Source organism: Nocardia sp. NPDC005978 (assembly GCF_040614455.1).
Lineage (GTDB): Bacteria > Actinomycetota > Actinomycetes > Mycobacteriales > Mycobacteriaceae > Nocardia.
Genome location: NZ_JBEXUS010000062.1, coordinates 1 through 47,017, shown reverse-complemented (window position 1 = coordinate 47,017; position 47,017 = coordinate 1). Strand labels below are relative to the sequence as shown.

The 47,017-nt window shown below is 69.9% G+C and carries 41 protein-coding genes, 1 rRNA gene and 4 pseudogenes; 28 read left to right on the top strand and 18 right to left on the bottom strand.

Annotated features, from left to right (window positions below; all coding sequences use genetic code 11):
- Positions 1-1,038 (top strand): annotated as a pseudogene (locus tag ABZ319_RS25415) (hypothetical protein); the annotation flags it as partial.
- 62 nt (positions 1,039-1,100) lie between these two features.
- Here the strand turns inward: ABZ319_RS25415 and ABZ319_RS25410 are convergent.
- Both ABZ319_RS25410 and ABZ319_RS25405 read right to left on the bottom strand, forming a co-directional pair.
- Positions 1,101-1,811: a hypothetical protein gene (locus ABZ319_RS25410; protein ID WP_354988980.1), complete on the bottom strand. Its 711-nt coding sequence runs from the start codon at positions 1,809-1,811 to the stop codon at positions 1,101-1,103.
- A gap of 122 nt (positions 1,812-1,933) precedes the next feature.
- Positions 1,934-2,947, bottom strand: coding sequence for an LLM class flavin-dependent oxidoreductase (locus tag ABZ319_RS25405; RefSeq protein ID WP_354988984.1), 1,014 nt, complete (start codon positions 2,945-2,947; stop codon positions 1,934-1,936).
- A gap of 123 nt (positions 2,948-3,070) precedes the next feature.
- Between ABZ319_RS25405 and map the strand changes: the two genes are divergently transcribed.
- From map to ABZ319_RS25385, 4 genes and pseudogenes are all read left to right on the top strand, one after another.
- Positions 3,071-3,934 carry a type I methionyl aminopeptidase gene (map, locus tag ABZ319_RS25400; RefSeq protein ID WP_354988979.1) on the top strand — a complete coding sequence of 288 codons (864 nt, stop codon included), beginning with the start codon at positions 3,071-3,073 and terminating at the stop codon, positions 3,932-3,934.
- Positions 3,935-4,088: 154 nt separating this feature from the next.
- A pseudogene (locus ABZ319_RS25395) lies at positions 4,089-5,234 on the top strand (cobyric acid synthase); the annotation flags it as partial.
- Positions 5,235-5,519: 285 nt separating this feature from the next.
- Positions 5,520-5,882, top strand: a pseudogene (locus ABZ319_RS25390) (cobyric acid synthase CobQ); the annotation flags it as partial.
- 79 nt (positions 5,883-5,961) lie between these two features.
- A complete protein-coding gene (locus ABZ319_RS25385) occupies positions 5,962-6,525 on the top strand; it encodes an alpha/beta hydrolase (RefSeq protein WP_354988978.1) in 564 nt (187 codons plus the stop codon).
- Here ABZ319_RS25385 and ABZ319_RS25380 read toward each other — a convergent pair.
- Positions 6,505-7,443: an alpha/beta hydrolase gene (locus ABZ319_RS25380; protein WP_354988983.1), complete on the bottom strand. Its 939-nt coding sequence runs from the start codon at positions 7,441-7,443 to the stop codon at positions 6,505-6,507. The genes ABZ319_RS25385 and ABZ319_RS25380 overlap by 21 nt on opposite strands.
- 279 nt (positions 7,444-7,722) lie before the next feature.
- On the opposite strand from ABZ319_RS25380, the gene mqo reads away from it, so the two are divergent.
- From mqo to ABZ319_RS25340, 8 genes are all read left to right on the top strand, one after another.
- Positions 7,723-9,246, top strand: a complete 1,524-nt coding sequence (mqo, locus tag ABZ319_RS25375; RefSeq protein WP_354988977.1) for a malate dehydrogenase (quinone) — start codon at positions 7,723-7,725, stop codon at positions 9,244-9,246.
- Positions 9,247-9,264: 18 nt separating this feature from the next.
- The gene (locus ABZ319_RS25370; protein ID WP_354988976.1) at positions 9,265-9,714 is read left to right on the top strand and encodes a GNAT family N-acetyltransferase; all 450 of its coding nucleotides are present in this window, start codon (positions 9,265-9,267) and stop codon (positions 9,712-9,714) included.
- Between the two features lie 276 nt (positions 9,715-9,990).
- On the top strand, positions 9,991-12,117 hold the full coding sequence (locus tag ABZ319_RS25365) for a magnesium chelatase subunit D family protein (protein ID WP_354988975.1): 2,127 nt from the start codon (positions 9,991-9,993) through the stop codon (positions 12,115-12,117).
- Between the two features lie 314 nt (positions 12,118-12,431).
- Positions 12,432-12,602, top strand: a complete 171-nt coding sequence (locus tag ABZ319_RS25360; RefSeq protein ID WP_354988974.1) for a hypothetical protein — start codon at positions 12,432-12,434, stop codon at positions 12,600-12,602.
- Between the two features lie 81 nt (positions 12,603-12,683).
- Positions 12,684-13,304 (top strand): cob(I)yrinic acid a,c-diamide adenosyltransferase, encoded by a 621-nt coding sequence (cobO, locus tag ABZ319_RS25355; RefSeq protein ID WP_354988973.1) that lies wholly within the window; start codon positions 12,684-12,686, stop codon positions 13,302-13,304.
- Positions 13,298-14,860 carry a cobyrinate a,c-diamide synthase gene (locus ABZ319_RS25350; protein ID WP_354988972.1) on the top strand — a complete coding sequence of 521 codons (1,563 nt, stop codon included), beginning with the start codon at positions 13,298-13,300 and terminating at the stop codon, positions 14,858-14,860. Before cobO ends, ABZ319_RS25350 begins: the two co-directional genes overlap by 7 nt.
- On the top strand, positions 14,847-15,224 hold the full coding sequence (locus ABZ319_RS25345) for a cobalamin biosynthesis protein (RefSeq protein WP_354988971.1): 378 nt from the start codon (positions 14,847-14,849) through the stop codon (positions 15,222-15,224). Before ABZ319_RS25350 ends, ABZ319_RS25345 begins: the two co-directional genes overlap by 14 nt.
- A 54-nt stretch (positions 15,225-15,278) precedes the next feature.
- A complete protein-coding gene (locus ABZ319_RS25340) occupies positions 15,279-15,632 on the top strand; it encodes a VOC family protein (protein ID WP_354988970.1) in 354 nt (117 codons plus the stop codon).
- 97 nt (positions 15,633-15,729) lie between these two features.
- On the opposite strand, the gene ABZ319_RS25335 is transcribed toward ABZ319_RS25340, so the two are convergent.
- Both ABZ319_RS25335 and ABZ319_RS25330 read right to left on the bottom strand, forming a co-directional pair.
- Positions 15,730-16,839 (bottom strand): hypothetical protein, encoded by a 1,110-nt coding sequence (locus tag ABZ319_RS25335; RefSeq protein WP_354988969.1) that lies wholly within the window; start codon positions 16,837-16,839, stop codon positions 15,730-15,732.
- A gap of 5 nt (positions 16,840-16,844) precedes the next feature.
- Positions 16,845-17,981 carry a phosphotransferase family protein gene (locus tag ABZ319_RS25330; protein ID WP_354988968.1) on the bottom strand — a complete coding sequence of 379 codons (1,137 nt, stop codon included), beginning with the start codon at positions 17,979-17,981 and terminating at the stop codon, positions 16,845-16,847.
- Between the two features lie 322 nt (positions 17,982-18,303).
- On the opposite strand from ABZ319_RS25330, the gene ABZ319_RS25325 reads away from it, so the two are divergent.
- Positions 18,304-19,677 (top strand): DoxX family protein, encoded by a 1,374-nt coding sequence (locus ABZ319_RS25325; protein ID WP_354988967.1) that lies wholly within the window; start codon positions 18,304-18,306, stop codon positions 19,675-19,677.
- 4 nt (positions 19,678-19,681) lie between these two features.
- Here the strand turns inward: ABZ319_RS25325 and ABZ319_RS25320 are convergent, their stop codons facing one another.
- Positions 19,682-20,677 carry a hypothetical protein gene (locus ABZ319_RS25320; protein WP_354988966.1) on the bottom strand — a complete coding sequence of 332 codons (996 nt, stop codon included), beginning with the start codon at positions 20,675-20,677 and terminating at the stop codon, positions 19,682-19,684.
- A 146-nt stretch (positions 20,678-20,823) separates the two neighbouring features.
- On the opposite strand from ABZ319_RS25320, the gene cobA reads away from it, so the two are divergent.
- The 4 genes from cobA to ABZ319_RS25300 all read left to right on the top strand — a co-directional run bounded on the left by cobA (position 20,824) and on the right by ABZ319_RS25300 (position 26,018).
- Positions 20,824-22,101: a uroporphyrinogen-III C-methyltransferase gene (gene cobA, locus ABZ319_RS25315; RefSeq protein ID WP_354988965.1), complete on the top strand. Its 1,278-nt coding sequence runs from the start codon at positions 20,824-20,826 to the stop codon at positions 22,099-22,101.
- A gap of 190 nt (positions 22,102-22,291) precedes the next feature.
- Positions 22,292-23,752 (top strand): MFS transporter, encoded by a 1,461-nt coding sequence (locus ABZ319_RS25310; RefSeq protein ID WP_354988982.1) that lies wholly within the window; start codon positions 22,292-22,294, stop codon positions 23,750-23,752.
- Positions 23,753-23,854: 102 nt separating this feature from the next.
- The gene (locus ABZ319_RS25305; protein WP_354988964.1) at positions 23,855-24,487 is read left to right on the top strand and encodes a metal-dependent phosphohydrolase; all 633 of its coding nucleotides are present in this window, start codon (positions 23,855-23,857) and stop codon (positions 24,485-24,487) included.
- Positions 24,488-24,887: 400 nt separating this feature from the next.
- Positions 24,888-26,018: a metallophosphoesterase gene (locus tag ABZ319_RS25300; protein ID WP_354988963.1), complete on the top strand. Its 1,131-nt coding sequence runs from the start codon at positions 24,888-24,890 to the stop codon at positions 26,016-26,018.
- A 228-nt stretch (positions 26,019-26,246) separates the two neighbouring features.
- Here ABZ319_RS25300 and ABZ319_RS25295 read toward each other — a convergent pair whose 3' ends face one another.
- Entirely contained in the window at positions 26,247-27,620 is a 1,374-nt protein-coding gene (locus ABZ319_RS25295; RefSeq protein ID WP_354988962.1) for an aspartate aminotransferase family protein, read from the bottom strand.
- Between the two features lie 11 nt (positions 27,621-27,631).
- A complete protein-coding gene (locus ABZ319_RS25290) occupies positions 27,632-29,122 on the bottom strand; it encodes a CoA-acylating methylmalonate-semialdehyde dehydrogenase (RefSeq protein ID WP_354988961.1) in 1,491 nt (496 codons plus the stop codon).
- 122 nt (positions 29,123-29,244) lie between these two features.
- On the opposite strand from ABZ319_RS25290, the gene ABZ319_RS25285 reads away from it, so the two are divergent.
- The gene (locus tag ABZ319_RS25285; protein ID WP_354988960.1) at positions 29,245-30,873 is read left to right on the top strand and encodes a PucR family transcriptional regulator; all 1,629 of its coding nucleotides are present in this window, start codon (positions 29,245-29,247) and stop codon (positions 30,871-30,873) included.
- Positions 30,874-31,058: 185 nt separating this feature from the next.
- Here ABZ319_RS25285 and ABZ319_RS25280 read toward each other — a convergent pair whose 3' ends face one another.
- Together ABZ319_RS25280 and ABZ319_RS25275 are read right to left on the bottom strand one after the other, a co-directional pair.
- On the bottom strand, positions 31,059-31,673 hold the full coding sequence (locus ABZ319_RS25280) for a DUF4126 domain-containing protein (protein ID WP_354988959.1): 615 nt from the start codon (positions 31,671-31,673) through the stop codon (positions 31,059-31,061).
- 348 nt (positions 31,674-32,021) lie between these two features.
- The gene (locus ABZ319_RS25275) at positions 32,022-32,864 is read right to left on the bottom strand and encodes a hypothetical protein (RefSeq protein WP_354988958.1); all 843 of its coding nucleotides are present in this window, start codon (positions 32,862-32,864) and stop codon (positions 32,022-32,024) included.
- A gap of 130 nt (positions 32,865-32,994) precedes the next feature.
- On the opposite strand from ABZ319_RS25275, the gene ABZ319_RS25270 reads away from it, so the two are divergent.
- The gene (locus tag ABZ319_RS25270) at positions 32,995-33,426 is read left to right on the top strand and encodes a nucleoside deaminase (protein WP_354988981.1); all 432 of its coding nucleotides are present in this window, start codon (positions 32,995-32,997) and stop codon (positions 33,424-33,426) included.
- 7 nt (positions 33,427-33,433) lie between these two features.
- On the opposite strand, the gene ABZ319_RS25265 is transcribed toward ABZ319_RS25270, so the two are convergent.
- Complete coding sequence (locus ABZ319_RS25265) at positions 33,434-33,793, bottom strand: DUF4189 domain-containing protein (RefSeq protein ID WP_354988957.1); 360 nt, start codon at positions 33,791-33,793, stop codon at positions 33,434-33,436.
- 211 nt (positions 33,794-34,004) lie between these two features.
- Positions 34,005-34,484 (bottom strand): nuclear transport factor 2 family protein, encoded by a 480-nt coding sequence (locus ABZ319_RS25260; protein WP_354988956.1) that lies wholly within the window; start codon positions 34,482-34,484, stop codon positions 34,005-34,007.
- A 94-nt stretch (positions 34,485-34,578) separates the two neighbouring features.
- Here ABZ319_RS25260 and ABZ319_RS25255 point away from each other — a divergent pair, with 94 nt between their 5' ends.
- Genes ABZ319_RS25255 through ABZ319_RS25245 form a run of 3 tightly spaced genes read left to right on the top strand, consistent with a single transcriptional unit; the run spans position 34,579 to position 36,977 of the window.
- Positions 34,579-35,337, top strand: a complete 759-nt coding sequence (locus tag ABZ319_RS25255) for a sporulation protein (protein WP_354988955.1) — start codon at positions 34,579-34,581, stop codon at positions 35,335-35,337.
- 60 nt (positions 35,338-35,397) lie between these two features.
- Positions 35,398-36,471 (top strand): dihydrodipicolinate reductase, encoded by a 1,074-nt coding sequence (locus tag ABZ319_RS25250; RefSeq protein WP_354988954.1) that lies wholly within the window; start codon positions 35,398-35,400, stop codon positions 36,469-36,471.
- Positions 36,468-36,977, top strand: coding sequence for a carboxymuconolactone decarboxylase family protein (locus ABZ319_RS25245; RefSeq protein ID WP_354988953.1), 510 nt, complete (start codon positions 36,468-36,470; stop codon positions 36,975-36,977). Before ABZ319_RS25250 ends, ABZ319_RS25245 begins: the two co-directional genes overlap by 4 nt.
- Before the next feature lie 50 nt (positions 36,978-37,027).
- On the opposite strand, the gene ABZ319_RS25240 is transcribed toward ABZ319_RS25245, so the two are convergent.
- Both ABZ319_RS25240 and yaaA read right to left on the bottom strand, forming a co-directional pair.
- The gene (locus ABZ319_RS25240; RefSeq protein ID WP_354988952.1) at positions 37,028-37,819 is read right to left on the bottom strand and encodes an alpha/beta hydrolase; all 792 of its coding nucleotides are present in this window, start codon (positions 37,817-37,819) and stop codon (positions 37,028-37,030) included.
- A gap of 189 nt (positions 37,820-38,008) precedes the next feature.
- On the bottom strand, positions 38,009-38,752 hold the full coding sequence (yaaA, locus tag ABZ319_RS25235) for a peroxide stress protein YaaA (protein ID WP_354988951.1): 744 nt from the start codon (positions 38,750-38,752) through the stop codon (positions 38,009-38,011).
- A gap of 58 nt (positions 38,753-38,810) precedes the next feature.
- Here yaaA and ABZ319_RS25230 point away from each other — a divergent pair, with 58 nt between their 5' ends.
- A complete protein-coding gene (locus tag ABZ319_RS25230; protein WP_354988950.1) occupies positions 38,811-40,568 on the top strand; it encodes a proline--tRNA ligase in 1,758 nt (585 codons plus the stop codon).
- A gap of 103 nt (positions 40,569-40,671) precedes the next feature.
- On the opposite strand, the gene ABZ319_RS25225 is transcribed toward ABZ319_RS25230, so the two are convergent.
- The 3 genes from ABZ319_RS25225 to ABZ319_RS25215 form a co-directional block, all read right to left on the bottom strand.
- Entirely contained in the window at positions 40,672-42,078 is a 1,407-nt protein-coding gene (locus ABZ319_RS25225; protein WP_354988949.1) for a three-helix bundle dimerization domain-containing protein, read from the bottom strand.
- Between the two features lie 175 nt (positions 42,079-42,253).
- Entirely contained in the window at positions 42,254-42,688 is a 435-nt protein-coding gene (locus ABZ319_RS25220) for a ferritin-like domain-containing protein (RefSeq protein WP_354988948.1), read from the bottom strand.
- A 109-nt stretch (positions 42,689-42,797) separates the two neighbouring features.
- On the bottom strand, positions 42,798-43,343 hold the full coding sequence (locus ABZ319_RS25215; RefSeq protein ID WP_354988947.1) for a hypothetical protein: 546 nt from the start codon (positions 43,341-43,343) through the stop codon (positions 42,798-42,800).
- Between the two features lie 314 nt (positions 43,344-43,657).
- Between ABZ319_RS25215 and rimP the strand changes: the two genes are divergently transcribed.
- From rimP to ABZ319_RS25195, 4 genes and pseudogenes are all read left to right on the top strand, one after another.
- Complete coding sequence (gene rimP / locus ABZ319_RS25210; RefSeq protein WP_354988946.1) at positions 43,658-44,347, top strand: ribosome maturation factor RimP; 690 nt, start codon at positions 43,658-43,660, stop codon at positions 44,345-44,347.
- Positions 44,344-45,372 (top strand): transcription termination factor NusA, encoded by a 1,029-nt coding sequence (nusA, locus tag ABZ319_RS25205; protein ID WP_354988945.1) that lies wholly within the window; start codon positions 44,344-44,346, stop codon positions 45,370-45,372. The genes rimP and nusA overlap by 4 nt, the downstream gene beginning before the upstream one ends.
- A gap of 123 nt (positions 45,373-45,495) precedes the next feature.
- Positions 45,496-45,810 carry a YlxR family protein gene (locus tag ABZ319_RS25200; protein WP_354988944.1) on the top strand — a complete coding sequence of 105 codons (315 nt, stop codon included), beginning with the start codon at positions 45,496-45,498 and terminating at the stop codon, positions 45,808-45,810.
- Between the two features lie 111 nt (positions 45,811-45,921).
- Positions 45,922-46,347 (top strand): annotated as a pseudogene (locus ABZ319_RS25195) (translation initiation factor IF-2 N-terminal domain-containing protein); the annotation flags it as partial.
- Positions 46,348-46,584: 237 nt separating this feature from the next.
- Here ABZ319_RS25195 and ABZ319_RS25190 read toward each other — a convergent pair.
- A 23S ribosomal RNA gene (locus ABZ319_RS25190) occupies positions 46,585-47,017 on the bottom strand; the annotation flags it as partial.

Sequence of the window (47,017 nt, the reverse complement as noted above, 5' to 3'; positions counted from 1 at the left end):
CGGCGGCGCGCGCCGCACGTTGCGGGCCCCGTGGCGTCCGCGCCCGCCGGCCGTACTGCGTTGTCGCGCGCCCGGATCGACGAGTTCAGCCGTCGCCTGCACAGTCCCGCCGCCGTCGTCGTCCTCCTGGTCGGCAGCGGAATCCTGTTGACCGTCTACGAGACTCGCGTCGGCGGTGACTTCATGCACGGGCGCATGCTGCTGCCCCAGCTGTTCTGCCTGCTGCTGCCGGTCATGGTGCTGCCGCTGCGACCGGTGGGGACCGCGGCCGCACGCCGCCGCGCGGACTGGACCGCGACGGCCGCGCTCGTCGCGCTCTCGGCCATCATCGGCTGGGCGCTGTTCGCGGCCAACACCACCGCGATCACCTCCGGCACCGAGATCCGCGCCACCGGCATCGTGGACGAGCGCATCTACTACGTCCTGCTCAGCGGCCACGACCACCCCATCCGGGCCGAGGACTACCTGGACTTCCCGCGCATGCGGCCGCTGATCAACGACCTCGCCGAGACGCCGAACGGCGGACTGGCGATCAACCTGCCCGACCAGACCTATTGGTACGTCATCCCGCCGCCGGAACCCGTCCCCGCCGGCGGCACCGGCCACACGGTGTACTTCCTGAACCTCGGCATGTCGAGCATGAACGTGCCCCTGGACGTGCGCGTCATCGATCCGGTCGGATTGGCGTATCCGGTTGCGGCGCACAGTGACCGGCTCACCGACGGCCGGATCGGGCACGACAAGAACCTGGACGCCAGCTGGGCGGTGGCCGATACAGGGGTGGTGGCCCTGCACCCGTGGATGGCCGCGCACATCCGGGTCCTGCATGTCGAGCAGGCGCGACAGGCGCTGTCCTGCCCGCAGACCCAGGACCTGCTGGCCTCGTCCCGCGCGCCGCTGACCTTCACGCGGTTCCGGAACAATCTGCGCCAGGCCTTCGGCTTCGCGAGCACGCGCATCGAGCGGATCGCGAAATACGATCTGCAACGCTGCGATCTGCCCGAACCCCCGTTCCCGGGGCCGTACTACCCCAACTGACGGTCGTGACCGCGGTGCGATCACGCACCGCGGTCACGGAATAGCAAGGGCGTGAACGCCAATCAGGGTCCCGCCGCGATTCGCCCGGGCCCTGGTTCGGGCGCCGGTGGCGGCGGCGGGGTGGTGTAGAAGTAGATCGCGCCGCCGCCCGCGCCCAGCGCCGCCCCGGCCGCGCCGCCGATGATGCCGCCGGTCAGGGCCCCGCCGCCGCAGCCGACGATCGCGCCGACCGGGATGAGCACGACGCCGAGCCCGCCGAGTCCGATGATCGCCGTGCCCAGCACCGTGGACAGGCCGCCGAGGATCGCGCCGATCCCGCCGCCCAGCAGACAGCCGCCGACCGCGCCGGTGGTCGTGCCGACCAGCAGGCCGATGCCCGCGCCCGCGGCCAGTTCGCCGTTGAGCCGGTCCTGGGCCGCGCCCTGATCGACCGGACCGGTCACCGGCCGGTAGAACGCCTGGGCCACATCCAGACTCGGGGTGATGACGGCCGTGCCGCCGTCGATCTTCACCGAGATCGGGAACAGGAAGTCCGCGAGCCGGAAGCTCAGCGGCAGGGTGGAGAGCACTCGGCCGTCGCCGCTCAGAATCACCAGGTGATTGCCGTCCATGGCGAAGGTGCCGTCGTCGATCGCCACCTCGAGGCTCGACGCCGTCCGGTGCACGTGGAACGGCGTGGCGGGCAGCACCGGCTCGGCACCGCCCGTTCCGCTCGCCAGGAGCGGGAACACCAGTGCCGGGACGAACAGAAGCGGTACGTGGCGCAGCTTCATTCGAACTCTCCTGATCGGTGCGCAAACCGTTGATCCGGGTAGTCGAAAACGCGTTCGTTGCCAGGGCCCCGCAAGGCCCTAGCAGACAGTACTCGCTGCGGTGCCGCGCCGGAAGGCCGTGCTCAGCGCACCTGCGGGGCGACCTTCGTGCCCAGCAGGTCGATGGTGTGCAGCACCTTCTCGTGCGCCAGCGTGCCCACGCTCGCGTGCAGCATGAAGCGGTCCAGTTCGAGGGTGTCGCGCACGTCCGCGATCTTGGCCGCCACCTGGTCCGGGGTGCCCACGAACAGCGACCCGCCGGGCGAGCGCAGGGCGTCGAACTGCTGCGGGGTCATCGGGCCCCAGCCGCGCTCGCGGCCGATGCCGCTCATGGCCCGCGCGTACGGCTTGTAGAAGTCCGCGACGGCCTGTTCCTCGGTGTCGGCGACGTAGCCGTGCGCGTGCACGGCCACCGGCTGCCGGTCGTGCCCGCCCTGCTCCAGCGCGCGGTGGTAGAGATCAACCAGCGGCTTGAACCGGGCCGGCTGCCCGCCGATGATGGCGATGGCCAGCGGCAGGCCCAGCAGGCCCGCGCGGATCACCGATTCCGGGCTGCCGCCCACCGCGATCCAGACCGGCAGCGGCCGATCCTCGGTGCGGGGGTAGACGACGGCGTTGTCCAGCGGCGCGCGGAACTTCCCGGACCAGGTGACCGGGCCCTCCTCGCGGATCTTCAGCAGCAGGGCCAGCTTCTCGTCGAAGAGTTCGTCGTAGTCGGCCAGGTCGTAGCCGAAGAGCGGGAACGATTCGGTGAACGAGCCGCGCCCGGCCATGAGCTCGGCCCGGCCGCGGGACAGCCCGTCGAGCGTCGCGAAATCCTGGTACACCCGTACCGGATCGTCGGAGCTCAGCACGGTGACCGCGCTGGTGAGCTGGATCCGCTCGGTGCGCGCGGCGATGGCCGCCAGCACCATGGCGGGGGAGGAGGCCGCGAAATCCTCGCGGTGATGCTCGCCCACGCCGTAGACGTCCAGCCCGGCCTGTTCGGTGGCCACGGCCTCGTCGACGACCTGGCGCAGCCGCTCACCGGCGGTCGGCACCGGTCCGTCGCCGCCGACGGGATGAGTCTCGGCGAATGTCGTCAAACCCAGTTCCATGGCAAGTCGCCCTTCCATCATTGTTTCCAAGTCAACCGAAAGCTTAAACGGACTGCGGTCCGGAAATGTTCCCGGCTGGCCTCCGCCGCGAAGCCCCCGCGCGGTCCGGATACTCTTGATCCCATGTCAGTGCGCACCCGCAAACCCCTCGTTCCCGGCACCCAATCACCCATTCGCGAGGTGCCGAAATCCATCGAGCGGCCCGAGTACGTCTGGAAGAAGACGGCCAAGGAGGGCAACGAGCCCTGGGTGCAGACCCCCGAGACGATCGAGGCCATGCGGGTCGCGAGCAAGCTCGCCGCGCAGGCCCTGGAAGAGGCGGGCAAGGCCGTCGCCCCCGGCGTCACCACCGACGAGCTCGACCGCATCGTGCACGAGTACCTCATCGACAACGGCGCGTACCCGTCGACGCTGGGCTACAAAGGTTTTCCCAAATCCTGCTGCACCTCGCTGAACGAGGTCATCTGCCACGGCATTCCGGACTCCACCGTCATCGAGGACGGTGACATCGTGAACATCGATGTCACCGCGTTCATCGGCGGCGTGCACGGCGACACCAACAAGACCTACCTCGCCGGTGACGTGGACGAGGAGGTGCGACTGCTGGTCGAGCGCACCGAGGAGGCCACCGCGCGCGCCATCAAGGCCGTCAAGCCGGGCCGCGCGCTCAATGTCATCGGCCGCGTGATCGAGGCCTACGCCAACCGCTTCGACTACGGCGTGGTGCGCGACTTCACCGGTCACGGCGTCGGGCCGACCTTCCACAGCGGCCTGGTGATCCTGCACTACGACCAGCCCGCCGTGGAATCGGTCATCGAGCCGGGCATGACCTTCACCATCGAGCCCATGATCAACCTCGGCGGCATCGACTACGAGATCTGGCCCGACGGCTGGACCGTGGTCACCAAGGACCGCAAGTGGACGGCTCAGTTCGAGCACACCCTGGTCGTCACCGACACCGGCTCGGAGATCCTGACCCTGCCGTGAGCGGTTCCTACCTTCGTGCCACCGGTGGTCCCCGGCCGGTGCGTGGCGCCGGTTTCTCCCGGCTGTCGCTCGAACGCGAACCGCTTCCCCGGGTACTCGTCGACCGGGCCGGTGGCTCGGCGCCGATGTTCGGTGTGCGCGCGGAGCGCGACCGGTGAAGGGCGCCCTGCTCATCGCGGGCACCACCTCGGACGCGGGCAAAAGCGTTGTGGTGGCGGGGCTTTGCCGGTTACTCGCGCGCCGGGGCGTGCGGGTCGCGCCGTTCAAGGCGCAGAACATGTCCAACAACTCCGTCGTCACCCTGGACGGCGGGGAGATCGGGCGTGCGCAGGCTCTGCAGGCGCGCGCCGCCGGGCTGGAGCCGAGCGTGCGCTTCAACCCGATCCTGCTCAAGCCGGGTAGTGACCGGCGCTCGCAGTTGGTGGTTCGCGGCCGGGCGATCGACACCGTCGGGGCCAAGGACTATTTCCGCCATCGCACCGAACTGCGCGCGATCGTCGCGGAGGAATTGGCCGGTCTGCGGGCCGAATTCGACGTGGTGATCTGCGAGGGCGCCGGCTCGCCCGCCGAGATCAACCTGCGGGCAACGGATCTGGCGAACATGGGCCTGGCCCGCGCGGCCGATCTGCCGGTATTGGTGGTCGGCGACATCGACCGCGGCGGCGTGCTCGCGCACCTGTTCGGCACCGTCGCGGTGCTGGAACCCGAAGACCAGCAACTCATCTCGGGCTTCGTCATCAACAAGTTCCGCGGCGACGTCGATCTGCTGCGCCCCGGCATCGACCAGCTCACCGCCCTGACCGGCCGCCCCACCCTCGGCGTCATCCCCTTCGCCGAGGATCTCTGGATCGACGCCGAGGACTCCCTGGGCACCGTCGCCGACGCCCCCGTCGGCCGCTCGCTGCCCCCGCGCGGCGCGGACTGGCTGACGGTGGCCGCTGTCCGCCTGCCCCGCATCTCCAACTCGACCGACGTCGAGGCTCTGGCGTGCGAGCCCGGCGTCGCGGTGCGCTGGGTCACCGACCCCTCCCGCCTGGCCGGCGCGGACCTGGTGATCCTGCCCGGCAGCAAGGCCACGGTCTCGGACCTGGACTGGCTGCGCCGCACCGGAATAGCCGACGCGCTCCTCGCCCGCGCCGCCGCGGGCGGCCCCATCCTCGGCGTCTGCGGCGGCTACCAGATGCTCGGCCGCACCATCACCGACACCGTCGAGTCCGGCGCGGGCACGGTCCCCGGCCTCGGTCTGCTCGACCTCGAGATCGAGTTCGCCGACCCGAAGGTCCTGCGCCGGGCCACCGGCCACCTCGCGGACGGGCCCGGTCTCGCGCGCGGCGCGGATCGGGTCTACTCGCCCGAGGCGGACGACGACGCGATTCCGGGCTTCGTTGCGCCGGACGCGATATCGAACACAGCCGTCGCGGCCGCGATCTCCGACACAGCTCGGGGCTCGGCGGCTGTGGCCCCGGGCACGTCGGCGTCCGGCCCCGCGCCCGTCGCCGGGAGCGGCCCGACGGGCGCGAGCGGGATCGTTCCGGCATCGGCAGCTCCTGGCGGCCCCGCGGAGCCGGCAGCGGCCGAAAAGGCAATCCCCTTGCGGGGCTATGAGATTCACCACGGGCGCGTCCGCTCCAACGGCGACGCGCCGTGGCTGGTGCTCGAGGGGGAGCCCGAAGGCAGTGTGCGCGGGGCGATCTGGGGCACGCACCTGCACGGTGCGCTGGAATCGGACGACTTCCGCAGGGCGTGGCTCCGGGAGGTGGCCGCTCGCGCTGGTCGGCGGGGTTTCGTTGTCGCCGAGGACGTTTCGGTGGCCGCGGTGCGCGAGGCGCAGCTGGACCTGCTCGCGGACCTCCTGGAGAAGCACCTCGACCTGGACGCCCTCGAACGGCTCATCGCGGCGGGCGCGCCCGCCGGCCTGCCGACGCTGACGGTGCGCGCGAGCCTCTGACGCGGCGGCGGTGACGACCATCACGAGAATCCGCGCGACAGGCGTCCGGGAGTTTCGCGCGCCGTGTAGCGTCTTCGAAATGGAATCTCGGCGGATCACGGTCGGTGATCGCGAGTGGGGCGTACGGGTCGGAGGCAACGACTCCCGGCATCACGTCGTACTACTACCCGATGCGGGCGATCCGGCCGACGTATACGACGGGGTCTGCGATCGACTGCAGACCTCCGACCTGCGCACCATCGTCATCGAGCCCGCGCCCGGGCTCGACACCAAGACGGTCTTCGCGCTGCTCGACGAGCTGAAGGTGCCCTGGGCCAATCTGGTCGGCTGCGGTACCGGCGCGGACCTCGCCTGGCAGCTCGCCGCGCGCGGCTTCGGGCGTTTCATGAGCCTCATCGCCGCGGGCAGCGGACACCCGGCCGCCCCCGGCGTCGACGGTGAGATCGCCGACGCGACCTGCCCGCCGGTGGAGATCCCCACCACGCTGCTGGCCACCAAGCGCCTGCCGGCCCCCGTGGCCGAGGGCTCGGGCAGGCACGTCTACGGCGAATTCCGGCTCGTGCCGGTCGATGTCGCGGACGTGGCCGCCGAAGCGGGCCACGAGCTCGCCACCGAGATCGTGCTACGCACCAGCTTCTGGTGAGGTCGGCAACCACCTGAGCCACGAGTCCAGTTCGTCGAACGCCCGCGTGCGCGGGCGTTCGGCCGACAGGAACACGTCGTGGCGCGCACCCTCGATCGGCACGATGTTCGTGCGCGTGCCCAGACAGCCCGACCAGCGCTGAATCTGCCGCACGTCGAGCACCACGTCGGCCACGTCGGCGGCGGGGCCGTACTTGCTCATGAACCGGGTCACCTTGGACCGCAGGATCAGCGCGGGCACGCCGATGTCCAGGCCCTGGTGCAGGCGCGCGTGCCCGCGGCGCACGGCCCGCAGCCAGCCCGCGTGGACCGGGAATCCGGCGAGCGGCTTCCAGTCCAGGTTGTAGTCCCACTCACCGGACTTGGTGTGGTGCAGGCTTTCTCCGTACGTGGAGATCGAACCCAGCGGCAGTTTGGCCAGCCCGCTCAGCCGCCCGATCGTGTTGATCAGCGGCGTGCCCAGCGAGCGGTAGTACGACGGGCCCTGCAGGTCGAACCACGGGCTGTTCAGCACCAGCCCGGTCACGCCCTCGGCGCGCGTGCGGCCCGCCGCGTGCAGGCGATGCATCCACAGCGACAGCACCAGCCCGCCGGTCGAATGTCCCATCATGAGCACGGGCAGGCCGGTCTGCTCGCGAATGATGCGCAGCGACCGATCGAGTTCCACGTCGTACAGCGACAGGTCGCTGACGTAGTGCGGCGTCTGCCCGGGTCGCCGGGACCGACCGCATTTGCGCAGGTCCAGCGCGTAGAAGGCGTAGCCCTGGGCCGACATGTGCTCGGCCAGGTGCTCCTGGAAGAAGTAGTCGGTGAATCCGTGCACGAACAGCACCGCCTGGGTCGCGACGGGCGCGTCGGCGGGGGTGTACCGGACCAGCGTGGCGATCGCTTCGCCTTCGCCGTCCGGATCGATACCCATGGGTATCGTCAATTGCTGATAGGCGTCTCCGAGGACATCGGGTTGCCAGGTACCCGGGGCCTTGGACGGCGCGGATGAGACGGCTGCAGATGACGTATCGGAGGTCACATATCCAAGGTAGCCGCCCGGCCGCCCAGTGAGAACCGGAGGTATCTCTCACATTCGGGGTTTTCGTTGCGGGATTTGTTCGTGTCCAGGGGCACAATTGGCCGTAGGTGAACGACGGGTAACCTAGCTGCCGCTGGATTGCCCTAAACAGACAAGGAAGTCGACAAAGCCGTGTCGAACGCTGCGAAGATCGAAAAGACCGATGTAGTACTCATCGGCGCCGGCATCATGAGCGCCACGCTCGGCGCGTTGCTGCGCCAGGTGCAGCCGAACTGGTCGATCTCCGTCTTCGAACGGCTGGACTCCGCCGCCGGCGAGTCCAGCGACCCGTGGAACAACGCGGGCACCGGCCACTCGGCCCTGTGCGAACTGAACTACACGCCGCAGAACGCCGACGGCTCGGTGGACATCACCAAGGCCATCGACATCAACGAGCGTTTCCAGGTGTCGCGCCAGTTCTGGTCGTACTCGGTGGAGAACGGCGTGCTCGGCAATCCGTCGAACTTCATCAACCCCATTCCGCACGTGAGCTTCACGCACGGACCGGACGGCGTCGAATACCTGCGCAAGCGCCACGCGGCGCTGTCGCGGCATCCGCTGTTCGAAGGCATGGAGTTCATCGACGACGCCGAGGAGTTCAAGCGGCGACTACCGCTGATGTCCAAGGGCCGTGACTTCTCCGACCCGGTGGCGCTCAACTGGACCGACTCCGGCACCGATATCGATTTCGGTGAGCTGACCAAGGAGCTGCTGGCCTACCTCGGCACGTCGGGGGCGAACATCGCCTTCGGCCACGAGGTGCGCAACCTGTCCAAGCAGTCCGACGGTTCCTGGTACGTGAAGGTCCGCAATCTGCGCACCGGCAAGACCCGCGTCATCAACGCGAAGTTCGTCTTCGTGGGCGCGGGCGGCGGCGCGCTGCCGCTGCTGCAGAAGGCGGGCATCAAGGAGATCTCCGGTTTCGGCGGCTTCCCCGTGTCGGGTCTGTTCCTGCGCGCCACCAACAGAGCCCTGGTCACCCAGCACGAGGCCAAGGTGTACGGCCAGGCGTCGGTCGGTGCGCCGCCGATGTCGGTGCCGCACTTGGACACTCGCGTCATCAACGGTGAGCGCGGCCTGCTCTTCGGCCCGTACGCCGGCTGGACGCCCAAGTTCCTCAAGGACGGCAAGCTCACCGACCTGTTCAAGTCGGTCAAGCCCAACAACCTGTTCTCCATGCTGGGCGTGGGCGTCACCGAGATGGGCCTGGTCAACTACCTGGTCGGCGAGCTGCTCAAGTCGCAGGCCGGTCGCGTCGGCGCGATGGAGGAGTTCATCCCGCGCGCCAACGGCCAGGACTGGGAGCTGATCATCGCCGGTCAGCGCGTGCAGGTCATCCGCCGCAAGGGTGCGGGCGGCGTGCTCGAGCTGGGCACCGCGGTGGTCGCGGCCGAGGACGGCACCATCGCCGGTCTGCTCGGCGCCTCGCCGGGCGCCTCGACCTGTGTGAGCGCCATGCTCGACGTCATGCGCAAGTGCTTCCCGGGCGAATTCGCTTCGTGGGAGCCGAAACTCGCGGAAATGGTGCCTTCGCTCGGAGTCAAGCTCTCGGAGAACCAGGCCCTGTTCAACGAGGTGTGGGACTGGTCCAACAAGGCCCTGCGCCTGGACGGGATCAACACGCCGAAGCACGTAGGGGTTCCCTCGCACGCGTAGGTGTGATAGCAAGACTCGATGATGTCAACGGTTGCTTTGAAACGGTCGTGGGCCCAGGACCTGGATACCGAGACCCTCTACAAGCTGTTGAAACTTCGCGTAGAAGTTTTCGTCGTCGAGCAGAAGTGCGCCTACCCGGAATTGGACGGGCTCGACCTGGGTGTCGAGACCCGTCATTTCTGGCTCGATGACGAAGGTGACGTGATCTGCACCCTCCGCCTGCTGGAGGAGCACGACAACGGCGTGAAGTCCTTCCGCATCGGGCGACTGTGCACCGCGCCGTCCGCGCGCGGCCACGGCTACACCACCCGGGTCCTGCAGGCCGCGCTGGCCGAGGCGGGGTCGGCGACCGTTCGCCTCAACGCCCAGACCTACCTGGTCGATATGTACACCAAGCATGGCTTCAAGCGCGACGGCGAGGAGTACATCGACGACGGCATCCCGCACATCCCCATGCGCAAGGGTTGATGCGAACCGGATCCGCCGAGTGTGGCCCGCAACCGAATGTGGTTGCGGGCCATTGTTTTCGGTGCGGGACGCCGGACGGCCGCGCAGGTGGTGCGGCGAACGGCGCTGTCGGCTGCCCGTATCGGCGACAGCGTCCGAATCGGTGCCGCTCGGGGGTGGTCGAGCTGCCCGTGCCGGCGGTCGAGCGTGGTTCACCGCACGGGATTCCGGAGGTGGCTCGGTGCGCGGCGGGGAGGCCGACGCCGACCGCCGCGGCGCCGCGCCTAGAGTTGGGGCGTGTCCGTTTCCTCTGTGGCTTATTCGGAATCCAAGCGCGCGGCCTCCGGTGACGAGGTCGGGTTCCCGTTCTCCGCTGTCGTCGGGCAGGAACGGTTGCAGCTGGCGCTGACGCTGTGCGCGGTACATCCCGGTATCGGCGGTGTGCTGGTGCGCGGGGAGAAGGGCACCGCGAAGTCGACGGTGGTGCGCGCGCTGGCGCAGCTGCTGCCCCCGGTGGTGGACGAGCGCGGTGCGCGCCCGGCGCGACTGGTGGAGTTGCCGGTCGGCGCGACCGAGGACCGCGTGGTCGGCTCGCTGGATCTCGAGCGAGTGCTGCGCGACGGCGAACAGGCTTTCAAACCCGGTCTGCTGGCCGCGGCCCATCACGGCGTGCTCTACGTCGACGAGGTGAACCTGCTGCACGACCACCTGGTGGACGTGCTGCTGGACGCCGCCGCCATGGGCCGGGTGCACATCGAGCGCGACGGCGTCTCGCATTCGCATCCCGCGCGCTTCGTGCTCGTGGGCACCATGAATCCCGAAGAGGGCGAACTGCGCCCGCAGCTGCTGGACCGGTTCGGGCTCACCGTGGACGTGGTCGCCTCCCGCGACGTCGACGTGCGCATGGCCGTGGTGCGCCGCCGCCTGGACTTCGAGGCCGATCCCGCCGGTTTCGCCGATCTGTACGCGGCGGCCGATCGCGAGGTCGCCGACCGGATCCTCACCGCCCGCGACCGGGTCGGCGCGGTCGAGCTCGACAATGTGGAGCTGCGCCGGATCGCCGCGCTGTGCGCCGCTTTCGACGTGGACGGCATGCGCGCCGACCTGGTCGTCGCGCGCACCGCCACCGCCCATGCCGCCTGGCGCGGCAGCCTCGTGGTGACCGAGGACGACGTGCGCGTGGCCGCGGAACTCGCACTGCCGCACCGGCGTCGGCGTGATCCGTTCGACGAGCCGGGCATCAGCGAGGAACAACTCGATCAGGCCATGGAACAGGCCGCCGAACAGGCCGCGCGCGCACAGGACGGCGGTGCGGACGACCTGGGAAAAGGTGAAACGGTCCCGCGCGATGGTGCGGGACCGCAGGATCCAACCGCTTCGAACGACCGGGACGATGATCCGGACGGCGGGCCGGATTCGCCCGGCGGCGGCCGCAACGACTCGGAGCCGGACGGCGCACAGGGAGACGTACCGGCCGCCGACCGCCGGGACGCGGATGCGCCCGGGGGCGCGGACGATCCCCGGCCGGAGAACTCTTCCGGCACACCGGAATCCGGTAAGGACACCGCCGGCGGAGACCCGTCGGGCAAGCCCGCGCGGGAGGGTCGCACCGGGCTGCCCGGGCACACCGCGGCCAAGCCGCCGCGCTGGGAGGTTCCCGGCGTCGGCGAAGGCGCGCCCGGCCGCCGGTCCCGCGCCCGCACCCGGCAGGGCCGCGTCGTGCGCGCGACGCCCGAGACCGGTACCGGTCTGCACCTGCTCGGCACCGTCTTCGCCGCCGCACCGCATCAGCGGTCGCGCGGTCGCCTGAGCGGCCCCCTGGAGTTCGCGCCGAGCGATCTGCGCGGCGCGTATCGCGAAGGGCGCGAAGGCAATCTGGTCGTCTTCGTGGTCGACGCCTCGGGCTCGATGGCCGCCCGCGACCGCCTCTCCGCGGTCACCGGCGCGGTGGTGGCGCTGCTGCGCGACGCCTATCAGCGCCGCGACAAGGTCGCCGTGATCACCGTGCGCGGCGCGGACGCGGAGCTGGTGCTGCCGCCCACCTCCTCGGTCGACATCGCGGTCCGCCGCCTGGCCGATATGCGCACCGGCGGCAAAACCCCACTCGCACAGGGCCTGCTGAAGGCCCGCGAGGTGATCGCCCGCGAACAGGTCCGCGACCCGCACCGCCGCCCGATGCTGGTGCTGCTCACCGACGGCCGCGCCACCGGCGGCACGGACCCGGTCCCGCGCGCCCGCGCCGCGGCCCGCCTGCTGGCCGCCCGGTCGGTGACAGCCATGGTCGTGGACTGCGAACGCGGCATGATCCGCCTCGGCCTGGCCCGCGACCTGGCCGCCGACCTCCGCGCGGGCTACCTGGCCCTGGGGGAACTGACCGGTGAGGCGGTGGCCGGGATCGTCCGCGCCGGTTCCCGCGCGGCCTGAACGGGAATGGGTTCGCGCCGGTCATCAGTGTCGGCGACGTCGCGAGAACGGTTTGTCATCTCCATCTGTTCGGCCGGCTCGGCGGCGGGCATCGTCCGCGCCGAGCCCGCGGTCCGAACCCGATCGGTACCTCGCGCTCGATGAGAGCACCTGCGAGGTGTCGCGCGGCGGGTCGGCCGGGTTCCGCGTCGCCCGAGGCGAATCGAGGAGAGTGGACGGGGGTGGACCAAGTCGCCCCGGCGGATCTGGGGCACGGCGACGAGAAATCGTGGCGGGGCGGGAACTCGAGCGGGGTCGCGTGCGTAGTACCGGGTATGGGGATATTTCGTCGTGACAGGTCCAGGCGGAACAAGCGGCTGGGCAACGGGGCCGATTTCGCGGGGGAGGCGGCGGGCGCGCTCGTCGAGGCCGCGCCGGGAATGCTCGCGGTGGCCGGGCGGGCGATCGGGCGGATCGTGTCCGGAATCGTGCACGCGTTGACCTGAGCGCGGCGGGGACTGGCGGGTATGGCACGGTGAGGGGGCGCACAGGGTCACGCGACCGTGTGGTGAGAGGAGTCCGGATCCATGCCCCAGGGTGTTCCGTTGCCGGAGAGCATTCCCGACGACGGTCTGACGACGCGGCAGCGGCGTAATCTGCCCGTGCTCGCGGTGCATACGGGTCCGGGCAAGGGTAAGTCGACCGCGGCCTTCGGTATGGCGCTGCGGGCCTGGAATCAGGGTTTCGACGTGGCGGTCTTCCAGTTCGTGAAGAGCGCCAAGTGGAAGGTCGGCGAGGAGGCCGCCTTCCGCACGCTCGGGAAGCTGCACGAGGAGACCGGCGCGGGCGGGGCCGTGGAATGGCACAAGATGGGCGAGGGCTGGTCCTGGACCCGTAAGCAGGGCTCGGACGACGACCACGCGGCCGCCGCGCTCGCGGGCTGGCAGGAGATCGCGCGCCGCATCGCCGCCGAGCAGCATCGCTTCTACGTGCTCGACGAATTCACCTACCCGCTCAAATGGGGCTGGGTCGACGTCGACGAGGTCGTCAAGACGCTCAGCGAGCGGCCCGGCAATCAGCACGTGGTGATCACCGGCCGCGACGCCCCGCCCGCCCTGCTCGAGGTCGCCGACCTGGTCACCGAGATGACGAAGGTCAAGCACCCCATGGACTCCGGCCGCAAGGGCCAGCGGGGCATCGAATGGTGAGTGTGCCCGCGGTGGTGATCGCCGCCCCCGCATCGGGGAGCGGAAAGACCACCGTCGCAACGGGATTGATCGGGGCGCTGCGGCGCGCCGGGCATCGGGTCGCGCCGTTCAAGGTCGGCCCCGACTATATCGATCCCGGGTATCACGGCCTGGCCGCCGGGCGGCCGGGCCGCAATCTCGATCCGGTGCTGTGCGGGGCCGAGCGGATGGCGCCGCTGTACAGGCACGGCAGCGCGGGCTGCGACATCGCCGTGGTCGAGGGCGTGATGGGCCTGTTCGACGGGCGGATCGACGAGAACAACGCCGAACCCATCGCGGAGGGCTCTACCGCCCAGATCGCCGCCATGCTGGGCGCGCCGGTGATCCTGGTCGTGGACGCGCGCGGGCACAGTCAGAGCCTGGCCGCACTGCTGCACGGCTTCGCCACCTACGACAGCGGAATCCGGCTCGGCGGCGTCATTCTCAACCGGGTCGGCAGTGAACGCCACGAACAGGTCCTGCGCGCCGCCTGCGATCGGGTCGGCCTGCCGGTGCTCGGCGCGCTTCCCCGCCTGGCCGAATTGGCCGTGCCTTCCCGGCATCTGGGCCTGATCACCGCCGCCGAACACGGTTCTGCCGCACAGTCGGCGGTGGACGCCATGAGCGATCTGGTGGCGGCCCACGTGGATCTGGCCGCGGTGGTGGCACTGGCCACCGCCGACGCCGCCGGGACCACGTGGGATCCGGTCGCCGAACTGCGCGCGGCGGCGTCTCTCCGGTCCGGTTCGGCCGCAGCGTCGTTCGGGTCCGGCTCCGCCGCAGCGTCGTTCGGGACCGGATCCGCCGCGGCGTCGTTCGCGTCCGGCCCCGCCGCGGCGCGATCCGACGCGCCGGCGGCCGAATCCACCTCCGCTCGCGGGGGCAGCGCCGATCCCACCCCGCTCGCGGCCGCGCCCGTGATCGCCGTGGCGGGCGGCGCCGCCTTCACCTTCGGCTACGCCGAGCACCGCGAGCTCCTGGAAGCCGCGGGCGCCCGCGTGGTCGTCTTCGACCCCGCGTTCGACGAGTTGCCCACCGGCACGGCGGGTCTGGTCATCCCCGGCGGCTTCCCCGAGGAGCACGCCGCCGCCCTGGCCGCCAACGTCCCGCTGCTGACCAGCATCGCCGAGCAGGCCCGGAACGGCCTCCCGATCCACGCCGAATGCGCGGGCCTGCTCTACCTCGCCCGCTCCCTCGACGGCCACCGCATGGCGGGCGTGATCGACGCCGACGCCGAGTTCGGCCCCCGCCTGACCCTCGGCTACCGCGATGCCGTGGCCCTCACCGACTCGGTCCTGTTCCCGGCGGGCGCCCGCGTCCGCGGCCACGAGTTCCACCGCACCAGACTCACCACCCCCGCCACGGCTCCCGCCGCCTGGGCGTGGCGCGCGCCCACCGGCGACACGGTCCGCGAAGGCGCGACCCTGGCGAACGTCCACGCCTCCTACCTGCACACCCACCCCGCCGGAAATCCCGGCTCGATCGCCCGCTTCGTCACGGCCGCAGCAGAATACGCGCGGTCCTATGTTGCAGCCTGAACTGGCCATCGGCATCGGCATGCGCCGCGGTGCGACCGCCGAATCGATCGTGGCGGCGGTCCGGGATGTCGCGGCGGACGCCCGCATCGCCTGCCTTGCCACCATCGACCGTCGCGCCGCCGAACCCGGCCTGACAGCGGCGGCGAAACAACTGGGCGTCCGCGTCATCGCGTACACCCCGGCCCAGCTGACAGAGGTGGCCGTACCCAACCCCTCCGATCGCACCGCCCTGGCCCTGGGCACCGCCAGCGTCTGCGAAGCGGCCGCCCTGCTGGCCGCCCGCTCCGGGGAACTCCGCATCCACAAACGCAAGGTCGCCGGAATCACGGTGGCCGCGGCCGTCATTCGCCGCCCCGCGCCCTGATTCCCGCCGGCTGATCGCCGACCGGCGTGGCGGTCGGCGCGCCATACTGATGCGATGGGGAATCGGTGGGTGGGCGTCACGATCGACTGTGTCGACGTCGAGCGGGTGGCGGGGTTCTGGAGCGCGCTGCTCGACAGGGCACCCGGGCCGTCGGAGCCGGGCTGGGTCTACCTCGGGCAGCCGGGGGATGCGCAGCCGCGGTTGGTATTTCAACCGGTGACCGAGCCGCGCCGGGGGAAGGTGCGGCTGCATCTCGACATCGCCGTCGACGACATCGAGGCGGGGGTGGCCCAGGTGATCGCGCTCGGGGGGAGTGACACCGGGGAGCGGCACGAGCATCCGGGCGGGGTGGTCGTGGTGCTGGCGGACCCCGAGGGGCACCAATTCTGTCTGGTCGAATACCGCTGAGAACGAGCGACCGCCGCACCCCCGGCAGGTTGGGTTGGGGGGTGCGGCGGTCCGGCGAATCACCCTGTGTGGGAGAGCGATTCGCGGTCGGGGTGGATCAGGGGGCCACCGAGCCCCAGTCGGCGAAGCCGGTGGGATCGTGCCGGCCCAGCGAGCCGTGTTCGAACAGGCCCCAGCCCTGGTCGCCGTTGCAGCGGGCCTTGCCGACGTGGTCGATGACGCCGAAGGGCACGCGGCCCGCGATGGCGGGATCGGTCAGGTCGTAGCTCTGGCTCTGCGCGAAGTCGCGGCCCTTCCACTGGCCGTGCACCCAGTCGGGATCGCCGCCGTACCCGCAGCCCACGTGCAGGGCGATGTTGGTGCCCGCCTCGACCTCCACCTCGAGCGGCTTGCCGTCGGGGGTCATGAGCTCGAGCCGCAGCGCGGTCGGGATGCGGGTGCCGGACCTGTAGGTCAGATGCACACGCGGCCAGCCCAATTGCTCGATGCGCCCGTCGTGCCAGATACGGGTCGCGTCGTTGAGCGTGCGGAAGCCGTTGGGCTCCTCCTGCACGATCACGATGATCGAGTAGTCGTCGAACCGCAGCGGCACGTAGAGCCACCAGAAGCCCTCGGACGGCTCCGCGGCCACGCGCCCCGCCGGATCGGCGTCGCCGACCGGGCGAATGCCCCAGGAGCGGTCGCGGGTGCCGACCCACGCGCCCGGATCGATCGTGAAGTCGGTGTTGTCCACGTGCAGTGTGCCGGACCAGGTTCCGACCTGCGCGAAGCGCTGCGCGTCGATCATCGCCTTGTTCATTCCGGTGATGATGGTGTGCGGTTCCTCCTGCACGACCGGATGCGAACCCTCCCAGGTCATGTCGAAGGACAGGTCCTCGTGCTCGCACACGACCCGCAGCTTGTGCAGCGGTTCGATGACCTCGATGCGGTAGCCGCCCACGGCCAGGTCCAGCCCGCGCTGGTCCAGCGCGTCGGAGAACCGCACCGTGTGCTGGGCGTTCCCGCGCCGCACGGTGGCGAACGCGTCCTTGACGCCCAGGTTCGGGTACACGCCGAACCCGGTGATGAGCATGAGGTCGCCGGTGGTGTCGATGGCGTTGTAGTAGCTGCGGTCGTAGAAGTTCTTGTCGCTGGAGGCCACCCGCGCCATGGGCTGCGGCGTCTGGTGGATGGGGTACTCGTCCAGCGGGCCGATCGTGGGTCGCATATCTCTCAATCCCAGGCGTAGGTGCCGTCGAGGAGTGCCTCGAGCAGCGGACGGTGCATGACGTAGTCGTCGCGATCGGCGGTGTCGGTGTCCTCGCCGAAATGGATCATGCGGCGCTTGATGCGGCCCATGACGATGCCGTGGCGCAGCGCGGCGTACATGAGGTACCAGTCCAGATCACGCACCGCGTGCCCGGTGGCCTCCTCGTACAGCTTCTCGATGTCGCTGCGGCGCAGGAAGTCCGGCAGTCCGGGCTGGTCGAACTTGGTCGCGATGTCCTGGAAGAAGCGGTGGATCAGGATGGGCCAGGCCACATCCAGCTCGCGCGGTCCGATGGCCGCCATCTCCCAGTCGAGTACGGCGACGGTGTCCGCGCCCTCGTTCTCGGCGAACATGATGTTGCCGGGCCGGGCGTCGCCCCAGTTGAGCACGTCCGGTCCCGAATCCTGCGGCCAGTTGGCTTCGAGCCAGTCGAAGGTGCGCTCCAGCAACGGAATTCGGTAGCCGTCCCGGGCCAGTGCCCAGTCGTACCACTGCTTCTGCGCCTCGAAGTGCCTGCGCAGCGCCGAACCCTCGCCGTCCAGCATGGGGAAGCGCTGTTCGGGATTGTCGATCTCGTGCACCTTGGCGATGACCTCGACGGTCTTGCGGGTGATCTCGAGTCGCTGTTCGGGCGTGGCGTCGAAGACCCAGCCGAAGAACACGTACGGCGGATTGTCCTCGCACACCCGCCCGTTCACCCGGCGCATGACGAAGAAGGTGGAGCCGAGGACCTTCGGATCGGTCTCGAGCCAGCACAGCGGCGGCAGCGGCGCGTCGGTGGCCGCGGCCACCCCGGCCATGATGGCGTACTGGGATTCCAGGTCGTACTTCTCGAAGACCGGGAACGAGCTCTCCTCCGGTGCGAGCCGGGCCACGAACGAGCCGCCCTCGGGCTGCCCGGCCACGCTCCACTCGGCGTCGAACAGCAGGGTCGTGCTTGACATGCCGCCCGCCTGCGGTTTGGTGAGCGAGGTGACGCGCGGCGCTTCGTCGGCGTCGACCTTGGTGGCGAGCCATTGCGCCAGCTGATTCGCGAGTTCGTCATTATCCCGGTCGGAGACGGTGAGTTCCCATCTCTGATTCGGATCGTCGGCCGACATTTCGGTTTCCTCCTGGCGCGCTGAAGCGGGCGTGTCGATGCGGCTCGGGTCGGACAGGACCGAGTGTGACCCGGATAACACGGTGTTCAGAAATGTAACGTGTTCCAGTTCGTTTGGGCAGTGCTTTGTCTGGTAAGTACCGGTGAATGGGACGGGCGTCGCCCCCGGTTCCCGGCCCCGGCCCCGGTAGTGCTGGCACGTAATCCCCCGGGGGTATGCGCGCGGTCCCGCGAACCCGGGTTCCGTTCAGGGTCATCCCGGAGGTGTGCGCCCCCGCGAATTCCTATCGTTCGGAGCGAACTGTTCCGAGTGGGAGGACCGGATGAGCACCCGAACGATCGAAGCCGAGCCCGAGCGCGCCGAACCGGCTCGGGCGCCCGAGGCCCCGCCGTCGCCCGCGTGGAACCCGTTGGCCCGGATCGGATTCCGATTCGTCGTCGCCTACGTCACGCTGTTCTGCCTCGGCTATCCGCAGCTGGTCTTCGCGTTCCTGGGCCCGCTGGCGCGGTTGCTGCCCGACGACGCGGTGTTCGGCTTCGCGACCCTGCCGAGTCCGGCGGTGGAGTGGCTGGGGCGCACCGCCTTCGACACGGAAGCGGTACTGAGCGAGGACTCCGGCAGCGGCGATCAGACGTACCTGTGGGTGCTGGTCTTCGGCCTGCTGCTGCTCGCGGTGGCGGTCACCGTGCTCTGGACCCTGCTGGATCGCCGTCGCACCGAGTATCGCCGCCTGGCCGGCTGGTTCCTGCTGCTGACGCGCATGTTCCTGGCCGGGCAGATGCTCTTCTACGGCTTCGTCAAACTCATCCCCACCCAGATGCCGGAACCGGCGCTGTCCACACTGCTGACCCCGGTGGGCGAACTCTCGCCCATGTCGATGCTGTGGACCCAGGTGGGTTCGGCCCCGGCCTATCAGATCCTGCTCGGCGCGGCCGAGGTCCTGGGCGGCCTGCTGCTGCTCGTACCGCGCACGGCCCTGGCCGGGGTGCTGTTGAGTCTGGTCAGCATGGCGCAGGTGTGGGTGCTGAACATGACGTTCGACGTCCCGGTGAAACTGCTGTCCTTCCACCTGCTGCTGCTGTGCCTGGTGCTGCTGGCCCCCGAGGCCGGGCGGCTGACCCGGCTGCTGACCGGTGCGGCGGCCGGGCCCGCGCGCACCCCGCAGCCCGTGCGGGGCCGGCGCGCGGTCCGGGTCGTGGCCGCCGCGCAGGTGGCGCTCGCGGTGTGGTTCGTGGCCGGCATCCTGCCGTCGAGCCTGGAGGGCTGGGAGAAGTGGGGCGGCGGGCGCGAGCGTTCCCCGCTGGCCGGCATCTGGGACGTCACCGAATTCACCCGGGACGGGCAGCCGGTCCCACCGCTGCTCACCGATGAAACCCGCTGGCGCAGACTGGTTCTGGAGGAGATCGAGTTCGCGCACTACCAGCGCATGGACGACGGGCTGGTGCCGGTGGCCCTGGACCTGGATACCGCGGCGCACCGGCTCACCCTGACCTCGATGCAGGCCGCCGATCCCGCCGCGACCCCGGAACCCTTGGGCGCGTTCGGCTACGAGCAGCCCGCGCCCAATCGCCTGCTGCTCACCGGTGAGCTGGCGGGCCGACCGGTGAGCATCACGCTGACCCGGTTGGACGCGGACCGATACCCGTTGCGGCGGGGCGGAATTCACCTGGTGCAGGACTTCCCCGACCTGGGGTGAGACCTCACCCGGTGATGTTGCCGATCTGATTGACCCAGTTGGGATTCGGTGCGAAGAACTCCCCGGTCCCGGAGACGAAGACCCGCTGGGCGGCGGTGTCGCCCAGCAGGCGGGCCGCCAGCCAGGCGGTCGGATAGCCGAGGTAGCCGTGAACGCCCAGCGCGCACAGCGTGATCGCGGGCGCGCACTGCGGTTGTCCCTGCACGTCATTGTGATTCACCTCGGCCAGGGTGCCCCAGGCCTTGGGGATCGTCGCCGGGATCGCCTCGTAGTACGCCTGGATCGATTGCAGCCCGATGACCGGCGGCGGCAGCAGTTGCCGGGACGGGGAGATCACCGCGTCCGCCGACCCGTTCACCAGGAAGATCGAACCGTTCCCGGGACCGGTGATGTCCGGGCACCACGACCCGGTCGAACACCACAGCTGAATCGGCAGCTCCAGCGGAACCACCGTCTTGATTCTGCCGCCGGACAGCGCCATCGCGTTGATCACGCCGGTGGCCCCCTGCGAATGCCCCACCGCCCCGACCAGGTCCGGATCGACCCTGCCGTACAGGGGGCTCGCCGGATCCTCGGCCTGACGCAGCAGGTACTCCACCGCACCGGCGATGTCCTTGCCCGAACCGGTCTGCCGATTGCGCGCCGCGATCACCACGAAGCCCCAGGAGGCCCAGTGCTCGAGCAGGTGGGTGTACTGCTCCGGCGCGGCGTCGGTGCCGTTGCCCCAGGTGATGATGGGGTGCCGCACGCCGCCCGCGCCCAGATCGGCCGGTCGCCACAGGTCATAGGACGCGCCGCTGGAGTCGCAGCACCCGAAACCCGGCACCGCGGTGACCGCCCACGGCCCGCGCTCGGCGTACTTCGATTCGACGGTGGTCACCGCCGGGGCGTCGGCGGTCACGATCGCCGAACCCGTCGCGGGCAGGAGTAGGACGGTCAGCACCGCGCAAATCCGTAGTGCGGGAACGAGCATCGCGTGCGCTGCGCTGGCGAGTGTCATAGCGGCACAGCATAGGAACGTGCCCGGGCGATCCGCCGCAGGTGGTCGCGCTGATCGCCCGCGCCACGGACCTTTCGGGCGAACCCGGCAAGACAGTCGCGAGGCGATTATTACCCTCGCGAACACACGCCGTAGGCTCAATCCTTGTGCCGAACACGTCAGCCGCATCGCAGGACCAGCCCGTAGGCGACCCGAACTACCTGGTCGGGCTCGATCTGAACGGTCGCCGCGTCGTCGTGGTCGGCGGTGGCACCGTCGCCCAGCGCCGTCTCGGCCTGCTCATCGCCTCCGGCGCGCAGGTGCACGTGATCGCCCGCGAGGCCACCCCGGCCGTCGAGGGCATGGCGACCTCCGAGCAGATCACCCTGGAGCTGCGCGACTACGCCGACGGCGACCTCGACGGCGCCTGGTACGTCATGGCCTGCACCGACGAGCCCGAGACCAACGCGGCCGTCGTCGCCGAGGCCACCGGCCGCCGCGTGTTCTGCGTGCGCGCGGACACCGCGCGGCTCGGCACCGCCGTCACCCCAGCCACCGCGCGCTACGACGGCATGAGCCTGGGCGTGCTCGCGGGCGGGCAGCACCGCCGCTCGGCCGCGATCCGCAACGCGCTGCTCGAAGCCCTGCAATCCGGTGTGGTGAGCGATGATTCGGAGCCCGTCGCGCCCGGCGTCGCCCTCATCGGCGGCGGTCCCGGCGATCCGGATCTGATCACCGTGCGCGGCCGCCGCCTGCTCGCGCACGCCAATCTCGTTGTCGCCGACCGGCTCGCCCCGCCCGAGCTGCTCGCCGAACTCGGCCCCGACGTCGAGGTCGTGGACGCGGCCAAGATCCCCTACGGGCGCGCCATGGCGCAGGAGGCCATCAACACCGCGCTCATCGAGGGCGCCAAGGCCGGCAAGTTCGTGGTCCGGCTCAAGGGCGGCGACCCGTACGTCTTCGGCCGCGGCTACGAGGAACTCGAAGCCTGTGTCGAGGCCGGGATTCCGGTGACCGTCGTTCCCGGGGTCACCAGCGCCATCTCGGTGCCCGCCCTGGCCGGCATCCCGGTCACCCATCGCGGCGTCACCCACGAATTCGTGGTCGTCAGCGGCCATGTCGCGCCCGATCACCCGGACTCGCTGGTGGATTGGCCCGCGCTGGCCAAGCTGCGCGGCACGATCGTGCTGCTGATGGCGGTCGAGCGGATCGAACAGTTCGCCGCCGCCCTGCTCGACGGCGGGCGCGCCGCCGACACCCCGGTCACCATCGTTCAGGAGGGCAGCCTGCGCACCCAGCGCATCGTGCGCGCCGAGTTGTCGACGGTGGCCGAACGCGTGCGCGCCGAAGCCATCCGCCCCCCGGCTATCATCGTCATCGGCCCGACCGCGGGTTTCACCGCGGGCGCTCCGGACGCGTCGGCGGCGGAGTCCGGCGCGCACTGAGCCGGCCCGGACCCGCCATTTCCGGAACAACTGTGCCGATCGCGACCGTGGGTCCCGGCTCTGACCAGGCTGTCCAGCGCGGCGGCGGTCCTCGCCGTCGCCCACATAGCCCATTGTGGAAGAAGTTCGATCCGGTGTGCGGCAGCCCATCCACTACAGTGGGCGCGTGCTCGATAACCCCGCTGCGACGATGCAGTATCCGGTGACCAAGCGGGCGTTCGGGCTCGCGATTCTCGTCTTGAGCGGGTTGCAGCTGATGGTGGTGCTCGACGGCACCGTCATGATTCTCGCGCTGCCCCGGCTCCAGGAGCAGATGGGCCTGTCCAGCGCGGGCAGCGCGTGGACCGTCACCGCGTACGGTCTGCCGTTCGCGGGTCTGATGCTGCTGGGCGGCCGGCTCGGCGATTCCTTCGGCCGCAAGCGCATGCTGATCTACGGCGTCGCGCTGTTCACCCTCGCCTCGGCCCTATGCGGTACCGCGCAGAACGAAGCCTGGCTGATCGCCGCGCGCGCCCTGCAGGGCACCGGCGCGGCCATCGCCGCCCCGACCGCTTTCGCGTTGGTGGCGAGCACCTTCGCGCCCGGCCCCGCGCGCAATCAGGCGGTGGCGATCTTCGGTTCCATGGTCGGCGTCGGCTCGGTCGGCGGCCTGGTGGTCGGCGGCGCGCTCACCGAACTGGATTGGCGCTGGATCTTCTGGATCAACGTGCCGATCGGCATCCTCATCGTGCTCGGCGCGATCAAGGTACTGCGAGACACCGAACATCACCGGGTCTCGCTCGACGTGCGCGGCGCGGTGCTGGGCACGGTCGCGTGCGCGGCCATCGTCTTCGGCGCGACCGAGGGGCCGCAGATGGGCTGGGACAGCCCGATCATTCTCGGCTCGCTGCTCGGCGGCCTGGCCCTGCTGCTGCTGTTCGTCTTCGCCGAGCGCAACGTGGACAACCCGCTGCTGCCGTGGTCGTTGTTCGACAGCCGTGATCGCGTCATCTCCTTCATCGCGATCTTCCTGGCCTCGGGCGTGCTGGGCGCGACCACCTTCTTCGTGGCGCAGTTCCTGCAGAACGTGCTCGACTACACCCCGCTGAACGCGGGTCTGGCCAGCATTCCGTTCACCCTCGGCGCGGGCGTGGGCACGGCCGTCGCGTCCAAGGCCGTGCAGTACGTGCAGCCGCGCTGGCTGCTGTTCGGCGCGGCGATGCTGCTGTCCGCGGCCCTGTATTTCGGCTCGACCCTCGACGGTTCGGTGCAGTACTTCCCGACGCTGCTGTTGCTGCTGTCGGTGGTCGGCGCGACGGTCGGCGTGGTCATCGTGATCCTGCCGCTGTGCGTGCTGGTCGGGGTGGACATGGCCAACATCGGGCCGCTGTCCGCGGTCGGGCAGATGTTCATGAACATGGGCACGCCGTTCGCGGTCGGCCTGCTGAGCCCGGTCGCGCTCTCGCGCACGCTGTCGCTGGACGGGACCAACGGCAAGGTGACCGATATGAACGATATGCAGATCGCCGCGCTCGGCAGCGGCTACATGCTGGTGCTGCTGGTGTGCGCGCTCGGCACCGCGGTCATGGGTCTGCTCGCGCTGACCCTGCGTTACACCCCGGACCAGCTGTCGCAGGCCCAGCACGCGCAGGACGAGGCCCAGAAGTCCTGAGCGAGAGCGCAAATCGGGCTTATGCCGTGAAGCGGGCGGCGTGGTGAAAAGCACCGCCCGCGAGGGCTGTTGCCGGAGCCGCTGATTCGGCAGACTGCCCTGATGGGGAACCTCGACGCAGTACTGCTGGACCGCTGGATCGAACTGGCCGGGCCGTCGGCGCGCGGGGTGGGGGAGGATCTGGTGCGGCGCTATTCCGAGGCCCACCGCCGCTACCACACCGTGGAACACCTGGCCGCCATGCTCACCGTCATCGACGATCTACAGGCCGACGCCGGGGACATCGCCGCCGTCCGGTACGCCGCCTTCTTCCACGACGCGATCTACGCGGTGGACCGCCCCGACAACGAGGAGGCCAGCGCGCAGCTGGCCGAGAAGACCCTGCCCGCATTGGGTCTGAACGCCGGCGCCGTCGCCGAGGTGGCCCGCCTCGTCCGGCTGACCGCGGGGCACACCCCCGAGCCGGGCGATCGCAACGGTGCGGTCCTGTGCGACGCCGACCTGGCCATCCTGGCCGCCGACGCGCCGTCCTACGCCGCCTACACCCGCGCGGTCCGCGCCGAGTACGCCCACGTTCCCGACGACCTGTTCCGCCCCGGCCGCGCCGCGGTCCTGACCGCACTCGTCCAGCAGGACAACCTCTTTCGCACCCCCACCGCCCGCGCCCGCTACGACGCCCCGGCCCGCGCGAACCTCGCCGCCGAGATAGCGAGCCTGACCGCCGAGACCGCCTGAGGCCCCGCCGCACCCGATGCGCGTCGATCGCGCGGATGCGGCACGCGGCCACCGGGTTCGGCACTCGCACGCGGCAGCAGCGTGATGCGGCACCGATCCGCCGGTTACCAGGCGACTGCGGCGGCGCGGAAGAACCGATCGCGCCGCGCCGCACCCGATGCTCGCGCACGGCGGGCGGGCCCGTTGCGCTCAGCGCGAACGCCGGACCGCTCGCGCGGGACGGGGGGTCCGGCGAAACGCGTCGTCGGGGGCGGTCCTGGCATGCGGGCGGGGTGTTCCGGGCGCTCCGGACGTGGTTCGCGGGCTCGGCGGACGTGGGCTACCCGCGGGTATCGTCGAGGGAGTTTGCGGTGGCCGGAGGTCTTTCCGGGCACGGTCCCCTCTCGAGGATGAGCTCCTGGTGATAAAGATTCCGCGCGCGGTATTCATGCTGGTCGTTCCGGCACTGCTGTTCCTGCTCCCGTGGTGGCTGCTGGTGTACACGACGCTGTCGGGTGCGGCGTTCTGGGCGGGGACCGCGGTGTTCCTGCTGGGATACATCGCGCTGCCGCTGGCGATGGTGAACGGGCACGGATCTCGGGAGTCGGACGCCGCGGCGCTGGTGGGCGACACCATGCTCGGCATCCTGTGGGTGCTGTTCAGCTGGTCGGCCATCGGGGCGGTGGCCCGTGCGGTGCTGATCGTCGCGGGGGTCGACGATCCGGTCCGGTCGCGGGTGGTCGCCCTCGGCGTCCTGGCGATCTCGGCCGTGCTGACGGCGTGGGGCATCTACGAGGCCCGCCGCCTGCCGCGGGTGAAGACCGTCGAGGTGACGATTCCCAAGCTCGCGCCCGCGCTGGACGGGCTGCGCGTCGTGGTCGTCACCGACACGCACTACGCAGCCACCGACCGGCTGCGCTGGTCCGAGCGGGTGGTCGAGACCGTCAACGCGCAGCGGCCCGACATCGCCTGCCACGCGGGCGATCTGGCGGACGGCTCGGTCGCCAAGCGGCGCGCGCAGGTGGATCCGCTGGGCAAGGTCGAGGCGACGCTGGGCCGGTTCTACATCACCGGCAACCACGAGTACTTCGGTGACGCGCCCGGCTGGATCGAGCATATGGCGGGCCTGGGCTGGCAGCCGCTGCGCAACCAGCACGAGACCCTGACCCACAACGGCGAGCGCCTGATCATCGCCGGCATCGACGATCCCACCGGCGTGGCCGTGCCGGGCCACGGCCCCGACCTGCCCGCCGCCCTGACCGGTGCGGACCCGGCGCTGCCGGTGGTCCTACTGGCCCACCAGCCCAAGCAGATCACCGACGCGGTGAAAGCCGAAGTGGCGCTCCAGATCTCCGGCCACACCCACGGCGGCCAGATCTGGCCGTTCCGCTACCTGGTCCGCCTGGATCAGCCGGTGGTCGCGGGCCTGAGCCGGCACAGCGAGCACACCCAGCTCTACACCAGCCGCGGCACCGGCTTCTGGGGTCCGCAGCTGCGGGTCTTCGCACCCAGTGAGATCACCGTCCTGATCCTGCGGTCGCCCGAGGCCTGACGGTTCGCCCGCAGCCGGATGGCTCGCCGCAGCCTGACGGCTCGCCCGCCGCCTGGCGAGTCGGCCGGGGCGGCAGCCGATTTCGGTCCGCCCCGGTCGTCGCCCGGCGTGCTTCCAAGTCCGCCGTCGGGTGAACTCGGTCGCGGAGGTCGGGTCGGCACGCGTGGTGGCGGGGACGGGCCGGCTACGGGTGCAGGCTGGAGCCGAATCCCGTTGGACGACCGCGGGCTAACCGGCCGTGTCCACGTGCTCGTCCGCCACCTTCAGTGCCTGATCCAGAATCGCGAGCCCCTCCCGGGTCTCGGCCTCGGTGACCGTGCACGGCGGCACGGCGTGAATCCGGTTGAAGTTGTTGAACAGCAGCAGCCCGACGGCCTTGGCGGCGGCGACGGTCTCGGTCATGGCCGGGCTCGTCCCGCCGTAGGGGGCCAGGGGTTCGCGGGTCTCGCGATCGCGCACCAGTTCCACCGCCCAGAAGACCCCGCGCCCGCGGACCTCGCCGACGCTCGGATGCCGTTCGGCCAGCTCCCGCAGCCCCGGCCCGAGCACGTTTTCGCCGATGTGCGCGGCGTTCTCGACGATCCGCTCCTCGGTCATGGCGTTGATGGTCGCCACCGCCGCGGCCGTGGCGAGGGGGTGCCCGGAGTAGGTGAGCCCGCCCGGGTACGGGCGGTCGGCGAAGGTCGCCGCGATGTGCGGCGCGATCGCCACCCCGCCCAGCGGCACGTACCCCGAGTTCACGCCCTTGGCGAAGGTGAGCAGATCCGGCGTCACGTCGAAATGCTGGATGGAGAACCACTTTCCGGTCCGCCCGAACCCCGCCATCACCTCGTCGGCGATGAGGACGATGCCGTGCCGGTCGCACAGCTCGCGCACACCCGCCAGGTAGCCCGGCGGCGGCACCATGATCCCCGCGGTGCCCGGCACCGGCTCGAGGATGATGGCGGCGATCGTGCCCGGCCCCTCGAACGCGATCGTCTGCTCGAGATGCTCGAGCGCGCGCTGCGACTCCTGTTCCTCGGTGCCCGAATGGAATTGCGTGCGATACAGGAACGGCCCGAAGAAGTGCACGACCCCGGCATTGCCGTGATCGTTCGGCCAGCGCCGCGGGTCCCCGGTCAGATTGACCGCGGTCTCGGTGCCGCCGTGGTACGAGCGGTACCGCGCGAGCACCTTGTAGCGCCCGGTGTGCAGGCGCGCCATGCGCACCGCGTGCTCCACCGCGTCCGCACCGCCGTTGGTGAAGAACACTCGGTTCAGCTCGCCGGGTGTCCGCTCGGCGATGAGCCGCGCGGCCTCCGAGCGCGCGTCGTTGGCGTGCTGCGGCGCGACGGTGCAGAGCTTGGCGGCCTGGGCCTGGATGGCCGCCACCACCTTCGGATGCTGGTGCCCGATGTTGGTGTTCACCAGTTGCGAGGAGAAGTCGAGGTACCGGGTGCCCGCGCCGTCCCATACGTGCGAGCCCTGGGTGGCGGCCACGACCATGGGCTGCAACGCGGCCTGTGCCGACCACGAGTGGAAGACGTGCGCGCGGTCGAGTTCGTACGCGCGGTCGGCCTCGGCGCGCGCGGTCTCGAGGGTCAATCCGTTGGGCAGGGTCATGACGGGTCCTCTCAACTGTTCTGCGGGAAGCCGAGATTCAGCCCGCCGTGACTGGGATCGAGCCAGCGGGTGGTGACGGCCTTGGTGCGGGTGAAGAAGTGCACGCCGTCCACGCCGTGCGCGTGCGAATCACCGAAGAGCGAGTTCTTCCAGCCGCCGAAGCTGTAGTACGCCATGGGAACCGGGATGGGGACGTTGATCCCGACCATGCCGACCTCGACCTCGTTGTGGAAGCGCCGGGCCGCGCCGCCGTCGTTGGTGAACAGGGCGGTGCCGTTGCCGTAGCGGTTGGCGTTGATCAGGGCCAGGGCCTCGTCGTAGGTCTCGACCCGCACGACCGAGAGCACCGGGCCGAAGATCTCGTCGGTGTACACGCTCATCTCGGGGGTGACGTGGTCGAGAATCGTCGGGCCGAGCCAGAATCCGTTCTCGTCGCCGTCGGCGCGCACGCCCCGCCCGTCGAGCACGACCGCGGCCCCGTCGGATTCCCCGGCCGCGATGTAGTCCGCGACCCGGTCGCGGTGCGCCCGCGTGACCAGCGGCCCCATATCCGATTCGGCGGTGCCGTCGCCGGTGCGAATCGTGCGGGCGCGCTCGCTGATTCGCGTCACCAGCGCGTCGGCGATCGGCCCGACCGCGACCAGCGCGCTGATGGCCATGCAGCGCTCGCCCGCCGAGCCGAAGCCCGCGTTCACCGCCGCGTCCGCGGCCAGATCCAGATCCGCGTCGGGCAGCACCACCATGTGGTTCTTGGCCCCGCCCAGCGCCTGAACGCGTTTTCCGGCGGCGGTGCCGTGGGTGTACACGTATTCGGCGATCGGCGTGGAACCGACGAACGACACCGCCTTGATCGCCGGATGCGCCAGCAGTTCGTCCACCGCGACCTTGTCGCCCTGCACCACGTTGAACACCCCGGGCGGCAGGCCGGCCTCCTCCCACAGCGCCGCCAGCCACAGCGACGCGGAGGGATCCTTCTCACTCGGCTTGAGCACCACGGTGTTTCCGGCGCCGATGGCCAGCGGGAAGAACCACATGGGCACCATGGCCGGGAAGTTGAACGGCGAGATGATGGCGACCGGGCCCAGCGGCTGGCGGATCGAGAAGATATCGACCCGGCTCGACGCGTTCTCGGTGTAGCCGCCCTTGAGCAGGTGCGGTATGCCGCAGGCGAATTCGACGATCTCCAGCCCGCGCGTGACCTCGCCGAGAGCGTCACCCAGCACCTTGCCGTGCTCGGCGGTGATCAGTGCCGCCAGTTCCTGCTTGCGCGCGTTGAGCAGTTCGCGGAAGCGGAACAGCACCTGGGTGCGCCGGGCGAGGGAGGAATCGCGCCACGCGGGAAAGGCGGCCACGGCGGCGTCCACCACCGCGCGCACGTCGGCGACGGTGGCGAGCGCGACCTGTCCGGTCACCACCCCGGTCGCCGGATTGGTCACCGGCGCGGTCGCGGTGCCCGAGCCGGGGAAGGGTTTGCCGTCGAGCCAGTGTCCGATGGTCTGCATAGCTCCTCGATTCCGGAGGCGGTCGGGACGGGCCGCGGCCCGGTTTCCACTGTGCGCTCTGAGCGCCGGTGCGGATCCCGACGATCTGTACGAAATTCCGTTGGCGGTATTACGATTCGTCGGTGCTCCTCACCGTTGCTGACATTCTGGCGATGCCGGTGGTGCGCGCCGGGCAACCCGAGGTCGCGGGCGGCGGGTCGCTGACGCGCCCGGTGCGCTGGGTGCACGTGAGCGAGTTGGCCGAGGTGGCGACACTGCTCGCGGGCGGCGAGCTGATCCTGACCACGGGCCAGGCGCTGGCGGGCGGCGACGCCGCGACCGTCGGCTATCTGGAGGCGCTCGCGGCCGCCGGGGTCGCGGGCCTGTTCGTCGAATTGGGCACCTCGGTGCCGGAATTGCCGCCGTGCGTGGCGGAGACCGCGGATCGGCTGGGCCTGCCGGTGGTGGCGCTGCGCGCGGTGGTGCGTTTCGTGGAGATCACCGAGGCGGTGCACCGCATCATCGTGGCCGAGCAATACGCCGAACTCGAGTTCGCGCGCACCGTGCACGAGACCTTCACCGCCCTGAGCGTGCGCCGGGCCGCGCTGGCGGAGATCGTCAAGACCGCCGCCGGGATGCTGGACGCCTCGGTGGTGCTCGAGGATCTGACCCACCGCGTGCTGGCCTCGACCGCCCGGCACACCGCCACCTCGGCGCTGCTCGAGCGGTGGGAGACGATGTCCCGGCTGCTGCCCGACGGCGACGTGAGCGTGGTTCCGGTCGGCCCGCACACCCAGCCCTGGGGCAGGCTCATCGTGCGCGCGCCGGCGGTGTCCGACGTGCGGGCCGCGGCGATTCCGGCCGCCCGCGCCCGGGTGGTGCTCGAACGCGCCGCCCAGACACTGACCCTGCACCGCATGATCGAGCGCGATCGTTTCGGCCTGCACCGCCAGGCCCAGACCGGGCTGATCGACGACATGGTCACCGGCCGCCTGACCGATGAGCGCGACGCGATCGCCATGGCCGCGACCCTCGGCCTGGCCCGCCGGGCGCGGTACCTACCCCTGGCCCTGGATGTGGCGGGGACGGTCGAGGCCGATCCCGTTGCGCACCAGCGTCGTACGGCCGCGATCATCGACGCCGCGCTGCACGGGGTGGCGCTGTCCAAGACGACCGCGCTGGCCACCGCCGAGCACGGCAATCGCGTGAATCTCGTACTGGCGCTGTCTCGTACGGGCGATGTGGACGCGCTGTTGACCGCCGTGTGCACCGCCGTGCTCGGCGAGGTCCGGCGGGTGCCCGGCGTGGACCGCGGGGTCATCGGGGCGGGCTCGGCCTCGGAGTCGTTGCTGGACACCGCCCGTGAGCTCGCCCGCGCGGCGCACGTGGCCGAGGTCGCGCTCGCCCTGACCCCCGCCGCGCCCCGCCCGTTCTACCGCAGCGGCGACGTCCGCCTGCGCGGCCTGCTCGCGCTGATCCGCGACGAGCCCGGCGTGCAGGGTTTCGCCGAAACCGAGCTGAGCGCCCTGCTGCGCCACGACATCCGCCACGCCACCGACCTGACCGGCACCCTGCGCCAATTCCTGGACCTGGCGGGCAACAAGACCGAACTCGCCAAACGCCTGATGGTCAGCCGCCCCACCCTCTACGACCGCCTGGCCCGGATAGAACGCCTCCTCGACGTGGATCTAGACGACGGCGAGACCCGCACGTCCCTCCACACCGCCCTCCTCATTCGCGATCTCACCGTCTCGGATCACCCCCGCCGCTGACACCGACCGCGGACCACCGGGACGAATTTCCCTCGGCGCCGGAGTATCTGACCTTCGTCGTCACGCCAGGTCGTTCCGACTCCTCGGCGTCATCCTGATGTCGAGCATCAGCCTGCGTCATCCAGTCGTGCTCTCGGCCGGGATACCGTGTGGGTCCGGGGACTCCGGCTACCGCACCGCCTGCGTCAGCCGATCGGTTCCGCGCCCGCCGAGGCGTCGCGGCGCTGACGGCGCTCCCGGAGCCAGCGGCGGGCGCGGAACGCCAGCCAGCCGAGGCCGATCAGCAGGATCAGGACGGCGACGAACGCCAGGATCGGCACCGCCAGGGCCAGGATCGTCAGCACCAGGGAGGTGCCGTCCTCGGCGGTCGAGACCACCGGATTGCCCACGCCGCCGGTGGTTCCGGTGACGAACGGGCGGGCCACCGTGCGCCCGGCGTGAATACTGCCGGCGGTGACCGCGCCGAGGATCGCGGCGACCGCGGGCGGCAGTTGCGAGGACACGCTGGTCTCGGCCGCGAACAGGATCGCCCCGGACGCGGGGGCGACCAGCGCCCCGAACCCGTGCAGCACCGAGTCCAGGGCCGGGATCTTGTCCCCGATCAGGTCCAGCACGAACACCACGGCGATGCCGAGCAGCGCGGGCGTCGAGGACAGCCAGCTGTACGAGTCGCCCAGGTCGATCCAGCCGAATCGGTCCGCGAACCCCACCAGCAGCAGTGGCAACCAGGCATTGAGCCCCGCCGCACCCGAGAGCCCGAACGCGCCGAGCACCGCTCCGACGGCCGCTGTTATCTCCATGCCACGAGTCTGCCGGGTATGTCCGACATCGGCTCGTATTCGGTGCGCGGATGTTCGCACGAACACGCTGTGCCCGGTGCTCCCGCGCACGTGACGGCCGGCACGGCACCACCGCCGGACCACGGCGGTTGTTCCTGCGACACGGATCGGCCGATCGGCCGCCGCGAGCCCGGCTACCGCCCGTGTCATACCCGCGGTTGGATCCCGCGGGGTCGGCCGAACGGGCGTCTGTTCCGTGAATGCGTCGAATACCTTGCGGCAGTGCGTGATGGGCGGGCACCGCGGTCGGCGTCGATCCGGTCCCACGGCCGTCGGGCCCTTGTGGATCGTGCCGGCGCCGGCCGCGCGTCAGGCCGGGTCGGCGCCCATCGGGTTGGGGTAGGGCACATCCCCGCTGCGGGCAACGAGCACCGCCGCGGGCGTGAGGACGTCCAGGGTCGCCGCGGCGGTGTCGATGTCGCGGTAGGCGGTCATGGCGAGCGCGTAGGTGCGAGCCTCGATGTGCTCGTGCAGGGCGCGCCCCGCGGCGGTGAGCGTGTCCCCGTCCAGCAGGCCGCGATCGTGCAGGCGGGATCGAGCTGCGGCCCAATCGGTTTCGGTCCAGCCGCGCACGCTCTCCCACAGCGCCAGGGGAACGCCGGAGGCGGCGGAGAACAGCAGGTGGGCTTCGCAACCGTCGACGCCCTCGCTCAGCAGACAGGCCACGTGACCGTCGCCGCGGTGTTCGCGCAGGCTCGTGACCGCCTGCCACAGTTCCTCGATCGGATCGGCGGGCGCGGGCAGGTCGCGATTGGCGGCGAAGAGCGGGCGGCCGGTGTTCGGTGCGCTCGCGATGGCCGCGCGCAAACCCGGCAGCGCGCCGGCCGCGACCGCCTCCACCTCGGGAATCAGCTTGCGCAGCACCGCGGCCGCCGCGGCCGATCGCCCCGCGAGCACCGACTCGCGCGTGGCGTAACCCCACGCGTCGGGCAGCGCGCGCCGGACCATGGCCGGGTGGAAGTTGTAGAAGGTGGCCTCCACCACCCCGGGACCCACCGCGCCGATCGGCGCCGCGCGGGTCGCGAAGTAGCCCATCCAGAATCCGCGCAGCCCCAGGGCTTTGTGCGCGGCGATGGCGTCGGGGGAGAAGTAGGTGATGGCGTGCAGTGGCTCGATTGCCCGCCACATCGACCGGGCGAAGTCGTTGTCCATGCAGCCCACCCTACTGGCTGGGTTTAGTAAACTGAAGTCAGAGACGAAGATTCGGGCCCGCGCCGGATCCGCGTACGCGGCAGCGGGCCGCGCCGATGGCACCATGATCGGCATGATCAATCCGAACGATCTGCTGGTCACCGCCTACGACGAGGCGCGCCTGGGACTGTCCGAAGGCGGCATCCCCATCGGCGCGGCCCTGTTCGACAGCACGGGAAAACTGCTGGGGCGCGGCCACAATCGCCGCGTGCAAGCCGATGATCCCAGCCTGCACGCGGAGACCGACGCCTTTCGCCGGGCGGGCCGCCGCCGCGACTACCGCGACACCATCATGGTCACGACGCTCTCGCCCTGCTGGTACTGCAGCGGCCTGGTCCGGCAGTTCGGCATCGGCGCGGTCGTCGTCGGCGAGGCACGCACCTTCTCCGGCGGCCACGAATGGCTTGCCGCACAAGGTGTTTCGGTCACCGTCCTGGACGACCCGGCCTGCGTGGACATGATGACCCGCTTCATCGCCGAGCAGCCGGAGCTGTGGCACGAGGACATCGGCGTCGCGGACTGAGATCAGCTCACTCGTTGCAGACGGCGTCGTGCACCAGCACCGAATCGCTGTACCAGCGCGCGCCGTTCTCCGCCTCGACCCGGGTCGCGCCGTAGCCGCCGGTGTACTTGTTCATGACCTCGGAGAAGGCCACCGCGCCGCAGCCGGTGAACGAAGTGACCGTCGAGCAATCGCTGAAACCGCACTTCTCCTCGGCGGCCCGGCTGGCCGCGGCCTCGGAGTCGTAGTTCCACGACCAGCCGAGGTCGCCGTTGCTGGAAACCGCGATGGCGCCCCAGTAGGTGTACGCCTGCGCCGGGGCGGCGGGGAGCACGGTGGCGAGGGCGGCGAAGGTGAGGCCGGCGGTGCCCAACAGGATCTTGCGCATGAAATGTCCTTGCTTGGAAGTGAACTGAAGTACTACCGATCAAGACCGTCTGACCGGTACGAACAACTATCGCGCAGGACACCGACAGCGTTTACACGCGACCGAACGCGCTGTTGCGGCCCGGTGCGCGCGAAAGCCCGCGCCCCGATGTGGAATCGGGACGCGGGCCTGGCGGATGCGTGAGCGTGCGGGCCGGGAAACCGGCGGGCGGCTAGGAGACTTCGGTCGGCGCCCAGCGATTGGCGGTGATGAGGTATCCGGGCTGATCCGCGGTCGAGGTGCGGGTCTCGTAGATCCGCTGATACCCGGTGCTGGCGATCACCCAGCGACCGTCCTCGCGCACGTAGGTGTCGTGGTAGTACGCCGCGCCGCGAATCGTGATCTGGAAGTCAGGAACGATCACGGTGTCCTCCAGACACCAACTGGCCCTTGCGGTTTCGCCGGTCACCTCGATCTCCGGATGGTTGGCCACGTGCACGGTGATGATGTTGCCGCCCAGCGCCGTGCGCATGTAGTCGACCAGTGCCTCGCGACCGGTGAATTCGAGCGGCTGACCGCCCGAGGGCGAGCCGTACGAGCCGATCACGTCCGTGCTCAGCGTCGCGCCGAACCCGTCCCACTCCTTCAGATCCAGCGTGCGGAGATACCGGTACTTGAGCTGGCGGATCTCTTCCAACGCGGTGTGGTCCATAGCGATTACCTCCCGAGAACTAGTCGGGATGAATTGGAACACAGGCTCGCCCATCCTGGAATCGCTCGGGCCGATCACCGGACAGACTGTTCCCATGTTCAAGAAGTTGTTGGCGGCGGCCGGAGTAGGCGGCGCCGAGGTCGAAACCGAACTGCACACCCCCGGCGTCCAGCCCGGCGGCACCGTGCACGGGGTGGTCCGGCTGCGCGGCGGCAGCGTCGCCCAGGACATCTCGCGGGTGGCCCTGGAGTTCGTGACCCGGGTGGAATTCGAGCACACCGAGGAGGAGACCAGCGGCCTGCGCGGTTTCCACCTGACCCCGGTGCACGGCCCGATCCGGCTCGAGCCCAAGGCGCTCTACGACATTCCGTTCGGCCTGTACACGCCCCTGGAAACCCCGATCACCTTCTACAACGGCCGCCATCTGCCCGGCGCGCAGGTCGCGGTGCGCACGATCGTCGAGATCTCCGGCGCGGTCGACGCCGGGGACAGCGATCCGCTCGGGGTGGGCGCGCTGCCCGCCCAGCACCACATTCTGGCCGCCATCGAACAGCTCGGCTTCCACCTGCACTCCGCCGATTGCGAATGGGGCGGGCTCAGCGGCATCCAGCAGGAGCTGCCGTTCTACCAGGAGATCGAGTTCCTCGGGTCGCCGCGCCATCCGCACCTGAAGCAGATCGAGGTCACCTTCGTGGCCCGTGAGCACAACCTCGACGTGATCATCGAGGCGGACAAGAAGGGCGGCTGGCTGCACGAGGGTCGCGATGTCTACGACGTGATACGCGTCGACTATCACACGTTGGACCAGGTCAACTGGGCGCACATGCTGGACCAGCGTTTCGGTTCGATGTAGTCCGAAACTGAACATCTCGTTCTACCCACTTAGCAACCAAGCGCTTGCTACATTGCGGCCATGATTCCCACCGTGGTCTGGGGCACCGGCAATGTGGGCCGGGCCGCCATTCGTGCTGTCGCGGCCCATCCCGGACTGAAGCTCACCGACGTTCTGGTCAACAACCCCGACAAGGTCGGCCGGGACGCCGGCGCCCTGGCCGGCCTCGACACCGAACTGGGTGTGGCCGCGACCAACGACATCGACGCGGTCCTGGCCGCCGGACCGCGGGCGCTGGTCTACGCCGGCTCCGGCGAGATCCGCCCCGATGACGCCCTCGCCGACATCGCGCGCGCGATCCGCGCCGGTGCGGTCGTGGTGACCCCCTCGCTCTACGCCCTGTACGACCAGCGCAACGCGCCCCCCGAACTGCGCGAGCAGGTGCTCGCCGCGGTGGCTGAGGGCGGCGGCTCGCTCTTCGTCAGCGGCATCGATCCGGGCTGGGGCAACGACGTACTGCCGCTGCTGATCAGCGGGCTCGGCCACACCGTCGACGTCATCCGCTGCCAGGAGATCTTCGACTACACCACCTACGACCAGCCCGATTCGGTGCGCTGGCTCGTCGGCATGGGCCAGCCCCTGGAGTACGAGCCGCCCATGCTCGCGCCCGGCATCCCGACCATGGTGTGGGGCGGGCAGATTCGGCTCATCGCCCGTGGCCTCGGCGTCGAGATCGAAGAGGTCCGCGAGGTCGTGGAACGCCGCCCGCTCGAACAGACCGTGACCACGGAGCTGATGGGCGATTTCGAGGCCGGCGGACAGGGCGCGGTGCGCTTCGAGGTGCAGGGCATCGTCGACGGCCGCCCGCGCATCGTCATCGAGCACGTCACCCGCATCCACGCCACCTGCGCCCCCGACTGGCCCATCCCGCACAGCGGCGCGGGCGCGCACCGGGTGATCATCGAGGGCAGCCCCCGCATCGAGGTCACCATTCAGGCCACCGACGAGGGCGGAAACCACTCCGCGGGCGGAAACGCCACGGCCGTAGGCAGATTGGTGGGCGCTATCGAATGGCTCGCCGCCGCCGAACCCGGCCTCTACGACGCGCTGGACATCCCCCTGCGCAACGGCACACTCGGAAGGAACCAGCCGTGATCATCGACATTCCCGAAGGCAAGGACCCCATCGGCTACGTCTGGGGCGAAATGGTCCCCGGCATCGGCGTCGCCGCGGCCGCGTTCTCGCTCGCGGTCTACGAGCACACCACGCTCGGCCTGCCCGAGTTCGAGGCCGCCCGGCTGCGCATCGCGCAGATCAACGGCTGCCTGTTCTGCCTGGACTGGCGCACCGACCGCAACGGCGAGAAGGTCGACGAGTCCTTCGCCGACGAGGTCACCAACTGGCGCACCGCCGAATCCTTCGACGAGCGCACCCGTTTGGCCGCCGAGTACGCCGAGCGCTACGCCCTCGATCACCACGGTCTCGACGACGCCTGGTGGGAGCGCATGTTCGCGCACTACACCCAGGCCGAGGTCACCGAGCTGTCGATGTGCCTGGGCTCGTGGCTGGCCTTCGGCCGCCTGAACCACGTGCTCGGCCTGGACGCGGTCTGCGTGCTGCCCAGCCACGCGCAGGCGTCGGCCACCCTGGCCGCGGAGTAGTTCCGGTCGCGAGGTGTTGTCCGGACCTGCCGGGCAACACCTTTCGCCGCTCAGGCGGGCAGCGCGTCCAGGAACTCGCGCAGCAGCGAATTCACCTGCGCCGCATGGGTGATGTTCGCGCCGTGCGTCGCCCCCGCCACGGTGTGCAACCGTGCCGGGCCGCCGAGCTGGGCCGCGAGCGCGGTCATGTCCGCGTGGCTCTCGGCCTGATCGTGCTCTCCGCGCACCAGCAGCGCCGGGCAGCTCAGGTCGCCGATCGCCGCGGCCACCGAATCCCGTTCGATCAGGCAGTCCGCGGCCAGTCGTAGTCGGCTCCGATCGGCGTTGCACCACTTGGTGATCCAGAGCTGCTGCTCGGCCGGGGTGCCGCCGATCATGGTCTTGGCGATCATGGCGGCCAGCGGATGGAACGGCGCGGACTCCATCCAGGCCCGCATGATCCCGCGATAGCGCTCGCGCTCGGCGGCGTCGTAGGGCTCGGCCGAGGTGCCCATCAGCACCAGCGCGCGGACCCGGGCCGGCTGTTGCAGCGCCATCCGCAGGGCGGTGTATCCGCCCTGGGACATGCCGCCCGCGACCACCTCGTCGATGCCGAGTTCGTCGAGCACGGCCCAGACGTCCTCGGCCAGATCCCAATACGTGAACGGATCCCGGTAGTCCTCGGTCAGCCCGTGCCCGCGCGCGTCGACGGCGATCACCCGGTAATCCGGTGCGAGCCCGGCCCCTTGACGCGCGAACATCTCCTCATCGAGAAAGAATCCGTGGCTGAGCACCAGGACCGGGCCGTCGGCCTCGGTGTCGGTGTAATGAACTTTCGCCCCGGCGGAACTCACGAATGGCACGGCAATCTCCCATCTCCCACTGTGCGCCACCATAACCGGAACCGGATTCGCCTGTGGTGCTGTCCGATAGCTTCCGGCCGGTAGCAGGCTGCCCGAGCCCGTGCGGTCGGGCCGCGGCGCGCGCGGATACCGGCGGGCGGTGGGCCGGCAGGACGGCGGGATTCCAGCGCCGGCCTACGTCACACGACGCTAGGCGAGCACCAGAAGTTCGGTGGGGGAAGCGATTTCGATGCGCAGGCCGAACTTCTCCGCCACCCGGGCCAGGCCGTTGATATCGGCGGGCTCGGTACGGGTCAGCACCAGCGCGCGGGCGAGCAGGCCCTTGTGATGTTTGTTGAAGTGGCTCACCACGGTTCGGCTGCCGTCGGGCCGCTCGGTGAGCACGGTGGCGGTCACCGCGCCCGGGATGCGGCCCAGATTCTGATAGGTGCCCGAGCGCAGATCCACGGTCAGCTCCCCGTCGGTCTCCGCGCGCAGCGCCTCGGGCAGCACCTGCTTCCACAGCGACTGCAGCGTGGGCAGGCCGGGCAGCTTCGATCCGCCCGAAAGCCGGTACGCCGGAATGGGATCGCCCGCGCGCACCACGCCGAACAGCGCGGATCCGATGGCCAGGCGCGCGTCGGCCTTGGCGCGCTGGGTTCTGGTCAGCGACGCGGCGTCGAGGGCGTCGTAGAGGACGCCGGTGTAGCGGTCGAGCGCGGCGCGGGTGGGGGAGGACCGCAGCGCGGCGTTGCGCGCGATCTCCGCGTCGGCCCCCTTGCCCAGGCCGAGCGCCGAGCGCGAGGCGTCGGGATCGGCGGCCAGTTGGCTCAGTTCGGTGACCAGCTTGTCGCGGACCGCGGTGAGCTGCGGCATCGCGAGGGAGTCCAGGTTCAGTGGATCGCCCGAGCCACCGTCGGACTTGGTTTCGGAGGGAGGCAGCAGCACCAGCACGAGCCAACACGGTAATGCCTTGTGAGCATCGCGTGTGCAGCGGCTACTCTGTGGATCCGTGATCACCCGTCTCTCGCATCTGTTCCTGCGCACGCTGCGCGATGACCCCGCCGACGCCGAGGTGCCCAGCCACAAGCTGCTGGTCCGCGCCGGATACGTGCGCCGCCTGGCGCCGGGCATCTACTCGTGGCTGCCGCTCGGCCTGCGCACGCTGCGCAAGATCGAGAACGTGGTCCGGGAGGAAATGGACGCCATCGGCGCCCAGGAGATCTCGCTGCCGGCGCTGCTGCCGCGCGAACCGTACGAGGCGACCAATCGCTGGACCGAGTACGGCGACGCGCTGTTCCGCCTCAAGGACCGCAAGGGCGCGGACTACCTGCTCGGGCCCACCCACGAAGAGCTCTTCGCGCTGACGGTCAAGGGCGAGTACAACTCCTACAAGGATCTGCCGGTCACGCTCTACCAGATCCAGACCAAGTACCGCGACGAGGCGCGACCCCGCGCGGGCATCCTGCGCGGGCGCGAGTTCATCATGAAGGACTCGTACTCCTTCGATCTCGACGACGAGGGCCTCAGCGCCAGCTACCAGGCGCACCGCGGCGCGTACCAGAAGATCTTCGACCGCCTGAACGTCTCGTACGTGATCGTGGCCGCCACCTCCGGCGCCATGGGCGGTTCGGCGTCCGAGGAGTTCCTGGCCAACAGCCCCGTCGGCGAGGACACCTACGTCATCAGCCGCGAGTCCGGGTACGCGGCCAACGTGGAGGCCGTGGTCACCGCCGTTCCCGCCGAGATCCCCCTGGAAGGCTTGGCCGAGGCCGTCGTTCACGAGACCCCGGACACCGCGACCATCGCGAAACTGGTGGAGTGGGCCAACGCCAACGGCGTCGCCGACCGGCTGGGCCGTCCCGTCACCGCCGCGGACACCCTGAAGAACGTCATCGTCAAGCTGCGCTACCCGGACGGCAAGTCCGAGATCCTGGGCATCGGCCTGCCCGGCGACCGCGAGGTCGACGAGAAGCGCCTGGAAGCCTCGGTCGAGCCCGCCGCCGTGGAACTGCTCGGCGACGAGGACTTCAAGGCCAACCCCTTCCTGGTCAAGGGCTACATCGGCCCGAAGGCGCTGCTGGCCAACGGCGTTCGCTACCTGCTCGATCCCCGCGTGGTCTCGGGCACCGCCTGGATCACCGGCGCCGACGAAGCCGGTAAGCACTACGTGAACCTGGTCGCGGGCCGCGACTTCACCGCCGACGGCACCATCGAGGCCGCCGACGTCCGCGACGGCGATCCCTCGCCCGACGGCAAGGGCGTGCTCGAGTCCGCGCGCGGCATCGAGATCGGCCACATCTTCCAGCTCGGCCGCAAGTACACCGACGCCTTCGACGTCGACGTGCTCGGCGAGAACGGCAAGCCGGTCCGCCTGACCATGGGCTCCTACGGCGTCGGCATCTCCCGCATGATGGCCGTGGTCGCCGAGCAGCAGCACGACGACAAGGGCCTGCGCTGGCCGAAGGAGATCGCGCCCTACGACGTGCACGTGGTCATCGCCAACAAGGACGAGACCGCTCGCGAGGGCGCGGAAAAGGTTGTCGCCGAACTGAACGCCGCCGGCCTGGACGTCCTGTTCGACGACCGCAAGGCCTCCCCGGGCGTGAAGTTCAAGGACGCCGAGCTCCTGGGCATGCCCCTGGTCGTGGTCATCGGCCGCGGCTGGTCCGAAGGCAAGCTCGAGCTCCGCGACCGCTTCACCGGCGAAAGCGAGGAGTTCCCCGCCGAGACCGCCGTGGCCTCGATCATCGCGAAGGTCCGCGGCTGACACGGTCCGTCGCACGAACGATCGAGCCGCGCACAAACCGTGCGCGGCTCGATCTGTATGGCGAGGTGTCGGCGTGGTGGGCTGACCGGCCGGGGTCGACCGGCTAGTTGTAGGCCCTCGCGACCCCGTCCAGCAGGTGTTCGAGGGTGTCGTAGTCGGGCGGGTCGACGACGTCGATCAGGGTGGGGTTCACCGGAACCTTGTGGTCGGCGGCGACTTTCGTGAACAGGGCCGGATCATTGGGGCGGAAGCCGTGGTCGGCGGCCAGGCGCTGGAGGTCCGGATCGGTGGCGAGGAGCTTGCCCAGGCGGTCGCCGCCGTCGTTCAGGGGGATCACGGTGTGCTGGGAGAGCACGGTGGGGGAGGGGTACATCAGCACCATGCCGGGCTTCAGCTGGTTGTTCACCGCGGCCGCCACGTACTGGGATTCGTAGATCCAGACCATCGGGGTCGGGCCCATGCCCGCGGCCAGGTACTCCTTGAACGGGCCGTCCGAGGTGTTCTCGGTGTAGCCCTGGCGGGTGAACAGGCGCGAGACCCGGGACAGGGCGTGGGCCTCGGCGGTCGCGCCGCGCACGATGGTGTTGTCGTTGGCCACGTAGGCGGTGACCGCCAGGTACATGGCCGCGGAGTTCGAGGTGCGCGGGTCGGTCGTGCCGACCAGCACGTTCTTGCGGACCGGGTAGACGGTGTTGCCGTCGAGCTGATCCCACTGCACCCCGCGCTCGGCCAGCGCCAGGAACTTCTCCGCGTCGAAAACCGGCGCCGCACCGGGCGTCACGATGCCGGCGGCGGTCAACAGGTCCACGATCGGCGCGAAGGTGGCGATGGCCATGGGGGAGGAGAACGGGGTGTACTTGGCGCTCACGCCGCGCCCGCGCTGGATGCGCTCGGCCGCCGCCGCGCTGGACGGGAAGGCGAAGTCGTAGCCGGCCAGATCCACCGAGGTGGCGATCTGCCGGGAACCGGCCGGATCGACCTCGACGCGGATCCCGTTGCGGGCCAGCACCTCGGCCACCCGCGGATCCTCGAAGTACGCGACCTTCTCCGACCCGACCACGCCGCGCACGGTGGCGAGCGGCGCGGCGGCGGGAGCCACCGGCGCCGGATCCGGCTCGCGCACCACGGCGAAGGCCGCGACGGCGACAACCGTCACCATCGCGCCCGCGCCGAGCAATACCGAACGCCGCCGCAACACCGAGAGGTCCAAGGTGTCGAATAGATGACTACGCGCTGAATTCGAATTGTCTGCCAATGGAATTGCCGTAGTCAATTCCGTATCCGCCTGTTCCGGATCGGCTTTCGCGTCGTCCGGTTCCAGTTCCCGGCGTGCCATGCGCTCCACCAGAATCGGTACGAATTCCCGCACCGCATGCCCGTCGAAACGCTGCCGCGCCGCGCCGACAACGGCCTCGACCTGCTCCGTCGTATGCACCTCGACATAGCGTTCCACCAGGCGATTCGTCACCGCGTGCAGTGCTTTTTCTTCCCGGGCCGCATCGACCGCCACAATCTCTCCTCGACTCCCACCGGAAATTGATTGCGCGGCAGGAAAATACATCGGACCGCGCCGGTGCGACCTTACTCGCAATTCGTGACGCGTTCAGGATCGGTGTGCGGGAAATGACTCGGCCCGCACACCGATTCGGGTGTGCGGGCCGGGAATCGAGTTCGTTCGACTTACCTCACGGCTGCCCCGGGAACGCTGTCGTCGCCGGATTCACGCCCAGAATCGACTGCCAGGTCGCCAACCGCAGCGCGCATTCGGTGAGCGCCTCCACCGCGGTGCGCCGCACCTCCGGCGCCGACGCCGCCTCGGCCGCCGCCCGCCACGCGGTCGCGGTATCGGTCTCCACCACGACCGCCAGCTTGGCCGCCGGAATCGGATCGTCCACCGGGACCGGGCTCGTATACGCGGCCGCCGGCGCGGGCACCGTGCCGCCCAGGCCCTTCAGCGCGTCGATCGTCGAGTCCCGGCGCGCGCGGTGCGCGGCGGTGTACTCCGCCACCAGCCGCTCCCGATCCGGATTGGCATAGGCCGCGATCACCCCGTACGCGAACACCGCCGCGTACTCCGCGCTCAGCGCGTCCGTCAGCGCCTTCGAATCCGCCCCGCTCATAGCGTGTTCCTCCCCGCCCGAATGATGTACCGCGGTCCGGTGCGCAACCGCCCGCCATGTTCCGTCTGCTGATGTGCGGCCCGCGTTCTCGGCCGCCCGCCGGGCCGGCTCACGCGAGCAGCACCCCGGCGTGCGTGGCGCACGCGGCGCTGATCGAGGCCAGCAGCCCGGCCCGATACCCCGACAGCTGCACCGCCAGTTCGCCGCTCGAGCGCTGCGCACCCGTGAGCGCGGCCTGCACCTGCGCGACCGACGGCGGGGCCGCGGGCGGGGCCGCCGAAATCGGCGCGCTGCGCTGACTCGGCACCGTGCCGTCGCCGTAAACGCCCACCACGCGGTCGATTTCGGCCCGCAGCGCATCGGCGTGCGCGGTGCGCTGGGTGGCGATGACCTGCAACGCCCCCGCGCGATCGGGTGCGACGGCGATGGCGGCGGTCGCCGCGGCCGCGTCCTTGCGTGCCGACTCCTCCTGTGCCAGAAGCGGATCCGGCAGTGCGGGGGCCTCGTCGCGGGTGCACGCGGTACCGGCCCCGAGCACGGTCACCAGCAGTGTCCCGCCGCCGGCCAGGCGCAGCGCCGCCCGGCGGTCCAGGGTGGCTGCCGAGCGGCGATCGAGCGGAGATACGGGTAGGGGCGCGCGTGTGACACCGGCCATAGGGCCGCTCTGACTGCTGGGCACGGATACATGGTGCCAGTCGTTCCGGCGTGCTCACCGCACCCCGGCCGTCCGATAGGCTGTGATCTCGATCGATATGTCCCCGGTACGGGCGCGTCGCCGCCGTTGTCGCACCCGCGACACGGACACGCCGCGATGCCGGTAGCGCAAACCATGCCGAAGTCGCCACGATCGGCTGGTCCTTTACACTCTTTCCGCGCGTTACGCTAGACCTTCGGTGCGGTTATTCAGCGTTTCCGCCCCACTGCCAGACACAACTCAAACCGTCACAACTGAACCAGGAGCCGCCCCACATGCCGATGCCGTCCGAGGAAAGGGTGAGCCAGCTAGTTGCTGTGCTCGTCGAACGCCGAGGATTCGACCTCGAAGGCGTTGCGATTTCGGCTGCCGGTACCGCGCACGCCAAGGTGAAGGTGACGGTGGACAGCGACGAAGCCGCTCCCCTGGACGCCGTTGCCGTGCTGAGTTCGGAAATCTCCGAAGCCCTGGACGCCGCCGGTGATTTCGGCGAGACCCCGTACCTGCTGGAGGTCACCACCCCCGGCGTCGAACGACCCCTCACCGAGCTACGGCACTGGCAGCGCGCTCGCGGCCGCAAGGTGAAACTCACCCTCCGCTCCGGTGTGCAATCCCCGGAGGAGAAGGGCAAGGCCCGGTTCGAAGCCCGCGTCGGCGCCGCCACCGAGACCGAGGTGGCCCTGGTGCTGGGCGGCAAACGCAAACCCCATCGGGTGAGCGTGCCGCTGGCCGATATCGAATTCGCCGTCGTCCAGGTGGAGTTCGCGCCGCCGGGCGCGGCCGAACTGGAACTGGCCGGGGGCGTCGCGCCCGGCCGTCCGCAGCCCGGCGCCGAGGCGCGGGACCTATCCGGTGACGGTGACGACACCGAAGACGGGGACGACGCCGAAGACGGCGACGGCTCCGAAGACGAACAAGACGTAGAAGCTGCATCCGATTCACCGACCGAAGGGATCGTGGAATGAACATCGAAATCGAAGCCCTGCGCGCGATAGTCGCCGACAAGGGGATCTCGATGGAGACAGTGATCTCCGCGATCGAGTCCGCGCTGCTGACCGCCTACCGGCACACCGACGGCCATCAGGCCAGCGCCCGCATCGACATCAACCAGAAGACCGGTGTCGTGCGCGTGATGGCCCGCGAGGTCGACGCCGACGGCAACCTCATCTCCGAATGGGACGACACCCCCGAGGGTTTCGGCCGCATCGCCGCGACCACCGCGCGCCAGGTCGTGCTGCAGCGTCTGCGCGACGCGGAGAACGAGAAGTCCTTCGGTGACTTCGCCACCCACGAGGGCGACATCGTCGGCGGCGTGGTCCAGCGTGATGCCCGCATGAACGCGCGCGGCACGATCGTGGTCCGCATCGGCAGCGAGGCGCACGGCGCCGAGGGCGTCATCCCGCCGGCCGAGCAGGTGCCGGGCGAGACCTACGAGCACGGTGATCGCATCAAGTGTTACGTGGTCGGTGTCTCGCGCGGGCCGCGTGGACCGCAGATCACCCTCTCGCGCACGCATCCGAACCTGGTGCGCAGACTGTTCGCCCTCGAGGTTCCCGAGATCGCCGACGGGTCGGTCGAGATCACCGCCGTGGCCCGCGAGGCCGGACATCGCTCCAAGATCGCCGTGCGCTCGACCGTGCAGGGCGTCAACGCCAAGGGCGCGTGCATCGGCCCGATGGGTCAGCGCGTGCGCAACGTCATGAGCGAGCTGGCGGGCGAGAAGATCGACATCATCGACTACGCCGAGGATCCGGCGACCTTCGTGGGGAATGCGCTGTCCCCCTCGAAAGTTGTCTCTGTCACGATCGTGGACCCCGACGCACGTGCGGCGCGGGTCGTCGTGCCCGACTTCCAGCTCTCGCTGGCGATCGGCAAGGAGGGCCAGAACGCCCGCCTCGCTGCCCGGCTCACGGGCTGGCGAATCGACATTCGCAGTGATGCGGCCCCGGACGTGGCCGGTTCGGTGCGCTCGGAAGCGCATCGATCTTGATCGTGGCGAGACGCCGATCTTGATCCCGGTCCGGCCCAGCGCCGGGCCGGATCGGAAAAAGAAACAGACCCCACGGATGACATGTTGGTAACTTCCCACGGGGACGGATGCGGAGATCGGGACATGACAGCGGTAGAGTGGACGCAGGCTCAGCCCGAGTCTTCGGCTTCCTCCTCGTCCGCACCCGTGCGGACCTGCGTCGGATGTCGCAAACGCGAGCTGGCCGCCGATCTGCTGCGAGTCGTGGCGACCGAAACCACGGTTGTTCCCGATCCTCGGCGTAGACTGCCCGGGAGGGGTGCCTGGCTGCACCCCCTTTCGGCTTGTCTGAACAACGCAGTTCGGCGCCGAGCATTCGGCAGAGCACTACGAGTGTCCGGACATCTGGATATCTCAGCCCTGGAGCATTACGTAGAGAACAGGCACGAGCACTCATGAGCACACCGTGAAGCACCAACGATGATCGACCATCGGAAATAATCTGAGGTCGTGCGGGCCCGCCCTTTGTCCAAAAGGGTTGCCGCGCTCGACCTCTCAGTGAGGAGAGCAGTGGCAGGCAAGGCCCGCGTGCACGAGTTGGCCAAAGAACTCGGTGTCACGAGCAAGGAACTACTCGCGAAGCTCAAGGAGCAGGGCGAGTTCGTGAAGTCCGCGTCGTCGACGGTGGAGGCCCCCGTCGCTCGTCGCCTGCGTGAGTCGCTCGCACCCAAGAGCGCCCCCGCCAACGGCGCCGCAAAGCCGGCCGCCAAGCCCGGCGACGCCCCGCGTCCGTCCGGCCCCCGTCCGACCCCCGGCGCGAGCTCGGGACCCCGTCCCGGCGCCCCCCGTCCGTCCGCTCCGGCTCCGGCCGCACCGGCTCCCGCTCCGGCGGCGCCGCAGGCTCCGGCCGCCGAGCAGGCCGCTCCCGCGGCCGCCGCTCCGGCTCCGGCCGTGCGCCCGGGCCCGGCCGTCAAGCCGGGTCCCGCCCCCAAGCCCCCCGTGGCTGAAACCCCCGCTCCCGCAGCGGCTTCCGCGGCTCCGGCCCCGGCGCCCGCCCCGCAGCAGCAGGGTCAGCGGCCTGCTCCCGGCGCCCCGCGTCCGGGTAACTTTTCTCTCTGCTCTCACTATCTCTAGTGCTCACAACCAAACAAGCTGATTCACTTCAAAACTTTCTTCTTCATCTCTGAGTCTTTTTATTTTAGTCTTACAACCTCAAAAACCCTTGAGCGTTGTATAGTTAAGCCTCTCGGGCAATTAGTATCTGTTAGCTCAACGGCTCGCACCGCTTACACACCAGACCTATCTACGTCTTAGTCTTAAACAACCCTTACTGTCTTAAAGACAGGGAGAACTCATCTTAAGGCAAGTTTCGTGCTTAGATGCTTTCAGCACTTATCTCTTCCGCACTTAGCTACCCGGCAATGCGTCTGGCGACACAACCGGAACACCAGTGGTGCGTCCACTCCGGTCCTCTCGTACTAGGAGCAGCCCCAACCAATTCTCCAACGCCCACGGCAGATAGGGACCGAACTGTCTCACGACGTTCTAAACCCAGCTCGCGTACCACTTTAAATGGCGAACAGCCATACCCTTGGGACCTACTTCAGCCCCAGGATGAGATGAGCCGACATCGAGGTGCCAAACACCGCCGTCGATATGAACTCTT

Bases quoted from the DNA above. Each gene is read 5' to 3' on its own strand.
- ABZ319_RS25410 (WP_354988980.1), bottom strand. From the start codon at position 1,811: ATGAAGCTGCGCCACGTACCGCTTCTGTTCGTCCCGGCACTGGTGTTC.
- ABZ319_RS25405 (WP_354988984.1), bottom strand. From the start codon at position 2,947: ATGGAACTGGGTTTGACGACATTCGCCGAGACTCATCCCGTCGGCGGC.
- map (WP_354988979.1), top strand. From the start codon at position 3,071: ATGTCAGTGCGCACCCGCAAACCCCTCGTTCCCGGCACCCAATCACCC.
- ABZ319_RS25385 (WP_354988978.1), top strand. From the start codon at position 5,962: ATGGAATCTCGGCGGATCACGGTCGGTGATCGCGAGTGGGGCGTACGG.
- ABZ319_RS25380 (WP_354988983.1), bottom strand. From the start codon at position 7,443: ATGGGTATCGATCCGGACGGCGAAGGCGAAGCGATCGCCACGCTGGTC.
- ABZ319_RS25370 (WP_354988976.1), top strand. From the start codon at position 9,265: ATGATGTCAACGGTTGCTTTGAAACGGTCGTGGGCCCAGGACCTGGAT.
- ABZ319_RS25360 (WP_354988974.1), top strand. From the start codon at position 12,432: ATGGGGATATTTCGTCGTGACAGGTCCAGGCGGAACAAGCGGCTGGGC.
- cobO (WP_354988973.1), top strand. From the start codon at position 12,684: ATGCCCCAGGGTGTTCCGTTGCCGGAGAGCATTCCCGACGACGGTCTG.
- ABZ319_RS25350 (WP_354988972.1), top strand. From the start codon at position 13,298: ATGGTGAGTGTGCCCGCGGTGGTGATCGCCGCCCCCGCATCGGGGAGC.
- ABZ319_RS25345 (WP_354988971.1), top strand. From the start codon at position 14,847: ATGTTGCAGCCTGAACTGGCCATCGGCATCGGCATGCGCCGCGGTGCG.
- ABZ319_RS25340 (WP_354988970.1), top strand. From the start codon at position 15,279: ATGGGGAATCGGTGGGTGGGCGTCACGATCGACTGTGTCGACGTCGAG.
- ABZ319_RS25335 (WP_354988969.1), bottom strand. From the start codon at position 16,839: ATGCGACCCACGATCGGCCCGCTGGACGAGTACCCCATCCACCAGACG.
- ABZ319_RS25330 (WP_354988968.1), bottom strand. From the start codon at position 17,981: ATGTCGGCCGACGATCCGAATCAGAGATGGGAACTCACCGTCTCCGAC.
- ABZ319_RS25325 (WP_354988967.1), top strand. From the start codon at position 18,304: ATGAGCACCCGAACGATCGAAGCCGAGCCCGAGCGCGCCGAACCGGCT.
- ABZ319_RS25320 (WP_354988966.1), bottom strand. From the start codon at position 20,677: ATGACACTCGCCAGCGCAGCGCACGCGATGCTCGTTCCCGCACTACGG.
- ABZ319_RS25310 (WP_354988982.1), top strand. From the start codon at position 22,292: ATGCAGTATCCGGTGACCAAGCGGGCGTTCGGGCTCGCGATTCTCGTC.
- ABZ319_RS25305 (WP_354988964.1), top strand. From the start codon at position 23,855: ATGGGGAACCTCGACGCAGTACTGCTGGACCGCTGGATCGAACTGGCC.
- ABZ319_RS25295 (WP_354988962.1), bottom strand. From the start codon at position 27,620: ATGACCCTGCCCAACGGATTGACCCTCGAGACCGCGCGCGCCGAGGCC.
- ABZ319_RS25290 (WP_354988961.1), bottom strand. From the start codon at position 29,122: ATGCAGACCATCGGACACTGGCTCGACGGCAAACCCTTCCCCGGCTCG.
- ABZ319_RS25280 (WP_354988959.1), bottom strand. From the start codon at position 31,673: ATGGAGATAACAGCGGCCGTCGGAGCGGTGCTCGGCGCGTTCGGGCTC.
- ABZ319_RS25275 (WP_354988958.1), bottom strand. From the start codon at position 32,864: ATGGACAACGACTTCGCCCGGTCGATGTGGCGGGCAATCGAGCCACTG.
- ABZ319_RS25265 (WP_354988957.1), bottom strand. From the start codon at position 33,793: ATGCGCAAGATCCTGTTGGGCACCGCCGGCCTCACCTTCGCCGCCCTC.
- ABZ319_RS25260 (WP_354988956.1), bottom strand. From the start codon at position 34,484: ATGGACCACACCGCGTTGGAAGAGATCCGCCAGCTCAAGTACCGGTAT.
- ABZ319_RS25255 (WP_354988955.1), top strand. From the start codon at position 34,579: ATGTTCAAGAAGTTGTTGGCGGCGGCCGGAGTAGGCGGCGCCGAGGTC.
- ABZ319_RS25250 (WP_354988954.1), top strand. From the start codon at position 35,398: ATGATTCCCACCGTGGTCTGGGGCACCGGCAATGTGGGCCGGGCCGCC.
- ABZ319_RS25220 (WP_354988948.1), bottom strand. From the start codon at position 42,688: ATGAGCGGGGCGGATTCGAAGGCGCTGACGGACGCGCTGAGCGCGGAG.
- ABZ319_RS25215 (WP_354988947.1), bottom strand. From the start codon at position 43,343: ATGGCCGGTGTCACACGCGCGCCCCTACCCGTATCTCCGCTCGATCGC.
- rimP (WP_354988946.1), top strand. From the start codon at position 43,658: ATGCCGATGCCGTCCGAGGAAAGGGTGAGCCAGCTAGTTGCTGTGCTC.
- nusA (WP_354988945.1), top strand. From the start codon at position 44,344: ATGAACATCGAAATCGAAGCCCTGCGCGCGATAGTCGCCGACAAGGGG.
- ABZ319_RS25200 (WP_354988944.1), top strand. From the start codon at position 45,496: ATGACAGCGGTAGAGTGGACGCAGGCTCAGCCCGAGTCTTCGGCTTCC.